46 protein-coding genes are annotated in these 56,353 nt (G+C 36.2%); 22 read left to right on the top strand and 24 right to left on the bottom strand.

The window, feature by feature from the left end; translation table 11 throughout:
* Positions 1 to 141 precede the first annotated feature (141 nt).
* The 4 genes from EHQ70_RS00955 to EHQ70_RS00940 all read left to right on the top strand — a co-directional run bounded on the left by EHQ70_RS00955 (position 142) and on the right by EHQ70_RS00940 (position 3,178).
* On the top strand, positions 142 to 873 hold the full coding sequence (locus EHQ70_RS00955; protein ID WP_135583113.1) for a ParA family protein: 732 nt from the start codon (positions 142 to 144) through the stop codon (positions 871 to 873).
* Positions 874 to 899: 26 nt separating this feature from the next.
* Positions 900 to 1,778: a ParB/RepB/Spo0J family partition protein gene (locus EHQ70_RS00950; protein WP_135583112.1), complete on the top strand. Its 879-nt coding sequence runs from the start codon at positions 900 to 902 to the stop codon at positions 1,776 to 1,778.
* A 535-nt stretch (positions 1,779 to 2,313) separates the two neighbouring features.
* Positions 2,314 to 2,931, top strand: a complete 618-nt coding sequence (locus EHQ70_RS00945; RefSeq protein ID WP_135583111.1) for a helix-turn-helix domain-containing protein — start codon at positions 2,314 to 2,316, stop codon at positions 2,929 to 2,931.
* A gap of 61 nt (positions 2,932 to 2,992) precedes the next feature.
* The gene (locus EHQ70_RS00940) at positions 2,993 to 3,178 is read left to right on the top strand and encodes a hypothetical protein (protein WP_135583110.1); all 186 of its coding nucleotides are present in this window, start codon (positions 2,993 to 2,995) and stop codon (positions 3,176 to 3,178) included.
* An 18-nt stretch (positions 3,179 to 3,196) separates the two neighbouring features.
* On the opposite strand, the gene EHQ70_RS00935 is transcribed toward EHQ70_RS00940, so the two are convergent.
* Positions 3,197 to 3,784, bottom strand: coding sequence for a TetR/AcrR family transcriptional regulator (locus EHQ70_RS00935; protein ID WP_135583109.1), 588 nt, complete (start codon positions 3,782 to 3,784; stop codon positions 3,197 to 3,199).
* A 94-nt stretch (positions 3,785 to 3,878) separates the two neighbouring features.
* On the opposite strand from EHQ70_RS00935, the gene EHQ70_RS00930 reads away from it, so the two are divergent.
* Positions 3,879 to 4,352: a PaaI family thioesterase gene (locus EHQ70_RS00930; RefSeq protein ID WP_135583108.1), complete on the top strand. Its 474-nt coding sequence runs from the start codon at positions 3,879 to 3,881 to the stop codon at positions 4,350 to 4,352.
* Positions 4,353 to 4,356: 4 nt separating this feature from the next.
* Here EHQ70_RS00930 and EHQ70_RS00925 read toward each other — a convergent pair whose 3' ends face one another.
* Positions 4,357 to 4,962 carry a TetR/AcrR family transcriptional regulator gene (locus tag EHQ70_RS00925; RefSeq protein ID WP_135583107.1) on the bottom strand — a complete coding sequence of 202 codons (606 nt, stop codon included), beginning with the start codon at positions 4,960 to 4,962 and terminating at the stop codon, positions 4,357 to 4,359.
* Positions 4,963 to 5,078: 116 nt separating this feature from the next.
* Between EHQ70_RS00925 and ppnP the strand changes: the two genes are divergently transcribed.
* The gene (gene ppnP / locus EHQ70_RS00920; RefSeq protein ID WP_135583106.1) at positions 5,079 to 5,390 is read left to right on the top strand and encodes a pyrimidine/purine nucleoside phosphorylase; all 312 of its coding nucleotides are present in this window, start codon (positions 5,079 to 5,081) and stop codon (positions 5,388 to 5,390) included.
* Here ppnP and EHQ70_RS00915 read toward each other — a convergent pair.
* Positions 5,381 to 5,560: a YegP family protein gene (locus EHQ70_RS00915; protein WP_135583105.1), complete on the bottom strand. Its 180-nt coding sequence runs from the start codon at positions 5,558 to 5,560 to the stop codon at positions 5,381 to 5,383. The two genes, ppnP and EHQ70_RS00915, sit on opposite strands and share 10 nt — an antisense overlap.
* A 133-nt stretch (positions 5,561 to 5,693) precedes the next feature.
* On the opposite strand from EHQ70_RS00915, the gene EHQ70_RS00910 reads away from it, so the two are divergent.
* Together EHQ70_RS00910 and EHQ70_RS00905 are read left to right on the top strand one after the other, a co-directional pair.
* A complete protein-coding gene (locus EHQ70_RS00910) occupies positions 5,694 to 7,568 on the top strand; it encodes a 7TM diverse intracellular signaling domain-containing protein (protein WP_135583104.1) in 1,875 nt (624 codons plus the stop codon).
* Positions 7,569 to 7,644: 76 nt separating this feature from the next.
* Positions 7,645 to 9,171: an MASE3 domain-containing protein gene (locus EHQ70_RS00905; protein ID WP_135583103.1), complete on the top strand. Its 1,527-nt coding sequence runs from the start codon at positions 7,645 to 7,647 to the stop codon at positions 9,169 to 9,171.
* Here EHQ70_RS00905 and EHQ70_RS00900 read toward each other — a convergent pair.
* Genes EHQ70_RS00900 through EHQ70_RS00885 form a run of 4 tightly spaced genes read right to left on the bottom strand, consistent with a single transcriptional unit; the run spans position 9,151 to position 12,807 of the window.
* Positions 9,151 to 10,203 carry a hemin-degrading factor gene (locus tag EHQ70_RS00900; RefSeq protein WP_135583102.1) on the bottom strand — a complete coding sequence of 351 codons (1,053 nt, stop codon included), beginning with the start codon at positions 10,201 to 10,203 and terminating at the stop codon, positions 9,151 to 9,153. The genes EHQ70_RS00905 and EHQ70_RS00900 overlap by 21 nt on opposite strands.
* Positions 10,200 to 10,979, bottom strand: coding sequence for a heme ABC transporter ATP-binding protein (locus EHQ70_RS00895; RefSeq protein ID WP_135583101.1), 780 nt, complete (start codon positions 10,977 to 10,979; stop codon positions 10,200 to 10,202). Before EHQ70_RS00895 ends, EHQ70_RS00900 begins: the two co-directional genes overlap by 4 nt.
* A complete protein-coding gene (locus EHQ70_RS00890; protein WP_135583100.1) occupies positions 10,976 to 11,962 on the bottom strand; it encodes a FecCD family ABC transporter permease in 987 nt (328 codons plus the stop codon). Before EHQ70_RS00890 ends, EHQ70_RS00895 begins: the two co-directional genes overlap by 4 nt.
* A complete protein-coding gene (locus EHQ70_RS00885) occupies positions 11,959 to 12,807 on the bottom strand; it encodes a heme/hemin ABC transporter substrate-binding protein (protein WP_135583099.1) in 849 nt (282 codons plus the stop codon). Before EHQ70_RS00885 ends, EHQ70_RS00890 begins: the two co-directional genes overlap by 4 nt.
* 364 nt (positions 12,808 to 13,171) lie before the next feature.
* Between EHQ70_RS00885 and EHQ70_RS00880 the strand changes: the two genes are divergently transcribed.
* The 5 genes from EHQ70_RS00880 to EHQ70_RS00860 all read left to right on the top strand — a co-directional run bounded on the left by EHQ70_RS00880 (position 13,172) and on the right by EHQ70_RS00860 (position 18,615).
* Positions 13,172 to 14,002 carry a hypothetical protein gene (locus EHQ70_RS00880; protein WP_135583098.1) on the top strand — a complete coding sequence of 277 codons (831 nt, stop codon included), beginning with the start codon at positions 13,172 to 13,174 and terminating at the stop codon, positions 14,000 to 14,002.
* Positions 14,003 to 14,103: 101 nt separating this feature from the next.
* Positions 14,104 to 14,913 carry a hypothetical protein gene (locus EHQ70_RS00875; RefSeq protein WP_135583097.1) on the top strand — a complete coding sequence of 270 codons (810 nt, stop codon included), beginning with the start codon at positions 14,104 to 14,106 and terminating at the stop codon, positions 14,911 to 14,913.
* 13 nt (positions 14,914 to 14,926) lie between these two features.
* Positions 14,927 to 15,547 carry an HmuY family protein gene (locus EHQ70_RS00870; RefSeq protein WP_135583096.1) on the top strand — a complete coding sequence of 207 codons (621 nt, stop codon included), beginning with the start codon at positions 14,927 to 14,929 and terminating at the stop codon, positions 15,545 to 15,547.
* Between the two features lie 23 nt (positions 15,548 to 15,570).
* Complete coding sequence (locus EHQ70_RS00865) at positions 15,571 to 18,057, top strand: TonB-dependent receptor plug domain-containing protein (RefSeq protein WP_476737599.1); 2,487 nt, start codon at positions 15,571 to 15,573, stop codon at positions 18,055 to 18,057.
* Positions 18,058 to 18,099: 42 nt separating this feature from the next.
* Complete coding sequence (locus tag EHQ70_RS00860; protein WP_135583095.1) at positions 18,100 to 18,615, top strand: nucleoside 2-deoxyribosyltransferase; 516 nt, start codon at positions 18,100 to 18,102, stop codon at positions 18,613 to 18,615.
* Here EHQ70_RS00860 and recD read toward each other — a convergent pair whose 3' ends face one another.
* From recD to EHQ70_RS00840, 4 genes are all read right to left on the bottom strand, one after another.
* On the bottom strand, positions 18,616 to 20,400 hold the full coding sequence (gene recD, locus EHQ70_RS00855; protein WP_135583094.1) for an exodeoxyribonuclease V subunit alpha: 1,785 nt from the start codon (positions 20,398 to 20,400) through the stop codon (positions 18,616 to 18,618).
* Complete coding sequence (locus EHQ70_RS00850; RefSeq protein WP_135583093.1) at positions 20,397 to 24,008, bottom strand: UvrD-helicase domain-containing protein; 3,612 nt, start codon at positions 24,006 to 24,008, stop codon at positions 20,397 to 20,399. Before EHQ70_RS00850 ends, recD begins: the two co-directional genes overlap by 4 nt.
* A gap of 3 nt (positions 24,009 to 24,011) precedes the next feature.
* Positions 24,012 to 27,323, bottom strand: coding sequence for an exodeoxyribonuclease V subunit gamma (locus EHQ70_RS00845; RefSeq protein WP_135583092.1), 3,312 nt, complete (start codon positions 27,321 to 27,323; stop codon positions 24,012 to 24,014).
* 280 nt (positions 27,324 to 27,603) lie between these two features.
* Positions 27,604 to 29,325, bottom strand: a complete 1,722-nt coding sequence (locus EHQ70_RS00840; RefSeq protein ID WP_135583091.1) for an alpha/beta fold hydrolase — start codon at positions 29,323 to 29,325, stop codon at positions 27,604 to 27,606.
* A 169-nt stretch (positions 29,326 to 29,494) separates the two neighbouring features.
* Between EHQ70_RS00840 and EHQ70_RS00835 the strand changes: the two genes are divergently transcribed.
* Positions 29,495 to 30,580: a helix-turn-helix domain-containing protein gene (locus EHQ70_RS00835; RefSeq protein WP_135583090.1), complete on the top strand. Its 1,086-nt coding sequence runs from the start codon at positions 29,495 to 29,497 to the stop codon at positions 30,578 to 30,580.
* Between the two features lie 24 nt (positions 30,581 to 30,604).
* On the opposite strand, the gene EHQ70_RS00830 is transcribed toward EHQ70_RS00835, so the two are convergent.
* Both EHQ70_RS00830 and EHQ70_RS00825 read right to left on the bottom strand, forming a co-directional pair.
* Positions 30,605 to 33,979 (bottom strand): hypothetical protein, encoded by a 3,375-nt coding sequence (locus tag EHQ70_RS00830; RefSeq protein WP_135583089.1) that lies wholly within the window; start codon positions 33,977 to 33,979, stop codon positions 30,605 to 30,607.
* Positions 33,979 to 34,944, bottom strand: a complete 966-nt coding sequence (locus EHQ70_RS00825; protein WP_135583088.1) for a hypothetical protein — start codon at positions 34,942 to 34,944, stop codon at positions 33,979 to 33,981. The genes EHQ70_RS00830 and EHQ70_RS00825 overlap by 1 nt, the downstream gene beginning before the upstream one ends.
* 338 nt (positions 34,945 to 35,282) lie before the next feature.
* Here EHQ70_RS00825 and EHQ70_RS18700 point away from each other — a divergent pair, with 338 nt between their 5' ends.
* Complete coding sequence (locus EHQ70_RS18700) at positions 35,283 to 35,411, top strand: hypothetical protein (protein WP_279638494.1); 129 nt, start codon at positions 35,283 to 35,285, stop codon at positions 35,409 to 35,411.
* A gap of 232 nt (positions 35,412 to 35,643) precedes the next feature.
* Here the strand turns inward: EHQ70_RS18700 and EHQ70_RS00820 are convergent, their stop codons facing one another.
* From EHQ70_RS00820 to amt, 3 genes are all read right to left on the bottom strand, one after another.
* Positions 35,644 to 36,969: a type II toxin-antitoxin system HipA family toxin gene (locus tag EHQ70_RS00820; RefSeq protein WP_135583087.1), complete on the bottom strand. Its 1,326-nt coding sequence runs from the start codon at positions 36,967 to 36,969 to the stop codon at positions 35,644 to 35,646.
* Positions 36,966 to 37,247 (bottom strand): helix-turn-helix domain-containing protein, encoded by a 282-nt coding sequence (locus EHQ70_RS00815; protein WP_244288184.1) that lies wholly within the window; start codon positions 37,245 to 37,247, stop codon positions 36,966 to 36,968. Before EHQ70_RS00815 ends, EHQ70_RS00820 begins: the two co-directional genes overlap by 4 nt.
* A gap of 320 nt (positions 37,248 to 37,567) precedes the next feature.
* Positions 37,568 to 39,658 carry an ammonium transporter gene (gene amt, locus EHQ70_RS00810; RefSeq protein ID WP_135583086.1) on the bottom strand — a complete coding sequence of 697 codons (2,091 nt, stop codon included), beginning with the start codon at positions 39,656 to 39,658 and terminating at the stop codon, positions 37,568 to 37,570.
* A 219-nt stretch (positions 39,659 to 39,877) separates the two neighbouring features.
* Between amt and EHQ70_RS00805 the strand changes: the two genes are divergently transcribed.
* Positions 39,878 to 40,111: a DUF167 domain-containing protein gene (locus EHQ70_RS00805; RefSeq protein ID WP_135583085.1), complete on the top strand. Its 234-nt coding sequence runs from the start codon at positions 39,878 to 39,880 to the stop codon at positions 40,109 to 40,111.
* 60 nt (positions 40,112 to 40,171) lie between these two features.
* On the opposite strand, the gene EHQ70_RS00800 is transcribed toward EHQ70_RS00805, so the two are convergent.
* Together EHQ70_RS00800 and EHQ70_RS00795 are read right to left on the bottom strand one after the other, a co-directional pair.
* Positions 40,172 to 41,911 carry a PAS domain-containing sensor histidine kinase gene (locus EHQ70_RS00800; protein WP_135583116.1) on the bottom strand — a complete coding sequence of 580 codons (1,740 nt, stop codon included), beginning with the start codon at positions 41,909 to 41,911 and terminating at the stop codon, positions 40,172 to 40,174.
* Positions 41,912 to 42,100: 189 nt separating this feature from the next.
* A complete protein-coding gene (locus EHQ70_RS00795) occupies positions 42,101 to 42,637 on the bottom strand; it encodes a TetR/AcrR family transcriptional regulator (protein ID WP_135583084.1) in 537 nt (178 codons plus the stop codon).
* Positions 42,638 to 42,696: 59 nt separating this feature from the next.
* Between EHQ70_RS00795 and EHQ70_RS00790 the strand changes: the two genes are divergently transcribed.
* Both EHQ70_RS00790 and EHQ70_RS00785 read left to right on the top strand, forming a co-directional pair.
* Complete coding sequence (locus tag EHQ70_RS00790) at positions 42,697 to 43,230, top strand: dihydrofolate reductase family protein (RefSeq protein WP_135583083.1); 534 nt, start codon at positions 42,697 to 42,699, stop codon at positions 43,228 to 43,230.
* Positions 43,231 to 43,376: 146 nt separating this feature from the next.
* The gene (locus tag EHQ70_RS00785; protein WP_135583082.1) at positions 43,377 to 44,165 is read left to right on the top strand and encodes a TrmH family RNA methyltransferase; all 789 of its coding nucleotides are present in this window, start codon (positions 43,377 to 43,379) and stop codon (positions 44,163 to 44,165) included.
* Positions 44,166 to 44,170: 5 nt separating this feature from the next.
* Here the strand turns inward: EHQ70_RS00785 and EHQ70_RS00780 are convergent, their stop codons facing one another.
* The 4 genes from EHQ70_RS00780 to EHQ70_RS00765 are packed head-to-tail and all read right to left on the bottom strand — an operon-like array spanning position 44,171 to position 49,401.
* A complete protein-coding gene (locus EHQ70_RS00780; protein ID WP_135583081.1) occupies positions 44,171 to 45,217 on the bottom strand; it encodes a serine/threonine protein kinase in 1,047 nt (348 codons plus the stop codon).
* 9 nt (positions 45,218 to 45,226) lie between these two features.
* On the bottom strand, positions 45,227 to 46,123 hold the full coding sequence (gene dgcR / locus EHQ70_RS00775; RefSeq protein WP_135583080.1) for a diguanylate cyclase DgcR: 897 nt from the start codon (positions 46,121 to 46,123) through the stop codon (positions 45,227 to 45,229).
* Positions 46,124 to 46,135: 12 nt separating this feature from the next.
* Entirely contained in the window at positions 46,136 to 47,926 is a 1,791-nt protein-coding gene (locus tag EHQ70_RS00770) for a hypothetical protein (protein WP_135583079.1), read from the bottom strand.
* Positions 47,923 to 49,401, bottom strand: coding sequence for a hypothetical protein (locus EHQ70_RS00765; RefSeq protein ID WP_135583115.1), 1,479 nt, complete (start codon positions 49,399 to 49,401; stop codon positions 47,923 to 47,925). Before EHQ70_RS00765 ends, EHQ70_RS00770 begins: the two co-directional genes overlap by 4 nt.
* 142 nt (positions 49,402 to 49,543) lie before the next feature.
* Between EHQ70_RS00765 and EHQ70_RS00760 the strand changes: the two genes are divergently transcribed.
* From EHQ70_RS00760 to mdoH, 3 genes are read left to right on the top strand one after another with little or no spacing between them, the layout of a single operon-like run.
* Positions 49,544 to 51,118, top strand: a complete 1,575-nt coding sequence (locus EHQ70_RS00760; RefSeq protein WP_135583078.1) for an OpgD/OpgG family glucan biosynthesis protein — start codon at positions 49,544 to 49,546, stop codon at positions 51,116 to 51,118.
* Positions 51,063 to 51,491, top strand: a complete 429-nt coding sequence (locus EHQ70_RS00755; RefSeq protein WP_341867400.1) for a hypothetical protein — start codon at positions 51,063 to 51,065, stop codon at positions 51,489 to 51,491. Before EHQ70_RS00760 ends, EHQ70_RS00755 begins: the two co-directional genes overlap by 56 nt.
* Complete coding sequence (mdoH, locus tag EHQ70_RS00750) at positions 51,488 to 53,569, top strand: glucans biosynthesis glucosyltransferase MdoH (protein WP_135583077.1); 2,082 nt, start codon at positions 51,488 to 51,490, stop codon at positions 53,567 to 53,569. Before EHQ70_RS00755 ends, mdoH begins: the two co-directional genes overlap by 4 nt.
* Here mdoH and EHQ70_RS00745 read toward each other — a convergent pair.
* Positions 53,508 to 54,473, bottom strand: a complete 966-nt coding sequence (locus EHQ70_RS00745) for a YheT family hydrolase (protein WP_135583076.1) — start codon at positions 54,471 to 54,473, stop codon at positions 53,508 to 53,510. The two genes, mdoH and EHQ70_RS00745, sit on opposite strands and share 62 nt — an antisense overlap.
* A 114-nt stretch (positions 54,474 to 54,587) precedes the next feature.
* Here EHQ70_RS00745 and EHQ70_RS00740 point away from each other — a divergent pair, with 114 nt between their 5' ends.
* The gene (locus EHQ70_RS00740) at positions 54,588 to 55,034 is read left to right on the top strand and encodes a hypothetical protein (RefSeq protein WP_135583075.1); all 447 of its coding nucleotides are present in this window, start codon (positions 54,588 to 54,590) and stop codon (positions 55,032 to 55,034) included.
* Between the two features lie 52 nt (positions 55,035 to 55,086).
* Here EHQ70_RS00740 and EHQ70_RS00735 read toward each other — a convergent pair whose 3' ends face one another.
* On the bottom strand, positions 55,087 to 55,671 hold the full coding sequence (locus tag EHQ70_RS00735; protein WP_135583074.1) for a helix-turn-helix domain-containing protein: 585 nt from the start codon (positions 55,669 to 55,671) through the stop codon (positions 55,087 to 55,089).
* Positions 55,672 to 56,353: the final 682 nt, after the last annotated feature.

The following is a 56,353-nucleotide window of genomic DNA, read 5'->3' as shown; positions in this document are numbered from 1 at the left end:
CTGGCCTTTTCACAACAAGAAACTCCTTAGAACATAACCAAACAATTTGTTCCAAGAGGTACGCCGGCGTACTTTCAAAAAACATCCGATTTTTTGAATTTTCATTGCACCAGGGAGTACCAAAATCAAACTCATTTTGCAATGAAGATCATTACGGTTGCCAACATCAAAGGTGGAACATCCAAATCCACAACTGCCATTCATTTGGCCTTAGCCCTTTCCAAAAAAGGATCCACTTTAGCCATAGACATGGATCCGCAAGCAGACCTTTCTGACTTCTTTTTTCCAGAGGAACCAGTCGAATTCTTTGATTCCGGGAACACACTTTCCGTTTTAAACGCAGAGACAACTCTAGCAGAATCAGTAAAACCTTCGAACAACATCGATGTTCTACCATCCATCATCGAACTTTCCGATCTAAGTTATTTAGCATCCAAAGATTTTTCCATGATCCCCCGCCTAAAAAACATCCTACTCAAAGCTAAATACGATTACGTAATTATTGATACACCAGGATCGGGATCTTCGGAAAATATTGTCTCCTACCTACCAGCTTCCGTGATTCTTGTACCGGTCACTCCTTCAAAATGGGCAGTTCGAACCGTTGCCCAAGTTCTTAAAAAAGTGGATGAAGCCGAAAGGTTCGACGAACAATCTAAGAAAAAATCCGTAATGATCCTTCCCTCTCAGTGGGGCACTTCGCAAAAACAAATGGATCTTTTAGAAAAACTAAACACGATAAAAACGCTAAAAATATTAGAACCAATCCCAAAAAACGAAAGTATTCGGGACCGTACGGAGACTGGGAAACCTCTACAAGAAGGAAGTGCCCCTTGGAAAGCCTTCGAAACCTTAGCGGAGAAATTAAAATAAAGTACGCCGGCGTACCTTCAAATTTTATGAAAACAAAAACAAACTACAACCCAGCCGATATCCTTTCAAGAGCAAGTGCCAGAACCTCGTCCCTTAACCCATTCTTAAAAGAAGAGGGAACTTCAAATCACAATGCTACCGAAATACCCATTGACCAAGTTTTAACAGAAAACAACCCAAGAAAAACTTTTAACGAATCTACAATCCGAGAACTCGCAGAATCCATTTCTCAATATGGGCTTTTACAACCGATTGTTGTTAGGAAAAAAGCAGGTAAATACGAACTCATTAATGGAGAAAGAAGATTCCGTGCGCACAAACTACTCAAACGCAAAACAATTCTTGCCATTGTAAAAAATGTAGAACAAATCGATATTTCCAAACTACCAGAAATAAAGTTAATTGAAAACTTACAAAGAGAAGACCTCTCCGAATCTGATCTCGCATTTTCTCTTCAAGAACTAAAAAACAGACACAAAGAAACAAACGAACAACTAGCAAAGAGGATCAACAAATCCGCACAGTGGGTAAAATCAAAAATTTCCCACGCTGAAATTCTAAAAGAATCGACCGCAAACACCAGCGCTGACAAAAACCATCCTATCTTTCAAATTCCCACAAGTTTGTTTACGGAAATTGCTCCTCTAGATGTACCGAATCGAAAAAAAGCGATCGATTACCTTATCAAAGGTTTGGAGAAAAAGGGGGACTTCCCTTCCCGAAACGACTTACGCGAGTATGTTCGTCCCTTAAAACCGAACAAACCCAAACAATCAAAACCAAAACTGGGAAACTTAGAACTAAAGGATCTAAAAAACAAACTATTAAAAATTAAAGAAAAAATCTCTTTATTACAAAATGAAAAAAGTATCCTAGAAGAAACAATTCGTAAGTACAAAAAATAATCTGTAGGAATTTACCGAAAATATTGGATCAAAAAAGAGATCCTTTTTTTGGCAGAAGTTTAGAAAAAAACTTGTACTCTTTTCGATCATCATGTAGTCTGTTTCTAAATCCTTAACCGGGTTGAACAATAAAAAGCCCTGGGAAGTGTGGTAGCGACCCGGGGCAATTTCTCTCCCTTCCTCCAATTCCGAACTCTAAAAACTCCAAAACCCAATGAGACCTCACAAATATTATGTCTCATTTTTCACTTGACAAAATTTTCCTTTTTGTACATATAGGGAACGTTCGGGTCACACAACCGGACACGGCTCTACCACAATGCCGTCATTGTTCAAACCGGAATTTACAAAAGTTCCGAGGGACGTTCGTAAAGAACTTCCAAACTTTCTTTTCTCTACCTTGACCGAAGGTTTGTTCTCATTAAAACAAACTTAAGAAAAATAGAGTAGGGGAGTGTACACCAAAAGTGTATTGGCGAAAAACAACCAAACGCTCGTAGCCGGAGATGTGTTCGTTTGGATGAAGGAACCTAAAATGAAAACAAATCGTAAAGGAATTTGGATCCCCGTTTGGATCGAGAATCTAAACCTTTCTCATAGCCAAACCAAATTGTATGCAGAGATTGTCTCGCTACATGATAAAGGTGGGTGTTTTGCTTCGAACCGTTATTTTGGTGAAGTCCTTGGTCTCAAAATGGATACAGTTTCAAGACTCGTCACCTCTTTGAAAAAACTAGGCCTTTTGGAACAAACCGGTTTTGATGGTAGAAAACGATTTTTAAAACCAATCTTCATAAACCCATCCACCAAAGATTTATCCTCACATCGAGAGGCCTCGGAAAAAAATCCAATACTGAAACTAGATAAAAAAGAGGTAATCCCCCAAGTCCCCATCATCCAAAAATCCAATGCAGGTTTGGATAAAAATGGTGCTGCTTATAGTAGTACAATAGAGGTACAAAAAAGAGTACAAAAGAAAAACTCTTGGGATGAATTTAAAAAATGGAGTGAACAAACTCTCTCAAAATCAACTCATTTTGAAATTGTCGATTTACCCTCGCCGGATTTTTTACAAGGAAGTTTGAATTTGATTTGGAAACAGTGGTTAGAAAGGAAATCTCTTCTCCCACTGGGAACTGTTCCCTCCCTTTAAGAGTTTTCAAAAGTAAAGTTTTATTGATTCAGTTCTAAATTAGTTTTATCAGGAGGATTCGATGAAAGTTTATAGGCATATCAAAACGGGGAATTTATATTTAAAGTTGGATGAAGCCAAAAATTGTACCAATGCAAATGATGGACAACAAATGGTTTTTTATTGTGAGTACGGGAAAGAAAACCCAATGAAATTTGTAAGGGATAAGTTCGAATTTTTACAGAAATTTGAAGAGATTAGTTTTTAGAAAATTGGACTAAAAAACCTAGATTGAAAATCTCAATAGATCTTCAGCTACTTCTAGTTTCGATTTTTTTAGAACTTTGCTTTCTGTATCAGGGAAGTCGGTCTCAATACATAAATTGCTATAACCATGGACTAGTGACCAAGCCATAAGTGCAAAACTTCTATGTTTTTCCTTTCTTTTTTTTGTTTTTAAATAGAACCTACATCCTCGAACTAAAATCGCATAGGATTTCAATTTTGATCGTTTTAAAATGGAAGATTCCATTGTTCTTTTAGTTTGAAACATTAGCCGATAATAATTGGGATTTTTAATCGCAAATTGTATATAAACCAATCCCAGTTTTATATAATAACCATCAGGATCCTTTGTATTCTGAATTACCTTTTTTTGTAAGGAACCAAGTCTATCAAATCCAATAGAAGCTAGAATTTCTAATACTTCCTCTTTGTCTTGAAAATGTCTGTAAACTGCTGCATGGGAAACACCTGAAAGGGTGGCTACTTCTCTCAGGGAAAAATCTGATGCCCCTTTTTTCTGTAAAAGTTTGTGACAAGACCTAATAATGGAATTTTTTAAATCCCCGTGATGATAGGAAGAGCGGCTCACAATATAAATTTCAACAATAAGTTACCATTGGCAACATTTTTTCTTGAATTAAAACCAAATAATGTTACTTTTGGTAACATATAGGGGTTGGTTTATGCAAACACTTAGTACCGAAGAAACTCAAAAAATTTTAGAAGATATGACTGTAAATTTCAATCATGGTGGAAGAAAAATTACTGTTCCTCCGCCAATTTTTCTGGCAATGAAGGCTGAAATTTTATCTTATACAAAAGGAAAAAGTATCAAAGTAGCATTCCCAGTTTCAGAAGACCAAACCAATCCTATGGGGATGATGCAAGGTGGTGTGATTGCCGCTGCCTTTGATAATGCTTTTGGACCTCTGAGTTACCTTGTGGCAAAACGTCCCACAACAACCATCGATATGAACATTCAATACATTCGGGGAGTGGCTGTGGGCCAGAAAGTGATTGTGACAGCATCTGTGGAAGCAAAAGGTTTTTCAACCATTCATATGATTGGTGAAATGCGGACGGAAAAAGATAAACTTCTAGCAACCGCTACAACAAACCTTTTGATTCTAAAAATTCCTGGTGGGGTAGGGGAATAGAGGATTAGTTTTTATAATCGTATCTTTCTAAAACCATTTCAATGATTGTTGGGGTGCAAGTGGTTGTATCATTAAAATGTTGGCTCATGATCACACCATGAAGAAATGTTTTGATAAGAATCATTTCTTTATCTGGCTCTTTTACACCATAAGATCTGAAGCGTTCCCTCATTGCCTCTTTGAATGGGGCAAATCGCCTTTCCACATTTTCTAACATCTTTTTCGAAAGTGAGACAGAACCAGGTTGGAAAAGACATACAGAAATCAAAACCATGGTTTTTCTTTCTTCTTTTGCAAATTGGATGGAACGGTTAAAAAATTCACGAACGTATTCTTTTGCAGAAAGGTTCGGAGGAATATTATTATAAAACTTCTCTTGTTTGGCGAGATGAGAATCGATGATTTGTTCAAAAATTTGGTTTTTGCTTTTGAAATAATTATAAGCAAGACCCTTGGAAATTTTGGCATGATTTGCAATCATTTCCATGGTGGTTTGAGAAAACCCATGTTTAGCGAACAAAACGATAGCTGAGGAAAGGATCCTTTCTATGGATTTTTCCCGGGCTTGTTGTTTTTTGTTCTCTGACTTTTGTGATGACTTTATGGGCACTGACCTTACCGTTCTGGTACTTTCGAATTTCGCAAACACTTTTTAGTCTAAAACCGAAGAGATCTGGGGTTTGGAATTCACTTGGAAGTCTGGAGTCTATCCAGTTTTTGGTCTGTATGAGTTCATTCGAATCCGTAACAGTACTAAAATCAGCCAACATCTACTTCAATGGAAACGTTACCAGCCGGACGGTTCTATTTTCAAATGGGGAAAAGAAAACCTTGGGGATTATGATGCCCGGGGAATATGAATTTGGAACCGACCAGAAAGAAATTATGGAAATCCAATCTGGAAAACTCTCTGTTTTGTTGCCTGGATCCGAAACATGGCTCCAAATTGACGGAAAGTCTGAATTTGAAGTCCCTGCTGGATCCAAGTTTAAACTCAAAGTTCAAACTGTAACAGACTACTGTTGTTCTTACGTTTGATCTACGATTTCCGCTGAACCGGCATTATTCTTTACTGAACTGATGCCGTTTTCACAAGCTTGTTTGGAAGAGTATCCTTCACTAGAAGCAATGATTTCTCCATTGCCGGCTTTGAGGCGAAAGCGGAATTCTCCTGCTTTATCTTTGTAAATTTCGAATTTTGCTGACATAAACTAACTCCTTGATTTGCCAAAACTATTATCCATTTAGGGATTTTGGCAATACGTTTTCTTTCTAAATTCGATTTTGAATTTCGCGAATGATTGGGTTCAAAAGATTGGCATTAGACCCGTTAAACGCCTTATGACGCAGCTTGGCAGAATTAATTTATTTTTATCATTTTTTATTTTCCTTTCCTGCGGCACTAAGTTCCCGGAACGCCCGCTCATCCAATATACATTCGAATCAAAAACATTAGAACAAATACTATCGGGAACTGCTGTTTGGTCAAAAGCCCACGAATTAAAATTCAATTTTGGTTATTGGAAACCTTTTGTATGGGTAAAATTTGATTTAGTAAACTCAGAAAATCGCAATCATGATTATATCGTGGAGTTAGAAGCTCCATGGGTCGACAATGTATTGTTAGGCTGGAAAGAAAACGGAGAGATTGTCCAAAAGAATTTTGATGGTTCCAGTGCATTTTCCAAAAGAGAAATTCAACATAGAAACCCTATTTATAAATTCACATTAAAACCATCCGAAACAAAAACCATATATGCTCGGATTCAAAATTCGGGGATATTGAGTGCACCGTTTCGAGTTTGGCGGATTAATTCTTTTTTTGACCGGATGGAAAGGGATTATATAGCAAATGGTGTGTATTTTGGTATTATTCTTGCTCTATTGTTATATAATTTGTTAATCTATGTAAGCGTTCGGGAAAAAGCCTATGTATATTATTGTTTATACTTAACCACTCTCGCAATTAATTATTCGTTATTGGGAGGTTTCTTCAAACAGTTGTTTGTTCCTGATATTGCCATGTCGGTAAAACCATTCTTATATGTTTCTGTAAATACTTCTCTGACTTTTGTCGGGCTTTTTTCGTTATCCTTTCTCAATTTAAAAAAAATAAATTCATTTCTACATCGTTTGGTTTTGTTTAGTGTGATCGTTTTTGGTGCCATGGCCATTTTTTCTTTTATCATTCCACATAATTGGATAGAAGTTTCTTTTATCTATACTTTCCCGTATATTTTTCTTCTGCTCATGTCTGCCGGTGCTTACTCTTATTATAAAGGGATAAAGTCATCTTTGTTTTTTCTTTTTGCGTGGGTTACTTTGTTTGTTGGAGTTATTTTTGATTCTTTAACCAAGGCTTCGTTGATTCCCTCTACTACCTTTGGTAGGTATGGTGTACAAATCGGTACGGCATTTGAGGTGATATTGTTTTCCCTCGCTTTGGGGAGGAGATTGCGGTTTTTGTTAGAAGAAAATCTTTTGGCGCAAAACCAACTAACGACGATTAAAAAGGATTTGGAAACAGCAAGAAAAATTCAAATGCGAATTTTGCCAGACGAATTGCCAAAAAATCCAAAATTGTCAATGGTTGTCTCTTACCATCCGCTTTATGATGTTGGTGGTGATTTTTATGATTACTTTGAATTTCCAGAAGGATTTGGATTGGTGATTGCCGATGTAACGGGTCACGGGGTGAGTGCTGCGTTAGATTCTTCCACTGTTAAAATTGCATTTCGAAATGCAAAAGAGTTCAAGGAATCTCCAAAAGAATTGATTAGTGCTATGAATCGATTTCTTTGTATGAGTTTGAATGCTCGTTTTGTCAGCGCTGCCTATTTTTATATAGATTTTAAGCAGATGAAGTTGTATTTTTGCTCTGCTGGGAATCCTCCCTTTGTATTGGTTCGTAATGGAGAAATAGAATCATTTGAATGTCCTGGGCTCCTTCTTGGAGTACGTTCTAACTTTGAGTATGAACAAAAAATGATTAGTTTGAAAGAAGGGGATAGGATTTTGTTTTTTACCGATGGTTTGTATGAAAATGTCAAACCAGATGAAGAACCTGAGGCAATTCTGTTTCCAGAGATTAAACCATTGGTTGGTTATCCTCAGGATTTGTTTCATTCTAATTTAATGGACAGATTGTCCGAAATTCGGCAAGATTCTAAAGATGATATTACCCTTGTGTCGATTGATCTCATAAAAAATGGGTAATGAAACAACACTCCTTAATGGTCCGAAATAAATTCTTGCTTATGGGGCCTAGAGTCTATCTAATAACCTGCAATCCATGTTGACCATTCTTCGTAAACAATTGAAAAACAATAGTTTCTTCCTTTGGATAACAGTCCTTTGTTTTGTACCTCTTTTTTTGGTCGGAAGATTTCCTGAATATTTTTATCGGGAATATGAAATTGGTTATTTTTTGGTTTTTCATAATATAACTGAGATCTTTAGCGTCATTGTATCTTTTTCTATTTTTGGTCTCGGTTATTATTCCTATTCACAAAGTGGTAACGCCAATACTTTATTTTTGGGACTGGGTTTCCTTGTGGTGGGATCCATTGATTTTATGCATACTCTCGGGTATACGGGGATGCCTGATTTTATCACTCCAAACTCAGGCAATAAATCCTCGCAGTTCTGGATATTCTCACGATTGATTACAGCGATTGTGTTATTTGTTGCCATCTATATCAAACCAAATAGAAAATATAAACTAATACGAGAAAATCTTTTGGTTTGGTTTGCCCTCCTTCTTGTTTTGGTAATTTTTCTTTTGGTAATTGTGTTTCCCGATTGGATACCTAAAACTTATGAACAAGGAAAAGGGTTAACAAGTTTCAAAAAGAATGCTGAATATGCAATCATCGGGATTCTCTTCTTGTCATTTTTTGTTTATAAAAAAACTACTTTTTGTACTTCGAAGAAACAACTTCAGTATTATTTGGCAGCATTTGTAGTTTGTATATTTAGTGAGATGGTTTTCGCTGTATACACTAGCGTTTATGATGTATATAATGTGATTGGTCATATTTATAAGATAGGTGCTTTTTATTTAATTTTTAAAGCAGTGTATATTGCTGCGATTAATGATCCTTATAATCAACTAATCGAATCCAATGGGCTTCTCTCCAAGGAAGTTGAAGAAAATAAAGTTTATGCAGAGATGATTAGAAAATCATTAAAGGAAAAAGAAAATCTAATTGCGGAAATATTTCATAGAACCAAAAACTCTATTCAACTAGTTCGTTCTATTCTGATGATTCAGGCATCAGACTTTCCTGATGACAAGAATATCCAGTCGATTGTTGAAGATACTTCGATAAAAATTCAAACCATGTCTTTGGTGCATGATCATTTATATGCCAATAATGATTTGAGTGAGATAAAAGTTTCCGATTATTTACGTTCTTTGGTTGGGATGGTGCGTCAGGTTTACCCACCTTCTGGAAAAGAAATAAACATCAGCTTTCAGGTAGGGGAAGGGACTTTGCTTCTGGACACCGCCGTTCCTCTTGGGTTGGTTTTTACTGAATTACTTTCGAATAGTTTTAAATATGCATTTCCAAATGTTCGAGTTGGAGAGGTAGCCATTTGGTTTTCTTTTGAAGGGAATGTATGTAATCTTGAATATAGTGATAATGGGGTAGGTTTACCTGAGGGATTTGATTTACTAAAACAAAAGAAGTTGGGGTTGAGTTTGGCAAAAATTATTGCGGAAAAACAAATGGAAGGAACCTTGAGTATCGACGGTACTCAAGGTTTTCGAATGAAACTTAGTTTCCCTAATAATTTATACAAGAGAAGGGTTTAGTTCTTCCCTTTTGTTTACGTATTCTCTGGAAAGTTGATACCAAACATTAGATTGTGGAATTCCTGGTTTTCGTTTTCCAAACATCTGTAAAATTAAGTATCCTTCGTTGTCAAAAACTTCCACGGAGGTGACGGTTCCGTCTTTCGTTGGTTTGTCGACTATGTATACGGATTCGATTTTGTCTGTTCTTAGATGTAAGTTGAATTCAGGGTCTAAAACATTAAACCAAGGACCCATAGGTTCTAGTTTTTGAATTTTCCCTGTATGAATTTGAATCATCCCTGGATTTCCAACAAAAATCATAATATCTAGTTCGCGTTTACTGGCTTCTTTCATAAGATCCAAAAAATTTTCAGTGGATATTTTGAATGAAAATTTACCATCAGCAGCTTTTAGTGAAAATTCACGAGAGTATTTAAATTTTCTTAATAATGAAAAGAAATCGTGTGTGTCTTCAAGTTTACTCCACGCATCTAAAAATTCTGGGATCTCTTTTGGATCATCAGTTTCTGTTTTGGTATTTGTTACATTTGCAGGAGTCGTAAACACCTGGGTCTCATCAACAAACTGGGTTTTGAGTTTTTCCCAACCATCCACTGACGATTTTTCTGTTTGGTAAATTTTGTGAACAGCTTCTCCTTTGGAATCAAAAAATTGAAAGCTGCGCATGATTTCGTTTTCTTTTTGGTCTTCTGCATAAAAACCATACTTCCAATCCTTTAAAAAAATACGAAGGTCTATATCTTCTCCAACAGCAAGTGCGGTTTGTCCATTTACTGATACATCTTTGTAGACTCCCTTCCTTTCGTGAACACAAGATTCGTTTCTTGTAAGTGCCATTACATAACCGAGGCTTGTTGTGTTTAACAAAAACTCTGCCCATTCTGGTTTCAGTAACTTTACAGAGGATCCGATTTTTGTAGCAAGAAGTTCTGCTTCACTTACTTTTAGATGTTTTGCTGCATCACGTATTCTGAGTTTGGGCATTTCTTTTGTTAAATTTTCCCATTGTTGTTTTAAGTTCTCATTCATATTGTTTCTCCTATGATTTCTGGAATGATAAAGTTGCCTTCTGGAGCATTTAAAATTCTTGTTTTGATTCCAAATGCTGTTTCTAAATTTTCAATCGTCAATACCTCGTTCGGTTTTCCTGATTTAACAATACTTCCTTTATGGAGTAAGGTTACTTTGTCTGCGTATTGAGCTGTTAGATTTAGATCGTGTAAGATCATAAATACTGCGTAACCTTGGTCAGCCATATGCCTACAAATGTTGAGGGTTTTGTATTGATTGGGAATGTCCAAAGCAGAAACAGGTTCATCTAAAAATATATAACGAGGAGGTGTTTCCCAAGCTTGTGCTAAGATTCTTCCGAAGTTAATTTTTTGTCTTTCACCGCCGGATAGGGTGGCATAGTTTTGTTCTCTTTGTTCGATTGAATCTGTAATTTTTAAACAAGTTTGAATAATCTCTTTGTCTCTGGTAATATCCGTTGTGTGCGGATGGCGACCAAGAGCAATCACTGCTTCAGAATGGATCGGAAACGTAATGGTTGTTTCTTGGGTGAGAACTGCCCTCAACTTTGCCAAATGACTTTTGGAATATTCTTTTAATTCGATTCCATCTAAATAAATGTTTCCTTTTTTTGGGGTTATATCTCCGCATAACATGTGAAAAAGGGAAGACTTTCCTGCTCCATTACGTCCGATCAGTACATGAAGTTCGCCAGGATGGATTTCTAATTCAATGTTAGAGAGGATTTTTTTTGATCCTATCGAATAGTCTATGTCGATTGCTTGTATTGTCATGTAGAGTGCATCCTTTTTCTAATCAAACTAAGAAAGAATGGGGCGCCAAGTAGGGCTGTTGCGATCCCCACCGGAATTTCAGACGGAGCGATAATCACGCGACAGATGGAGTCGGCAAAACACAGTAATCCTCCACCCAAAACGTAAGTAGTGATGAGAAGATAACGATAGTCTTGTCCAATCGCAAGTCTGACAATATGAGGGACTGCTAATCCAACAAATCCAATGTTTCCAACGATCGAAATACATGTACCTACGCTAACACCAATCAAAAGTATGATGGAAGTTTTTAATATTTCGGTTGAAATTCCAAGATGAGTTGCTTCTCGTTCTCCAAGAATGAACACGTTTAATTGTTTGGCGATGAAAGGGCTTACAAGAAGTGGTAAAATAAAAAAGCAAGAAAACGATTTTAAGATACTCCAAGAAGCGCCACCTAAACTTCCCATATTCCAAAGAGATAAATTTCTAAGTTGTGCTTCGTTTGCGAAGTAACTCAGAACTCCAATCGCAGAAATACAGATAGCATTGACGGCTATTCCTGAGAGTAACATGGAAAAAACATCTGTTCGTCCTTTTGATTTTGCAAAAAAGAAAATGATAAAGGAAAACAGAACACCGCCGATAAAAGAGAAAACTACAACGCTCCAAATGGAATGTAAAAAAGGAATAGAACTTCCGAGAACAATGGCAATGGCTGCAAAGAGTGCACAGCCAGCGGTGATACCAATAAGACCGGGATCAACTATGGGATTTCTAAAAAGGCCTTGTGCTAAAGCACCAGACCAAGCAAGTGAACCTCCTACCATAAGTCCGAGAAGGATTCTTGGTAGGCGAAGTTCAAAAAAAACTCGAGACTCTATTGTATCAATTAGAAATAGATCTTTCCAATGAATCTCCATTGCTCCGAGAAATGAAGACGTTATCGCAGAAAAAATAGTAAAACAAATGCAACAGATGATAAAAAGAAATTTTTTCTTCATTCAAACTGTTTCCATCTATCGTTAAGTGTTTTTAAAATAATAGGAAGTCTTGGACCAAAACCAAGTAGAAGTAAATCATCAACTAGGATTATATTTTTTTCTTTTCCAGCACGAGTGAATTCCATTCCATTGATTTCCCAAATTGCTTTTTCTCCACCGAATCCTTGTGCCGATTTTTCTGGCATAAGAATGATGTCTGGATTTGCTTTTGCAAGGGCTTCGCTAGTGAGAGGTTTGTATTCGGAAAATTCATTGATTGCGTTTTTAGCTCCAGAAAGTTCAATCATAGAATGAGCTGCTGTTCCCGTACCACCGATAAAGACGGCGCTAGGGTTTCTTGAATAAATAAATAAAACCTTAACATTGTTTTTAGTAATTTTTAATTTTTGAATTTGTTCTCGAATGGATTTTGCTAAACTCTCTGCTTCTTTTTGTTTGCCGAAGACTTTTCCAATCTCTAACACGCGATTGACGGGAGTTTCTAATTTAAATTCATCGGGGAATAGTAGAACGGGAATCCCCGCATCTTTTAAATTTTGAATCGTTGCTGGTGGTCCTGCCGATTCTAAACCAATAATTTGAGTTGGTTTTGTGTTTAGAATCCCTTCGGTAGCTAGTGTTCTTTGGTAACCAACATTGGGAAGAGTGTGTGCTTGTTTGGGATAATAGGATGTTGAATCTACTGCAACCAATTGGTTTTCAAGTTTAAGCGCATAAAGAATTTCAGTGACTGTCCCGTTTACAGAAACAATCCGGTGAGTTGTTTCAGAAAGTAAGGAAGAAGTGTTCAGCAGAAGGGATAAAGAAATCATCCCGAGAAGACGTGGCGAATGGAATCGAATCATGGGGCAAGAATCGAAGAGAGTCCGTCGATGTCAATCTTAAAAGAGAATGAGTCTCAATGTAGTATATTTGGCTTCATTACTGATTTTGCACGACTACTGTAGTTGCTTAAGCGACCGGATAACTAAAGTTACTTACCTTTTCGTATCAATGGATAAAGAACCTCGATTCCAAACAAAAGTTCTCCTTAGAATGTTCTGATGTGATTGCTATTGGGGTTGATTTTGGAAGGAGCGGGAGAGGGGAGGAGCTGGTAAAAAGAAAGAGCGGTTGAATTTATTGAGACTAATTCTCAATTATTCCCTTGACAGAAAACGGCGTTCTCGGAATTTGAGAATCAGAATCAATAAATTCGGGAGAACAGCTATGAACAAGCTCAACAAATTTACAATATTCGCCTTGGCATCATGCCTTAGCCTAACACTCATTTCCTGTGAACAGGAAGACAGCAAAGATAATAATAATTCTGTATTACTCGGTCTATTTACATTTGCCGAGGGAGCAAAGTCTTGTGAAACTCCTGGTAGCACTTTGACATTATCAACTCCGATAGAAATTTGTAATCCTGCCGGAGGAGCTGGTGTACATTTTGTGATCCACAATCTCTCTAATGCATTTAGTCATAGTGTGATTTTTTCTGGTGGGTACAAATCGAAAGATTATGCGTTAAACGGTCCCACTGCTGGGAACGTTTTGGTAAATAATTTTAATGCATTTCAATTTTGGATGTATGATGGACGTTCCACTTCGGGATCTCCCGCTTCTGCGATTCGATATGAACCAAACTATGCGGCTTCTGCTGCTGTAAGAGTTAACACAGGTTTAACTGCTTCTGAATTGCCTATCGCTGTAGTGACAGATGCTCAGTGTGATGCTTTTCCTGGTGCGGCTGCAAATTGTAAAGTGAACAAAAATGGTGGTGAAACCAAAACTTTCTGTTTAGATGTAACACAAACAACTTCTGGTCCTTCACGCATTACACTTTGGTTAGATGGAAAGAATGGTGCTAGTTGTAGCGACAAAACTACTTTGAATGCAGGGAATGCAGTACTTAATAAACTCCCTACAGATTTTGCAAATAACCTGTCTCCTTTAGATACTCGCAACTTTTATTTAGCTGCAGCTCCAGCGGGAACTAATTCTGGTTCTGTGAGTTTTAGTAAAATTACTGTTTCTACGGAAACTGCTATTAAATAAAGAATCTACTTCTTTAGGATAACCATGGGTTATATCAGAACATAAGTTTGGGTGTGGCCTGTGGTTTTATATATTCTACCTAACGGCAAGAGGTAACACTTATGCATTTTCAATTAAATAATAATCTATCTCAGAACATCTTTCGAGGGTTCTTTCTTCTTTTGGTATCAACATTTTTTTTCACATTTTGCCAAGAGAAAGAAAAATCAGATCAAACAAATCTTTTGCTCCTTGGAGCAATCGCTAATACAAGTGCTTCTCCATCTACTGTCTGTCAGACGAATGCAGACGGAACAGTTGAAACAACAATGCCTGTAATTAAAAAAGGAACCTTTGCTCTTTGTAAGCCGTCATCCGGTGCTGTTCGCCATTATAGAATTGAGGGGTTGAGAATAATCGGTGGTCATACGGCAGTTTCTTTGTATGTGGGTTTACCTGAAAATTATTCTGCTGAGGTTAGTCGAAACGGTACCTTGTCAGCAGGACAATTTGGGATGAACTTTTATTCGGGAAGTGGAGTCGGTGGGTTTGTTCCTGGATATGCGTATGCAAATTTTGGCCCGACGGAACCTAATATTAAAAATTTAACTTCCAATGGCAATAGTACGGCACCTACGCCACCAACTGTTGCAGGAACTTCATTGATCAACTTTATCGACCAAGAAGTGGATCTTTGTTTTGATCTAACTTCTACCGCACCTCCTCGTTTTACAGTTTGGGTTACGGGTAAAAACACTGCAAATTGTAAAACTAGAACCAATTTGACCACCGGCAATGCTTTGTTAAACGAAACTACTTGGACTGGTGGGGATCCAGCGCTTGCAACAGGATTCTCTTTCATCGGACTCAGTGCTAATTCGGGAATCTCTTTTTCTAAAATTGTAACTTCAACACAATTGGCAGTTCCATAGGGCAGGTATCAAAATGAAATTTCAAAAAATCTTCTCATTAAGTATGTTTTTATTTTTCTCCTTTGATTGTGCTCCCACAGGAAAATCTGAGGAAGGTTCTACGGCGCTTATGCTTTTGCTCACTGATGCTGTTGCCGCTACCGATGGAACAACTATCAATGCAACATCTACTACGACTTGGGTACATGTAAATTTAAAAGCAAATGCAACGATCGTTAGCGAATCAGGTTTGTGGGATTTAAGATTCAAAAGATATAATATTGGAACGAATAGTGGGACAAGTGGGCCTCGTAATGGCGGTGCCTGTAACACTGGTTCCACAAATTTTTCTGCAGAATACTCCGGTTCAGAGTGTACGAAAGTTGTGGATGTGCAACTTTCTTCTAGCGGTGGTGGTCCTATCTCTGGATCTACGGAAAGTATCAATCCGGTAATTGCAGCACCATTGGATCTAACTCCTATGCCTACGGGATATGGGACTTGGTATAGTTATTCAAATACCATCCTTACTGCAAAACCTGATGTTTATATCATCACGGGTGAAGACGACTCAAAATACGTTTTACAAATGTTAGATTATTATAGTTCTGCAGGAACTTCTGGTCATCCAAAGTTCCGTTGGCGAAGGCTTTGAAATGCTCGTTTAAGGCTTGGTTGATGAAATTATTATGTTTTGATTTTTTTAAAAAATCTTTTGTTCCAATTTATTTGATGGGAATTCTATTGATTCCAATTTTATTCCCGTCGTATATATTTTCTCAAACTACGTCTCCTGAAAAGGAAGGCAGGTCACCTGAGACTAAAGTTGAAAATGACGCTGCCAAACGGTCTAAACATGGAGAATCTGGGAACCAACCAAACGAAGTAAACAGTGATCGTTCGAATGTAATCACTGTTACTGGAACACGTAGAAGAAATCTCTTAAAAGATTCAACGATCACCACCGAAGTGATCACAAGAAAAGATATTGATGCAATGGGTGCTAGGGACCTTTCGCAAACATTAGGAAATGTTCCTGGTATTGAGGTCAGACCTGCGCAGACAGGAGAAAGAGGACAAACAGTTCGATTACAAGGACTCTCGGCACAAAATGTTTTAATTCTTGTGGATGGGCAAAGGACTACTGGTCGATTTAGTGGATCCATAGATCTAACTCGATTCAAAGCGGAGGACATTGAAAGAATTGAAATTGTGAAAGGGGCATCTTCTGCAATTTATGGTTCTGATGCTATTGCTGGTGTCATCAATATCATAACAAAAGAAGCACAAGATCCATTGTATGCTGAGTTCCGATCTCTTGGTGGTTCTGGTAGTGAGAAGTATTACGGGCCTTACATGGAGTTTCGAAACTATGCGACCGTTGGTGCAAAGAGCGATAAACTATCTACTCTTTTTACTGTTGGTTGGCATAAAGGAGAAGGATATGATCTAACTCCTGATGCAACTCCAGGTCCAAGAAATGGACGGTATGCATCTTTGGCGCCAGGTTACAATCCGTATCCTGCAAACACTTCGATTGCCAATAGTTATTTGTTAGCAACTAGGTTGCCAAACTATTCGCCGCCATTAGAATCAACATCAGGAAGTGCATTCAATGATATGAATCTTTCCAATAAAACTGTTTATCGTGCAACAGATGACCTAACACTCACAGGTCAGTTTTACTATAGACATCTGGATCAGAGTGCAGTTGATGCTTCCCCTCCGCGAACGGTATATGATCGAAGAAACAAAACACATGACTTTATGGGTGCATTCAATGTGGATTGGGTTGCAAGCCAAAAAATCAACGTGAATCTAAATGCAAATTATTCAAGATTCCAAGATTTATATACAACAGATCAAAGAAAAGCCGATGACTTGGACTCTCAACAAAGAACAGACAATGCGGTGACTGAGTTTAGATCTAGAGTAGATTATAAGTTTTCAGAAAATCATGTAACATCTGTTGGTGCAGAAAACTTACAAGACCAAATTTCATCAGCACGTATCGCTCCTGACTGCCGCAGAACGTATCCAAACATTTGTATGGAAGACATTGATCCCTTATTAACGAAAGGCCAAACCATTAACGGGAATGCATATCGATTTAGAAATGCATTTTATGTGCAAGACGAGTGGCGAGTTTCTGATAAACCTAGGATACAAATTGTCCCAGGAGTTCGTTATGACCATGACTCTATTTATGGGGGAGAGTGGCTTCCTAAACTTGCTATCCGATATGATGTAACAGATCAATTTCGTTTTAGAGCCGCAAATGGGTTAGGATACAGAGCCCCAAGTTTTCAAGATTTGTATTTTAACTTTCTAAACCCAGGTGTTGGGTATCGTGTTGTAGGAAGTTCAAATCTCAAACCAGAACTTTCAAGAAGTTACAACTTTGGTTGGGAGTGGGATATTACAAAAAGGATTTGGTATAGTTCAAATCTTTTTCACAACAACGTTGATAACTTGATTGGCTTTAGAACAAATCCGGCTCGGGATTCGTCAGGCCTGATGGTTTACCAAACATCTAATTATCAAAAAGCAACGACACAAGGTATTGAGTCTTCAGTGAATATTCGCCTTACTGAGATCGTATCAACTAGCGTTGGTTATACATACACTGATACAAGAGATGAATTGACCAAGTTACCTCTTGAGGGTAGGGGGCCACATCGTTGGAATTTTAGCATTCGTATTGATGAAAAATCTAGTGGATTATCGTTGTCTGTGTTTGCAGTTGTATTTGGAAAACAGCCTTATTATTGTGTGAAAAATCCTCTTTGGTGTAATCCGGATTTACCAACTACCTTCGATGGTTTGGAAGCTGCATTAAACAGTCAGGCACAAACTAACATATCAAATGCGTTTGGCCAACTTCCAACAGGTGTATCTGATTATTGTGCAGAAAACAATTTGTCCTATTGTACAACCGGTGTTACTTATGGTTACCGAATGGTAAACCCTCATACAAATTTGAATTTACGTTTGTCTCAAAGATTTTTAGGACATTTCCAGTGGTTTGTTGGTGTAGACAATGTTTTGGATGCTTGGGATTTACAATACAACCCGCAAAGGCCTCGGTTTTTCTATTTTGGTATGGATGGTAAGTTTGCTTTTAGTGAGGTGAAACTCACACCTGCTGAACCAAAGATCAATTAAAAAATCCTTTAAATTTTCTTTCGGCTCCTGATAGAATTCAGTATGCAAACTATCTATCTTGCGGGCCCGGAAGTTTTTTTGCCAAATGCTGTAGAAGTTCTTACGAAGGCAAAGGCTCTTTGTTCTACCTATGGATTTCAGGCTTTCTCTCCCTTTGATGGTGAAGTGACAGATCAAAAGTTACTTGCTAAAGCAAACCAAATTTTTTTAGAGAATGTATCTTTAATTGATCGGTCTGATATCGTGATAGCAAACTGCTCTCCTTTCCGCGGTGCTTGTGTCGATGATGGCACTTCTTTCGAAGTTGGTTATGCTTATGCAAAAGGAAAACGTATATTTGGGTATTTAGAAGACAAACGTTCCCTTCCTGAAATTGTAAAATCTAAGATTTCAACCAAACCACATGATTCTGGTTATATGATTGACGAGGATGGATATTTGGTGAATGAAGATTTCGGCAATAGCATCAATTTGATGTTGGAGTTTGCTATTTTACACTCTGGAGGCAGTTTGGTATTGGGGAATTTAGAATCGGTATTAAAATTTCTAAATACTTGATCATAATTGAACACCAGTATTTCTTTTTCTAAAAGTTTCTAAACCTAAATTCCAAGTTTGGTAGTCTCCCATTAGGATCACTTTCTTTTTCGCTCTTGTGACAGCGGTGTAAAGAATTCTACGATTGAGGAGAGGAATTTCTTTGGAATCAGAATCTAAAGAAAAAATAGGAGGGAGATATAGTAAGATAGTATTGTATTCGGAACCTTGGCTTTTATGGATCGTCAGAAAAAAAGCAGGTTCGTGCTCAGGTAAGGTATCCAAAGCAAAAGAATACAATCTATTTTCTATAGGAAACACAGCTCTTAGTTCGGAATTGATTTTTAATACAAGACCAATGTCTCCGTTAAAAAGTTTTCTGATTTGATCGTTTCTTTTGATAATGATGGGCATACCTTGGAAGTAAAAAGATTTAGCTAAATGCCTGTATCCTATGTTATGCTGATCCGTAACTTGTGAAGTGAGTTGTTTTTTCGCAAGATTTAGAATTCTTATTTGCAAGGATTCAATTCCATAATAACCTTTTCGTAGAATAGTCAAACATCGATATTCGGAAATTAGTTCCTCTAAACTTTTTTTATTTTGAGGATTGGTGAGATCTTCTTGATTCCATAAAAATTCTACTGTTTTTTTTGCAGTGGGTAAAAAGAAGTCCTTCCATAGGAAATAAATCAGATCATCTGCCTTCCAATCTTTAAAAGGAGTTTTATCATTTTGTTTTGGTGTGTCTTTCTGCAGCCAAATAAAATCATCTTCTGGTTGATCTTGACTAGGTTCTCGTATGTCTGGAGTAGGGAAGTGAAGATTCATACTTGTATCTTCAAATGAATTTTTTACTAGTTCCGCAAATTTACTGAACTTAGAAGATGCCGAAGACCGGTGATTGGTTTTTAGTTCGGAAATAAGCTGATTTTTTTTTCTAAATTCGTTTATTAAATCTGCAAGAACTTCTCCTTGACCAACAGAAGGAAGTTGATTCGGATCACCTAACAAAATCAGTTGAGTTCTGTCGCTAATAGAATCTAAAAACAAATTCATCAATGTCAAATCTACCATGGATGTTTCGTCCATAATGATTAAGTCATATGGTAAATATCTATTGCTTCCATAGTATGGTTTTGGTTCATCAGGAAAGATCTTTAAAAGGCTGTGAATCGTTTGTCCTCGTAAGGAAGAAACAAGGTCACTTACATCAGGGAAAAATGACAAATTTTTTTGGACAGATTCTGTTAGGCGCTGAGCTGCTCTACCTGTCGGAGCTACTAACGCAATTTGATTGACATTCGGTAAAATTTCTAATTCGTCTAAGAGTTTCAATATAAATGAAACAACTGTTGTTTTTCCTGTCCCTGGTCCACCAGCAATGATTCGAAAAGAAGAGGTGACAGATTCCATAACAGCTTGTTTTTGTTCTTTCGCAAGTGTTTGTTTGAAAAATGTTTCCAGGCGAGAAATCATTGTTTCTATTTTTGTTTCATTGAACTCTTTTGATTTATTTTCTCGATTTCTGATCAGTTCTTTGATCCTAGATTCAAAATGAAGTTTTTGAGTGTAGGTTTTTTGAAAGAAAAGTCTTTTTTCATTTTCTATCGTTTCTATATGAAACGGGAACTGGTTTTGAAAATTATTTATCGAAGGGGAATCTAAGGACGATAAATAAAGATCTCCATTTTGATTGGCCTCGATTAGTTTTGAAATAACTCCCTCGTGGTCTTTAGAGATATGGGGGAAGTGTCTCAAAATTTCTTCTGTGATTTCCAAATAAGACATTTCTGTTTGTTTCATAAATATAATTTCTCCAAACTCAAAGAAGCATCGTGAATATAGGAGAGAATTTCTTTTCGTATCAGTGTGAATGTATCTGAGTTCCACTGAGATTTGGAAGTTTTAAGATCCGAATAGATACCTGAATTTGATTCGATACCCATCCCACGAAGGAATAAATAATAAACTCCACCAAATTTATCTAATGCAAGTTCTTTGCCATAAAGCGACGTAAGGTAATCGTATAAAATCAATGCATATACAGATTTTTGAATTAAATATCCTTTTTCAATGACAGCAGAAGTGACAGCATCGGCATCATAGTTTTCATTTGGCAAAAGATTAGATTTATAATCAGCAATATAGTATTTTCCGTTTTTACAAAAAACTAAGTCAATGGCTCCTTTTAAATAATTTTCGAATCCGGGATTCAGTTCTATATTCGAACTTTCCAACATTTTTTGTACGTATAAATGAAACTTTAGTTCGGATGATCTTTCTTCCGGTTTTAGTTCAAGTAGAGAAAACGTTTCCCCGTCTGCTAGGGTGATTTTTGCTGACATAGCTCGTTTTAAAAGTGCAACTACAATTGAATCTAAAGGTTCCTCTGCATTTAATGGAAGCCTGATAGGATACTGTCTCATTGATTCAGAATAAGCCCAAATCCAAGAAGGATGTTTTAAAATGGCTTCTTTCGTAAGTTCAAATATCGAAAAATCGCATAACTCTAGAATGCGATGTAAAAAGTTCCCCACTTTCGAGCTGGAAGGAAGTGCGGATTTTGATTTAACGGGTTCAGATTCCAAAGTTTCTTCAATTTCTTTTTGAGGTTCTTCATTTGTTTTGCTAAGAGTACTTTGGGAAGTTTGTAAACTTGTATAACTATGTTGTAACAAAATCCTACCCGCTTTAATTTCCGTAGGGAGGAAAATAAAGGTTTTGTTTGTTTTTTTCGTAGGAGCCGTTTTGTTTTTTTCCTCTGCTAATTCTGAAAGGCTCTCATCTATTCCGTTCCGAAACAAAAAACAATTCCCTTCATTTTTTTCTGTTAGAATGGATTCTTGGATTCGTTCTAGTTCTTTGAATAAGGTACTTCCATATCCAGTTTTTTTTGTAAAATCTGAGCCCCAGGATATTTTTGGAAGATACAATCTTAGATTGGGTCGCGTGAGTGCCACATACAATAGGCGTTTTTGTTCATTTATAAAATGAATAAATTCGTTTTGTTTGCCTGTTTTTGAATCCCATAAATTTAAAATCCACCTTCTTTCTGTTTTGTGGTTTTCTTCAACAAGTGTCGGATACTCATAATCTTTTAAACTTTGTGGCCTAGTTCCAAAGTAATATAAAAAAACGATTGGCCATTCCAATCCTTTGGAAGCATGTATGGTTAAGATTTGGACTGCATCATCTTCTGTTTCTCGATCAAAGAGAGGTTCTTCTTCAGGTGAGGTTCTTTTTTGTTTGAGTTCTCGCAATTCATCAAGTAATTCTTGGAGATTTGCATTAGACTTGATTTGAAATTCAAGTAATCTTTGGAAAATTTGTCTATAGTTGGTGCGTTTTCTTTCCCATTCTAGATTTTTGCTTTCATGATTCCAAAGTACTTTTGTTTCATCCATTACAGATCGAAAAAAAGCAGCATATCGATTGTCACGAATGAATTTTAGCCAAACATCAATTAAAGATTTTTCATAAGAATCAATGGAGTGTTCATTGTATTTGGATAAATCTTCTGATCGAACACCAAAAAGTTCCGAAAAAAGTAATCTTTTATAAGATCTAGAGTTATTTGAGTTTATCAAACATTCTAATAAATTTTCAATCTGGTCTGCTTCTCTTGATTGAAAAATACCTCTTTGTTTGTATATGGAACAAGGAATACCCGCTTTAGATAAAACTTTTTCGACAAGTTCGGTTTCGTTTTTGCTGCCACATAATATTGCAATGTCTTTTAGTTTAACCAGATCTGGTGTAGTTTGATCCTTTTTGAAAAAAGATAATGATTGCTCTTTTTTTTGAAAGGAGAGGATCTCGTTTTTAATTGATTCCGCCCAGTTGGTTCTAGCTTGGCTAACATTAGGAAATTTGTTTGGGTATTGAATTATATGAATTCCATACTCATCGGAATTTTCATAACGATATTTAATTTGGGTGGTATCGGGATGATTTACCGGATGGTATTGGTAGTTTTCTTTTGCCGAACCCGGTTCCTCGATTGGGAAAAAACTAGTTTCCCCCAAGGGTTTTGTTTGATTATGGAAAAGAAGATTTAGTCCATTTACAATTTCTTTAGTAGAGCGATAGTTAGTTGATAAACTTGCTTTAGAATCGGGAAAATCATTGGCAGCTTCTAGATAAATTCCAATATCTGCACCTCTAAATCCATAAATACTTTGTTTTGGATCACCAATACAAAATAACATTCGGTTCTCATCTTTCGGATCCATAAAAAGAGAACGAAAAATTTGGTATTGGTTTTTGTCCGTATCTTGAAATTCATCCAAAATACAAACTTGGAATCGTTCTTTTAGCGATTTTATGAGTGATGGATTGGGGGAAGTCACGACGGATTCATGTACTTTAAGAATCATTTGGTCATACGTAAGCGCATCATTAGTTTTCAATTGTGTTTTTGAATCTTCTGCCAATCGAAAAACTGTTTCTTGTAAAAACCAATTCCCGTCTAAATCAATTTCGTCGAAGGGAAATATTACTTCAAGTAATGGAATTATATTTGCGATTTGAGATTGAACTTTGAGAGATTCGCTAGTTAATTTTTTAACTATATTTTTCCCGGTTAACAGTAAATAGGAGAACCCTTGGTAAACCACACCTTCTGAAGTTCTTTGTAAACTTTCAATTTTTTGTAATTCGGTTTTGAGTGTTTTTAAATCTTTTGAAGTAAGTGCCGTAACAAAATGAGTTAAAGAATTCCAATTCTCGATCCATTTGTTTAATGTTCTTTTATCTCCTTGTTCTAAGATCGATTGACCAATAGGCCCAAGTAAAGATTGTACAACCTGTTCTAAGGTCGGCAGAATTTGTTCTAAATTTGGTGAAGTGATTCTTTCTTCTAGGGTTAAACTTTTGGGGAAATAATAGTTTTTGGTATCGGAAAGAAGTTTGGATACAGCAAAACTAATCGATGATTCTTTTTCTAAAGCTTTTGATTCGATTAGGATTTTTGCGAGTTCTTCTGTTTCTTTTCCTCCCCAATGGTTTCGTTTTAATTGGTAAAAACTATTTTTGACAATTTCATCTGTGTTTGTTAGTCGAAAATTCGGGTTGTTTTGTGTTTCGATTGGGTATTCTTTCAAAACCATATTACAAAACCCATGTATGGTTGAGATGGTTACTTGATCCAAATCTCTTAAGTAACGATAGAATTCAGGTTTTTTCCCATCGTCCGAGAGATCTAAAATTTTTGTTTTGAGTCTCGCTTTTAGTTCTCCTGCAGCTTTTTCTGTAAAAGTAAGAATTAGAGTATTTAGAATGCGATTTTCAACAATGTTGTTTTTTACGTCAAATTCCATTATCTCACCTAACATTTCCATGATGAGATGAGTTTTTCCTGTTCCTGCGGAGGCTTCAATAAATTTGGGTTTCGAACTTAAGGGATGATTCATTAATTAGAATCCTTTTTTGAGAAGAGGCACGAGGATTTCCCATATGGAGCGGAGAGAAAAATTTTCTAATAAAACTTTTGTATATGGAGAAAGTTTCATTAACTTATTTTCGAAATGTAAGATAGTATCTGATTCCTCTAATAAAAAATAATTCCATATCTGATCCATGATATCTGGATTTTTTTCAATTTCTTCCAAAGAATGTTTTGCGAAAAATATATTTAGACCCGCGTTGGGTATGTATTTTGGAGATTCATCCGTCACTAGCGTATAAACAGAATTTAAATAAGATTTTGCATCAGATTCAGTAAAAGCAGAAAAATCTAAAAAACTTTCGTTTTTAAAATCTCGAGAATTAGAAGGAATGACTACAAGTTTTTTTCCAATACTTCGAAACAAACAAGCGCTAATTAAAATATGGGCCATTTTGCCCAAATAATCCTTTAGGTATTCGTTTGGTGGTTTTGGTTTATCATACAAACTTCCAGAGTAAAACCAATAGTAAATACCTTCTTTTTCAATTAGCGTTTCCCATTCTCCAATAATGTTACAAACATCTGTTATACTGTAAGGATTTAGTTTTTTACAATTTCGTAAGCCAGTATCTCCTAAAGATACGGCGTTTAAATAAATGGAAGAGTATACTGATTGGAATAATGAATCTTTGAGGATTCTAAATCTTTCTGAAATAGAGGTTAGTTCTTCTAATAGAACTTCTGAAGACACAATATGAAATGCTCCATAAGGGAACTCAGCTTCTTGTTCTTTTTTAGTTGTGTATTCGTTCAAATAGGTTTGAATTTTATTTCGATCCCAATTCCAATCTTTTTCTGCTACCAATGATTCTGCGAATAAAGGAATAAAAACTTTTTTAATCGTAAAAATTTCTAAACGGTTCAATCGAAAAGGTTCTTCTTCTAATTCCTCTTCATCTTCCCAAGTGGTGCCTAAATTTTCAGATAGGGAAGTTAAAATTGGATTTTTGAGACCATTCGCCAATTGGTGTACTGAGATTTCCATTTGTACTTTTTGATTTGCCTCTGATACAATTAATGAATCTGGATTTGTAAAGTTTGGGTTTAATAATGATTTTTCTGTTTCTCTAATATCTTTGATATTCCTAACATAATCAAAAGATGGAAATTGGTTCTCTTCATAGAATCGACTATAGGATGTTAAAGGGAGCTCCACTGCTTTTTTGATTTCCATAGTGGTCATCACTTCAAAGAGAGTAGAACATGGTTCGAACTCTTTGTCTTCCAGGGTATTTTTACCTACATAGGAAAATGTAATACTTTCTTCAGCAGAAAGAATGGACTCCCAAAAAAGGGACTCTTGGATTTCTCTCCGATTTAGATCCCAAGGTTTAGAATCAAATCTACGTAAATTAAATCTAGATCGATCAACCGATCCTGGAAATTTCCCTTCTCCAAGTCCCGCAATGTATACATGTAAAAATGGAATGGGACGCATTGGTTGTAATAAAGAAACAGTAACACCTTCGGTTAAATAATTACCTCTATGCATAGGTATATTCGAAAAAACTTCTTCTGTGATTAGAGAAATCATTTCTAAAAAATCTTTTGTATTGTTCCAATCGTGATTACACCAAGGTTCGATAGCACGTAACCATTGATTGAAAAAATTTCTTTCGTTTTCCAATTCACCTTCAAATTGAAACAACTGTTGGAATAAAATTTCAATTGATGAAAAACGATTTTCCTTTGAGGTTTTAATGACCTTGTCGGTTAGTTCAATTTGAATATATTTAATTCGGTGCCACACTTCTACGAATTGAATGATGGTTTCATTAGAAGAAATAGCCTTTGTAGCTACCTGTATTTTTTCCCAGGCGTTGTTTTCATCTGCAATCATAGATACAACGGCTCTTTTCAGCCCGAACGAAATTGTATAAGGATTTTCTTGGTTTCCTTCTTCATAAATAGAACCAAGAGAATGAATCAAATCTAATATTTTTTGAGTATTTGTTTCTTCGTCATTGTCACTTGTCCCAGCGATCAATGAATTTTTAAATAAAATATGAATATCATCTTTTTCGAATCGATCATTTGTAAAACATCGAAACAAGGTAGATAAAGCCGAATAAAGTTTGGATGTATCTTTGGCAACTAAGTCCGTAATCGAATATGGAATTTTTAGCAAATGAGGTAGGGAGTCTTTTTTTTGAGATGTATAAATGCCACCATCAAACACCCATTCTACGGCAGAACGGTAGTCATTCATGTTTGGTACAAGAATTGCAAAGTCAAGTAAATTGAGTTTGCCCTTACTCAAACTAATTTTGTTGAGCATATCATGTGCAATAGATTCTAACTCGCGGTACACTGAAGGAGCATTCCAAACTCGAACTGTTTGGTCTTCCAGATAATTGTCTGGTTTTGGTGATTCTTCTAACAAAAACGCTTTTAGTTTGGACAACATCCCGCCACTAACAAATTTTGATTTTTGTTTTGAGTACTGATCTTTCGAAAATTCTTTTGCTAAATAGGATTGCGGTTTGGAAAATTTAGATAAATAGTTTTTTGTTTTTTCAGAATTTTTTCCTATCGTTTTCCCATTGTGGAACTGATAGATATGAACTACTAAATTGGAATTTTTGGATGATGTAGTTTCTTTTAGAAAATCAATGTAAGTTCCTGATAAATTTGATAAACAAAACAAATGTAAATTACCATTTAATGGTAACTTTTTTCCTTCTTCTAGGTATCGGAATAAGTTTTTTGGTTTAGAGGAGTCTTTATAAATTTCTGTATATAATTGTTTTTCTAACTCCCAATATGGATCTTTTTTTAATTCATCGGGAATAGATTTGTTTTCCGATCCGATTCCAAGCCAATCTTTGATCCACCCTTCTCTATTTAATTCATAATCTTTAAAATATTTCGTTAGTACATCGGAAAGATAATATAACTTGGGAATTTCTTCTAAATAAGTTTCAATTTCAGGAAAATTTTTTAAGATAACTTTTTGTTTTTGATAGAGTAGAGAAAAACATTCTTTTTTTAAGGTATCATATTGATAAAGAGAGGATTGTTCTTCGTAAGGTTCTATATTCAAAGATTGGAATATTATTTTTAGGATGGCTTTTTCTAAAAATGTAAACTCTATATTTAAAGATAAATAAGAAGTATCAAATTTGGGTAAGTTTAGCCTTAACCAAGGGATAAGATTTTGATTAGGTACCACAACTAATGGGCGTTTTAGTGGATTTTCTTTTTGATTTTCCTTAATTTGTTTCCCAAGTTCGGTGGTGATATCTTTTAAATGGAGGCCAGCGTAATAATGTATCGGCAACGGGGTTCCCTTTTCCTAAATCATACTGATTCTCGGCTTTGTACGAACCAAGTCCATTCTTAATCAAGTTTGGATTTAGGAAAATGAAAAGAGTGGGGGCGCCATTTCCGGCTATCCGCTGCAATCTTTCGCAAGGATGCGAAAGGATTTCCGCTACTATCCGGGGCGTTAGAATTTTTTGTTTTTTTAGAAAAGACGGGAGAGGAAATCCTCTCCCAATTAATGAACTAACGATTTATAGGTGAATTTATTTACATTTCAAAACTATCATTGACTCCGATCATTCACTTTCAAAACGAAGAGTGGATGCTGTGGAAGTGCTATGTTTAAAAGTTGTCGTGTATAATGAAACTGGTTTTGGGACTGCATACATTGGATCAATATTGTCAATCGCAAGAGCAAGGCGACTTCCTACTGGAAAATCATGAGCTACTGCTTGTAGATCAACATTAAGATCTGTATCTTTTCCTTTGACACCAAATAGAGTTGCTGTTCCGTGAGAAATCAGTTTCCCCGTTCCCCAAATGTCCACCTCATACAAATACACGACAACATGAGGTGCTGTGTCTGAACTATTAATTCGACCTTTGTAAAAAGTACGCCCGCGTATTTTAAGAACACTCGTCAATGCGTCAGAAATATAAACCATCGCATTGGTGCGGTCAATCAAGTTGACATTTGTAGTCACAGGTACAGACACTGCTCCATCCAAAATTTCTGATAAAAGGGGAACACCTGTTGTGACACTTGTTCCGCCTGAAAGAATGGTATCGTTTCCGTTGGTTGTATTCGCAGTAGTGGTGATTTTCCCAGGAGTGAGAAGTCCCATCGGTCTCAAATGATAAGTCCTTTCTACTTTATTTGGATTTGGCCAAGCCGAGTAGTTAACTCTTGCCGAAGAAAATCTTTTTTGAATGGAAACTTTTGGTTTTGTCATGATTCCATTTTGGATTCCTTTTAACCAATAATCAAACCAGTCATAAGCATTGGTCCAAACATAGTTATCAAGACCAAGTACACCGCCGATTTCTGCAGTAGCATGAATTCCATTATTCAAATCCAATTTTTTAGGTACAGTGAGTTGTTCAAAGTAAGGAAGGATTTGGTTTGGTTGGAAAAGATTATCTTGTGAGTTATTAGAAATATAAACGGGTTTACCTGCGGCATTAAGAGCGTTAACTGCACTATTAGGTGAACGTTCACTTGCCCAGGCCAAAACAGTCGCAACATCTCTTGTATCAAGAAGTTTGCCAAAGTTTTCTGCAATGATTGGATCCATTCTCCCAGTGATGTAACCTGCTGTAACTAAAAGTAATCCCCACACAAGTCTTGGAGTTTGGTTTCCGTACAATGAATCTGGTAAACTTCCCCAACCACTCATCGCAACGGCTGTTTTAATTCGAGGTTCTTTGCTGAGTCCTAGGAGAGAAATTCCTGCACCATAAGAAATTCCCGCAATACCAATGTTCGCCGGATTTACTGGAGCAATGGCCAATAGAAAATCAATTCCTTTGGAAAGGTCTTGCATATCTTTTGGTCCAGCAACGTTGATCAGTCCACCTGAAGTTCCAAAACCCCTTGTGTTGTAACTGAATACTACATATCCTTTTTTAGCAAGTTTTGCAGCTGGAACAATATATTCATATTCATTCAGTGCCCAACTGTTAACAAAGATCACTGCAGGGAAAGGACCTGTTCCTGATTTTGGAATGAAGAGGTTCCCCGTAATTTTGACACCATCATTACTTAAGAAAGAAATGTTGTCGTTGAAGGAAAAACTTCCGTCATTTTCTTTTGCAAATGCAGATTGGATGTTTCTAACATTTGCCGCATTACTTAATTGAAGAGCTTCTGGTGAAGCAGTTGTACTGGAATTGGATCCGTTTAACACACCAAGTACGGCTGCGTTGTCTTTTGAGTTTTGGTTTCCATTTTGTCCACAAGCCACAAGAAGGAAGACCCCAAGTGGTAAAAGCAGACGGTAGATTTTTTGCTTTTTCATAATTCGCCTCTGAATTGCCTCAAATTTACCATGAATACGACCAATTGGCGTCTAAGATGGCGATTTTGGACGATTTTTTGGGTCTAATATCATGATTTTGTACTAATTCTTTGTACGAACGGCTCCCAAAGTGTTGACGGATCCGTGCATATTGTCCGAATTTTGCAACATGTTCGAGTTTTTCGGTTCATGGCTCCAGTTCGGAGCCTGGTATCATTTCATTTTAGGAATCGGTATCCTAGTGAAAGAAAAGGGTTCTAAAGGTTTCCCCTTTGCTATGATTGCTGCCTTTTCTGGTGGAACTTTGATTTTTTACGCCTATCGCTTGTATGTTGGATTCGAATTTGAAACTCCTATCTTGAATCATGGTTACGTTCCCATTATTTTTTTGATTCCTGGGAGTATGCAGTACACAATTGAACAATTTCTAAGTTCAGAACCTATTCCTTTAGGTGGGTTAAAACGATTGTATCCTACTTTTTTTGTGGTTCTCCTCCTGCTTCTTCTACAATGGATTGCTCCTCATCTTCTTTTACAGTCGATGAATCAAAGTTTTGCGGGAGCTCCATTCTCCATACCCGAAATGATTTCTGCAGTTGGATGTGTTTACTGGGTTGGTACTTTTGTGTGGATGATTTACCAATATAGAATGATTCTCTATCGTAATCCCAACAAAGAAGCAAAACTAGGTGTTCAAGTTTTAGGAATGATTTTAAAGGGAAATATTACTTTTGCTAGTTTTATCTTTCTGAGTACGTTTCTTCGTTGGCATACAGGAATATATTTTACAGCAGGACTTGCCACGCTTATGGCAGTCATTGCTTTTATTGGAACAGAAATCAATCATCAATTGTTTAAGGACCTTTTACCTGAACTTCGGCAGTCGTATCGAACTTCTCGAATTCTAAATTTGAATTTGGAAAAGTTAAAACACGATTTGGATACTTTATTCGCGGTAGAATTTGTTTATCGCGAAGAAGATTTGAACTTAGCATCACTTGCCGAAAAATTAGGAATCAAAGATTACCAACTGAGCGAATACATCAATGCCTATCTTGGTATGAATTTTAATCGACTAGTAAACGAATATCGTATTGCAGAAGTTTGTAAACTAATTGAAGGAAACCCAAAGGCAAATTTATTATCCCTCGGTTACCAAGTAGGTTTTAATTCCAAAGCCAATTTTAATTTAGCCTTTAAGGCATTCAAAAAAGTATCCCCCAGCGAATATGCGAAATCTGTTGGCAAAGGGTAAAAGCAGGTATGGTCCATCGGGAAGTTATTTTTTCCCTTTGGGTTTTTTCTTAGAAACTGTATACCCTAAAGTAAATGCCATCTTCCAAATCATTTCTAGATGTTCCTTGGCATCTGCGATACTCGATTCTGTTTTGGAATCTGCTAAAACAGAGTGCAAATGAAATTCGTTGGTTCCAAACCGAACGACATTGGGAGTCATGTGAATCCATGTATGCCAACCATATTCTCTTTGTTCTGGATAAAAGGTGAGTAAAATACCTGGTTCTTCTATTTTTGGCATTGTTGGTATTTGATTTTCTAACTTACGTCTGGCTGCCATATCAAGCATCGTACGTGTTTCTGAACTAGATTTTGTTTCTTTCCAATGTTTTTGGATTCTATCATCTCCTTGTTTCCCATACCATCTCCAAAGGAGGGGCAAACGAAGCCCTAAACTTTCTTCATAGATACTGGAATCATAAGACTCATGATTAGTCATATCCAAACGATTCACAATCACTTGTGAAATGGTTTCAAAAGATGATTCCCCATCTAACAAAAAAAGTTTTGCAGCAAGTAAATCAGTCCATACATACCAATCTGGACTTGGGTTTTCCAGTTGTGTTTTGATTTCAGTTGAATTCATCTTTAAAACTTGATTCCATTTCATGGATTCTGGTTCCATAACTCGCATAAACTGTAACAGATAAGCCTTCCAAGATGGTGCTGCATAAGGTAATTTTAAAATTTCTATAAAATGCGGAAACACGCTTCGTCCTTGAAAGAAAAGGGCTTTGATTGCCTCCCATCTATCGTAAGAACCTGAATATTTATATTCATCCAAGGAATATCGTAAGGATTCAACAAGCCAAGGTCCACCGTAACGAACAACATCATCATGTTTGTACTTTGTTTCTCTAATTTTTTCGAACACATGTTGGATGCTATATTTTTCCGGATGGAGGATTGCCAGAGGTAACATTGATTTGTTTTTTGCAAGTGATGAAGCATATTTATCGGATCCATCAAATTCGGGAGCTTCTGCTCCAGTTAATGTTTCCCAAGCACTCCTTGCTTCTACTTCAACATAGCTCCACGAATAATCAACCATAGGATCCGGATCTGCATAGATATGATACCAAAGATACTCTTTGAATTTATATAATTTTCGTTTTTTGATACATCGAATGATTCCATAAACTCGAACCTGATCTCCTTTGTTCCCTAAAATTCGTTCCGCAAATTTCGTATACTCTTCGTTATCTGATTCAAGAAAGAGTAAACCAGCGAGATAACAAGCTTTTAAATCGATGGAGACTCCAGGATCATTTAACTCATCAACTTCGTTAAAAAATTTAGAGAGTTCTTGTTTTGCTTTTTCAGGCTCCATTTTTGCCCAAGCAATCGCCGCTTCGGAAATATTAATGATTAGACGTAATTCTAGATAGGAGCCTCGATCTCTCCCTTTGATTTGAAAACTCTTTCTTAAATATTCTGCAATGATTCCAATGTGTTCGTTTAAGCCTAAATGAGCACATACAGCGAAGGCATTTCCGACACTCATTCCGAAGTATTTAAAATGATCACGGTAGGTAAAAAGTTTTTGAATTAATTCAACTGAAACTTCATCTAAAGTCAAAATTCTCTCTTGTAAAGCCTCGTTCAAGTGAGTGTACACTGTGAACATGTTATTTAAGGTAGGGCCTTCTTTTTGAACCTTTTGATTGATTTCTTTTACGTTGTCTAAAGTTTCAAAAGCCCGCCAAGCTGCATCTGCTAAAATGGATCTGGATTCCTTGTGGTCGCTTTGAATCAAAGCTTCTACAACATACTCCATCCTCGGATCATCTTGTTTGAGTTTATGAACTGCTTCTCTTAGAGAAATCATAGCACCGTCATCGTTCAACATTCCGATGGTTTTTGTAATTCCACAGAAGGCTTTTTTGTTATCTGCATCATACTTTAAACCTTGTCGAAAGGCTGCGTTGATCACAACAGAAAGTCGTTTGTCTAACTTTTCGGGATTGTATGGCCAAGTATTATAAGCACTATCCGTACGCTCTCTAAAATAATCTTCAATGAGTTTTTTCAGATTTGGATCTTTTTTGGATATCTCTTTGAGAATGGTATCGTGTGTTAATACATCATCAGGGTATTCTTCTATTAATTGAAAAAGATCTGAATCTGATTTTAGTCGAGTTTCTAATTCTTTTTTGGAGATCGTTTTTAGATTTGAAAAACCTAAACTATCATTATATAACTGTGCATTCTTTGGCTCTATTTGTTTGGGATCAGCATTACTAAAAGTTTGAGTCCGAATTTTTTCTACCTTCTCTGATGAAAGATTGAATAAAGTTTTGGACTGACCATCCAGGTAACTAAGTAAATGTTTACTAAGTAATGGAATCACCTTGCCTTTGCATTTGCTAGCGAGTTTGATTGTTTCTCTACATGCTTCTTCATTTTTAAGATAGAAATGATGGAGAATCCAATACGCGGCTAAGTTTGGATAGTTTTTGATTTCTACTTTTTCTTCTTCCCAAATTGTATATGAGGGAGCATCTGCTAATTTTTCGGTAAATGCGTAAGCTGGTTCTCCATAAGTATGCCCTAATAACCAAGCCGATCTTTCAAACATATCTAATGAATTGTTGTATATAGGTTTGTTTTCGTAAAATTTTGTGGCTTCTTTTTCAAATGCCTTAATCAAACTTTCTTTAATTTCAGAAACTAAGATGGGTTCTTTTTCTTTTTTATCTGGATTTTCTTCTTCAAATTCTTCTTCATCCTCATCATCATAACTTTCATTAGTATCATTTGTCCAGTTGTCCGCAATGAAATGACTGATTGAGAAATAAGGTAGACTTTCCAGTTCTCCGATTTCATGGTTATAACGATTCACTTCAACTGATTCATTCTCATTTGGTAATAAGTTAAGCCAACAAGTATCACCCCCTCCGTCAGATGCAAAAGTATAAGAGCCATTGAAAAAAAACATCAACCCACTATAAGTTCCTACTAACCAACTTAGAATCTCGTCTGGGTCTTGAATTTTGACTAACCTTTCTGTAGAGGAAATACTATAATCAAAACCACCGTCTTCATCTTCCTCCATTTCGTCTTCTTCGGCAGAGTGGTGATCAATCATATTCCAAACATCTGAAACTTCGTACATAATGGATCTGTATGCTTTTTTTAAATTTTCCCATTCTAAAATTTCTTTTCCAGGTTTAAAACCAAACATAGATTCAAAATCTTTTAAATATTTTTGATTGAACTTGTTTTTATTTTTTTCAGATATCTTTGAAAATGTATCTTTTAACGATTGGAACACCAACATTCTATCTATGATGATTTCTTTTAAATTCCCAAAATAAAAATCTGTTTTTTGAAGTTTTAGTTTTGTGTTTTGTTTCATTACGCCAATTCTCTGTTTAAAATAAAAAATGATTCCGAATAATGTTTGCCGGAAAGTTTAAGCCAAAAGTTATCAGAATTATCTTTTTCAAAACCGATCACATTCATATCTGCAGATAATCTATCGTATAAATAGTGAGGTGTTAGGGTCAAAGTATCTAAATTGAAATTTAGTAAATGTTTTTTTGATGGAGTTTTATTCCGTTCTTTTAGGAGCAAAGTAAGATTGGATTCATCTTCAATGGAGATATCCTGAAATTCCAGATAGGATCCAAAATAGGATTTCATTGTGTCATCATATAAATCCAATGTATGTTTCAATTCACCATCTTTGTTTCTTACTTCTAACTTAGAATCGGAATATAAAAAGATCATATTGGAATTTACTTTTACATTCATCGGAGCACCACTGGTGGAAAATTCTGAAATTAAATTTCCTTCTAAATTTAAAATGTAAGCTGTTTCTATATTGTTTTCAGTGACTAAAATTCTCTTATTACTTACTTGATTTAGATTTCTTAAATTTTTAAACTCTAATTTACAATTTAAAAGATCCCAATTGGCCCCATCCCATCGATGGATTTGTTTTCTTCCACTTGTATTTGCAAAGATTACGTAAGTATATAAGCCAATATTTAAAATTTGATACGGTGCTGAATTTTGTAATTTTGGCGAAGGTAAATTAAAAAACTTATCTTCATTGTAATAGATAACAGAATTTGAAGATCCAAATGTAACACTATCAGGATTGGAATGAAAGGGGTTGTCGCTTGCTAGATAAATTCCAACCGGAAATTCATACCGAGTGATTTCTATTCCGTCATTCTTGTATAGGATAGGACTTTGGTTCCAAGAACCGATCCAAATATTCCCTTGAACATCTCGTTCAAATAATATTCTTTCGAATCCAGTGATAATGGAATCTCTGTTTACGCCTTTTGTGATATTAATGTTTATCTCTTTCATGTTGTTTTTTAAAAACTTTAAATGCAAATTGAAAACTATGCTCGTTTAGGCAATTTATTTTTTATTTAGGTGTTTTTGAAACCAAATACCGTGAATACCACTACAAGTGATTGTATTTCGTATCGAAATCCATATTTCGAATATTAAATATTTGGAATATATAAAGTCTCAAAGAATTCTATAAGACAATTTTTTAAAATTAAGATATTTTTTCTGGGAAAGAAATCGAATATAGTTGTTAATGTGCTAGTTTGGTAATCATAATGACCCATCTAGAGTTATTATGAATAAGATTTTCATTATTTCTAATAGAAAACAAAATAGACTCGAAAGAGAAATTGAATCGTTCTGTTGAAGGTTTACTTCGTGAACTTAGTTTTGAAGTGATCAATGTAGATACATGGAAATTGTTGCATTTTAAAAACCCAATGCCATCCTCATTACCGTCTGAATCAGGATTTCTATGATCCTTTTTGTAAAGTATGTATAGAAACAAAACTGTAAAGGATGTACGAGCACACTCAATCGACTATTGTCTGTTATGCGACATAATATACATTCTCGGAAGCTACCAATGCGAATTACTTTTTTTAACTAGCAATGGAATCATTTTCTTTTTAGTGATTCCGAAGTAATGTAAGTTTAAAATGGAAGAACGCTATTTTTAGTAATTTGTTAGGTTTCGATTTAAGGAACACGCTAAATCGATATATTCAAATTCTTTTTAATTTCTTTTTGTAGAGTCGGAGCCACATTGGCTTCTGTAGCATATTTTTTCCATTCGGAAACGATACTCTTTGTCTGTTCAATAATGCTATGAATTTGGAGATTTTTTAAATCAGCTTTTTTCCCAAGTTGGATCAAATCATCAATTAGAAACTTTTCTCGTTTACCATTAATGCTCATTTGGTGACGGTTTGTCCATTGCCCATTAGGATTGTAACTATAGGTCATATCAAATGCAGGAGATAACCTCCACTTTCCGTCTTTCCCCATCAGAAATGCAATATTTTTGGTATGATCATCTTGATTACGAGAAATAACATTAAATACAGCCCTTCTGAATTGTTGTTCTAGGGCTACCCTAGTATTTTCTGAAATTATTTTACGAATCACTTCTATTGCCTGTTCGTAACTATATGCACCTGCCATATTAAAGTCATAATGCGCGATTGCACAAAGAGATTGCATATGTAGTTTTTCACCACCTATTGTTCGATCAAATCGCTTAGTCATAAAATGATGTCGATTATTTTCAGTTAATAATCTAGATTCCATCATTTGAATCCCACAATCTAAAGCCATACGATAATAAGCGTATTCAATATTACCAAACCCTTTGGGATCATTTAATTCTTTGTCTTTGTTATTTTGAATTCCATCTAACTTTAGTATCCAATAAGAGAATTCCTCTGTAGTATTTACTTGGCCTGAACGCACTTCTCCTGTTTTTTCGTTATACGCAATAATACATTTTGCTCTCGCTCCACCAGCCGATGAACCAATGGTAAGTAGACTCGTTAGGTTTTCTTTTAGTTTCTTTTGATTTTTTATATCGAGTTTAGATGAATATTTTTTTCGATGATTTAATATCTCAGAAGCCAACTTTACCATTTCAGCAACTTCAATAGGAACATTTTTAGTTCTAAGTCTATAGGTTGCAGGTTTAAATTCCAATGCTCCCATTCCCCGTTCCCCTATATAACACAACCTTTCCACTGGATTAAATGATTGTAAATTCCTTCCCATAGCAGAAAGCCAAACATCGATTAAAGCATTCCCAAATTTATCTGGTAAAGAATCGGCAAGCATCCCGGGGAGACCTTTGTATGTATCTAAATTGAGGTTCCTGAATGAATAGAGTGTGCGACTTTTTGGCATTAGAATGGGAGATGGTTCAACGGGTGCATTTAAAAATTGGTTTTCATATTCAAAGGATGCAAATCTACCTTCTTCATTCCAAGAAACATAACCAACAAGACTATCCCAAAGATAAACCTTGGCTAAGGTTACAGGATCATTCATTTTGATTTTCCCCAAATCCATTCTTTATCTTTGTTAGGTGATTCTATTTTCTGTTTCCTTACTCTTTCTCTAGGTTTTTTTGTTTTTGATTTTGCAACTAAAGCTAAGGATTGATTTGGATCTCTAAAGATGAGTTGAAATTCGTTTAATAAATCCAATTCTTTTAAAAGAGAAAGTAAGTTGAGTAAGGATATATTCCCTTTTCCCGTTTCTAAGCGAGCGATAGAAGACGGTGAAACTCCACTCCTTATGGAAAGTTCTTCTTGAGAAAGTTCCATCTGGACACGTCTTCCTTTCAGAGACCTTCCCATGATTTCTAGAATTTGATATAAATTTTTATCAGTCCAATTCATTCTAAATAGTAATATATGATAGGTTATGATATTTTCAAGCCATAATTTGTCATATATGCCTGTTAAATGTATATATAGTAAATAGTCATATATAAAGATTTAAGACAATAAAACAATATAATTGTTCATATATGACTATTTACTATCTTAAAATTCGTGTCATGGATAGCGCGCGAGCTCTCCATGACCATTGGAGAAAAATTTATCTTTGATCAATTGTAAACTTGAGTTTATTTCAATTTTTTCTATGTTGCAAATTGAAAGGATGGCAAACTATCTTCTGGTTCACGTATTCTTTGTTTGATGAGAAAAGTTCTAATGAGCCCCTTCCCTTTAATTTCTATTTCCCCTCTTTCTTCCAATTCAAAATCAGATTGAATCAATTTTGCAGTTGATTCTGTAATTTGGATTTCATTTGGAAGCCCTTGAGACTCCATTCGTGATGCTAAGTTAACAGCATCTCCCCAGATATCATAAATAAATTTTTTAGTTCCTATCACACCAGCAACCACAGGGCCAGTGTTGATTCCAATACGCATACTGAGTTTGTTTCCACTTTTTCCTAAACGAAGTCTCGAAAGTAAGGCCTTCATATCCCAAGCCATATGTGCAGCTAATAGAGAATGGAATTGATCCGGGATCGGTAGTCCAGCCACAGCCATATATGCATCACCGATGGTTTTGATTTTTTCTAATTTATACTTTTCAGCTAAAACATCAAAATAGGAGAATATCTCATTTAAAATACGGACCACTGCCTCGGGTTTCATACCGGATGAAATTTGAGTGAAGCCAACAATATCAGCAAATATCACAGAAACTTCGGGGTAACTATTTGCTATTAAACCTTGTTTTTCTTTTAGTTCTTCAGCGATAGCTTTTGGCAAAACATTTAACAGAAGTTTTTCGGCTCTTTCTTGTTCATTTCTCACTTTCTCATATGCATTTGCAATTTCAACTCTAGTGTCTTCATTTTCTTTTAGAGTCGTACGTACTTTGCCTAAAACCAAATTGTACCTTTCGGCAATTTGTCCTACCTCTGTAAAAGGTTCTACAGGAACATCTAAAGTCAAATCACCTGTTTTGTGTTGATAATCCATGGATAAAAATAAATCGATGAGTTCTGTTGTGGCTTTGTGTTCAGAGATATTCAAACCCATTCTTTCTTCCATTTCATCCACTCGCAAACGATAAACCCTATTAATGCCTTTGAAAATAATATAGGAAACTCCAAATGCAAACAAACCAACAACGAATGAACCTAAAATCTGAATTAGGATAATATCCCATCTCCCATTAGTAGCTCCTAACGATTCAATATCTCCAAAAATACCAACAGCCAGTGTTCCCCAAAGTCCTCCGACTAAATGAACAGGCACAGCACCAACTGCATCATCAATTTTCCACCTTAGGAGTAACTTTTCTGCAGGGATGGTAAGTGCACCTGCAATCATACCAATCATAGCAGCTTGTTCTGGGTTGACACAATCCGCACTGGCAGTGATAGCAACAAGACCCGCCAAAGATCCGTTTAATGGAGAAATTGCCTCTGGGTAACCTTTAACTATCCATGTTAAAAAAAGAGCAACCAACATTGAAAATCCCGAGGCAATGATTGTGTTTAAAATAACTATTGGAACAGAGCCATTAAATGCCAATGTACTTCCGCCATTAAACCCCATCCATCCGAACCAAAGTATAATTCCACCTAACATTGCCAAAGGTAAATTGCTGCCCGTAACGGCTTTTGATGGTTCACCGTCTTTAAATCTACCCAATCTTGGGCCTACAACCAGAAGTAAAGCCAAGGAGACCCAACCTCCAACACTATGTACTTGTGTTGATCCAGCAAAATCATGGAATCCTAATTGTTCTAACCATCCACTAGAAGATTTGATAAATGATCCTCCCCAAACCCAATGTCCAACAATAGGATAGATGATACCGGAGATCAGTGCTGTCGCCAAAAGATAAGATGGAAATTTTAATCGTTCTGCGACTGCACCAGATACAATGGTAGAGGAAGTTCCACAAAACATAAGTTGGAATAAAAAGAAGGTTGGAGGCCAAGCATTGTCTTTAGGGAAACTTGGTAAAAATAAATCCATTCCCAATAATCCATAGAAGGAAGAACCAAACATGATTCCAAACCCAAACAAATAAAATAATAAAGTAGCAACTCCAAAGTCTGCTATGTTTTTAATGGCTACATTGATTGAATTTTTAGCGCGTGTTAATCCAGACTCTAATACTAAAAACCCGCCCTGCATCATCAGGACAAGCCCAGAGCAAACAAGTACCCATAAAATATCTAAAAGACTTTTTTGAATCGACATCCCTACCCTCTAAATCTAGATTTATTTAGATGAATCTACCTAAACATCTCTATTGATTCAATGAGATGATCTAAACCTGCATTCATCCAGCAAGTCGAATTCCATATTATTTCACCTAACAGTCATTTTAAATAGAAAATTGAAAATCAAACCAATCGGAAATTGTTTACAATATGAGCAACCTGCTTAGGCTTTGTTCCTGCGCCGTCATATGTTCTTATGAAATTAACAATAAAGGTAAAACCAAATAACAAAAAACCGGGTATTGAGTTTCTGACAGAAACTGATTGTATTGTTCGATTAAAATCCCCACCTGTCGACGGGAAAGCCAACGAAGAATTGATAACGCAACTTGCCAAATATTTCAAAGTTCCCAAAGGAAATATAGAAATTTTGTCTGGATTTAGTTCTAGAACTAAAGTAGTTTTAGTAACTTCTCGAGATCATGATTAAACTGAATGATGGCCTTTACTTTAAAATTTGTTAAATTGATTTTTGCAAATGAAACAGGAATCACCGAATCAAGACACTTGATTCTTTGGGTAACGTAAAATGGAAACGAGAACCTTTACCTAAATTACTTTCAACATGGATACTTCCTCCATGTTTTTCGATAAACTCTTTACATAAAATCAACCCAAGTGCAGTACCTCTTTCACCAAGTGTCCCAGGCATACTCTTTTGTTTTGCATCGATACGAAACAAATAGTTTTTGATTTCTTCTGTCATTCCAGTTCCAAAATCTTCAACAGAGATTTCTATATCATCGATGATTGGTTCAGCAGAGATTCTAATTTCGCTACCTGGGTGAGAGTATTTAACAGCATTTGAAATTAAATTTCTAAAAATAGTCTCTAACATCTTTTCATCTGCATATACCATAACAAGAGGATCTACAGAATTTTTTACTATAATTGACTTATTTTGGATAGAAAAAGAAACAGAAGCTATAGACGACTCTATAGATCGATATAAAGAAACATCTTCAGGAAAAAAAGAAATTTCACCCGTTTGAGAACGCGCCCAAGTAAGTAAGTTTTCTAGTAATACATAGACTTCCCCGGATGATTGAAATAGTATGCTGAGATCGTTCTTTGTACGTTTTAAAGGCCTGGTATCCAAATCCTCCAATATCATACCAGCGAATGTATTCATTCCGCCGATTGGACCCTTTAAATCATGAGCTATGATAGAAAAGAATTTGTCTTTTGTAAGATTTAACAATTGTAATTGCGAATAAAATTTATCTTTTTCAATTTCAGCTTTTTTTCTAGTATCTATATCCCTTGATACTCCTAAAATATTAATAGTTCCATTCGGATTCCATTGAAATACAGTATTTGCTTCAATCCATTTAGTAGATCCGTTTTTACAATACTGCTCAATTTCATCACTAAAAGGTAATCTATCTCCTGTGTTTTTGAATTCTTGAATTCGTTTCGGTAATACATTTTTTATATATTCTAAAGAACTTGGAGTAAGAGAATCTTGTAAAGAATGTGTAATCACTTCTTCCGACGTGAAACCCGTAATGTTTATCACTGATGGACTTACATAAAGATATTTTTGTTCATCAAAATTCAATACCCAAATTACATCAGTTGTATTTTCAGCAAGTAATCTGTATTTTTGTTCGCTTTCTTCTTGGCCTTTAATGAAAATATCAATGCACATCATCAAAAAACCAAATGTCATCATGACAGAAGTTACATAAAAAAATAGATAGGTTATGTCCTGAATTGGACCCTTCCCAAATGCAATTTGCGAAACAGAAACATCAGCAACAGTATAATATATAAAACGTAAAAATAGAAATATTCCGCCTGCCAAAAAGAAAAAAGCTGCGAAACGACTTGATAGTCTAGCATTCCGATTGGCTGCGAATATTGTTCTCGAAGATAATATTAACTGTAAAGAGGAAGCAAAAGAAATTACTGAAATTCTATACTTAGGTGCAAAATCAGAAAATTGGTGCGCAACTAAAAGAATAAAAACAGCAATCACTGAAAATGATCCAAATCGCCACATTGGTTTTTTATCGAACATAACAAGTATTATATTGTTAGAATATACCAATGATAACAATATCAAGGTGTTGCCAAGACTCACAGAAACCCAATCAGGGATAATTCCTCGTAATGCTCCCATCACGATCCAACCTAAAGCCTGAATCAGCGTTGCTATAGACCAATCTTTTACAAAACGAAGTCTTTGGAAATACCCTCGTGCAGCAAACCAGAGCCCCCCCGACATCAATAAACATCCGATTATATTGATGAAAACGACTGTGCGAGGATCAATGTTCATGGGTGGTTTAGAAATCTAAGATTTCAAATGAATAGTTTTTTCCTGCGTAATTTAATCAACTACAAATGACAAAAACCTCGGGAAATTTGCTAACCCCCACCTCCAAGTAAACTCCTCAAAACTTGGCTTAGGTGGTTAAAATGGAAGGAATTGATCCAAAAGATATAACAAAGAGGATTCAAATTCTTTCTGATTTGGAAGCGGCTTAAGGGCTCTCGATCTATCTTTCGGAATCATAGAAAAAGCAAGTGCATTACCATGTATAAAATCAATAACGATGTGTAGTATTTTTTCAGAATTTATTCCTGGATATAAAATGTTAAATAAATCCTGAAGTATCTTATTGAAAGAAACAACCGATGGAAATTCTTCATAAGAATTTTTGATTAGATACAGAGACATACCTGGATAATCAAGAAATAAACACCAGTAATCCACTAAGATTCTTTTAATAGTTAACCTGGGATTTTTATTTTTTGTTAAAATTTGTTTTTGTAGGCGATTAAAAATTTGTTCTACCATAGCCTTCGTTAAGGCTTCTTTATTTTCAAAATAATGATAAATTGCCATGGGATCCAAATTCAACTTTGTAGCTAACTTTCGCATACTAAAGGATTCATACCCATCTTTTTCGCAAATTTTCAGAGCTGTTTGGATAATTTTTTGTTTCATTAATTTATCGTTTCTACAGTGTAGAATTAATTCCCCTACGGCGTAGAGTATATTATACCATGACAAAATATAAAGCATTTATTGCAAGTAGTCTAGACGGATTTATCGCGAGAGCAGACGGCTCCATTGACTGGCTAACTTCCCAAGAATACACATTGGAGAAGAATGATTTTGGTTATTCGTCTTTTATGGCAGGAATCGATTGTATCATTATGGGACGAACTACTTTCGAGACAGTTTTAAGCTTTGAAACCTATCCCTTTGTCTCCATTCCCGTTTATGTTTTAACTCGTAATTCTAGTTACAAATTCGAATCTGATTATCAAATTGAAATATTTCATGGGAATTTGTGCGAATTAAACTCTAAACTAGAAACCCAACAAATAAAAGTTGCCTATGTAGATGGTGGGCAATTGATACAATCGTTTATCAACGAATCATTGTTAAATGAACTTACAATAACCCAAATTCCCATTTTGTTAGGATCGGGACTCCCACTATACGGGAACTTAACGAAAGAAACAAAATTAAAACACATTCAGACACAGTCATTTCTGAATGGCTTTGTCCAATCTACTTACCAAATTAGTTAATATGAACTTATTAGAAGAAATTTTTAGCAAAGAGAATCTATGGTTGCAGGAATGTAAAATTTGTGTTAGAGAAATCCAGACAAACCCACAAGCCCGCCTCCACCACCCTATTCAGGGCGGGGGCTCTTTAGGGGCAATGTGACATAATGCAGATCATCCAATCCCCTCTTGACCCAAGACTTTCCGCCTATCATCTCCTCAAAGCAAAAGAAGACCCAACAGATACCTTCATTGCGGACCATGAAAAAACAGCTGTTCGTTTGCTGAATTCAAGTCTCCCCGTGGAATCAGTATTTTGTATGCCACGATACTGGGAAAAACATAGAAGTTTAATCGAATCCAAGTTAGATGACATTAACAAATGTTTTGTTGCGGAAAAAACTGTTTTTGAAAAAACCATTGGTTTTTCTGTTCACCAAGGATTTATGGCATTGGGAACTCAAAAGTGGAGTTCCCAATCTGAATGTAAATCACCGATGTTACTCGTAAACTCCATAGTTGATAGCGAAAATATCGGATCAATACTTCGTACGGCAGCGGCTTTTGGAATTCAATCAATCCTATTTGATTCGAAATCAGCGTCTCCTTATTTACGTAGAAGTGTAAGAGTGTCCATGGGATCACTTTTCCAAATTCAATTAGTAAAAATTTTTAATTTAGCTGAAACTATAAATAACTTACAAAAATCTGGACATACAATTTTGTCCCTATCTCTTCCAAAAGATAGAGAGGATTTGTTATCTAAAACAAAATCCATTTATGAGATTGGAAAACAAAACAAATTTGTATTAGTAGTGGGAAATGAAGCGGATGGAATAGAAGAAACAATTCTGAACTTATCCAACGAATTAGTTTACATACCTATGAAAAACAATATCGATTCTTTAAACGTTTCCCATGCACTTGCCGTAGCCTTATCACATATAATTGGATAATGATTTCAGTTTTCCCAATCCCAAAAAAAATCTTTGTTTGTCATTTCTGGCTCCGAATCATTTGGATTAGACATACCTTCGAATGATTGTTCCTCTAAATCTCTTTTAGCGGATTCCAAATCCAAAGTTTCTTTTAACCAATATTCTTCTGAACCGAAATGAGGAAACAAAGATGGAAAAGATGGATCTTCCCAACGTTTAGCAATCCAAGCAGCATAATGAACATACCTGACAATACGAAGTGGTTCTACTAATTGTAACCAATTTTCATCAAAGTCTGCAAACATTGTATAACCTTGTAAAAATTGGAACAAATCATTTTGCCTATCTTTTTCACCTAATGGCAGTAACATCCAAAAATCCTGAACAATCGGGCCCGTTTGGAAATCATCAAAATCCAAAATACTAAATCCTTCTTGGGAAATGAGTAAATTGCCTTTGTGACAATCACCGTGAATTCGCTGAAAAGGAATTTGATATTCTTTTACAAGTGATTCAAAAATTTCGAAAGATCTAAGTGCGGTAGATTTATATCTCTCTGCTAAATTATTATTTGGTATTAGTTTTTTATCTAAAATGAAGTTTAAAGATTTTAAACCATAGGAAGGGATATCTAACACAGGTCTATTTTTAGAATTAGTTCGTTTCCCAATAGAATGGATTCGTCCTAATAGAGCCCCTACTCTTTCCAAATCACCACCGGCTATTTCTTCAACAATCCTACCGTTTCGAAGGGGCCAAATGGCAAAATATATTCCAGACCATTCAAACAATGTTTTTCCTTGAATTGTAATAGGAGTGAGAACCGGTATTTCTTCTGAAGATAGTTCAGATAAAAATTGATGTTCTTCCAAAACTTCAGAATAACTCCATTTGCCTGGTCGATAAAATTTAACAACGATTCTTCCGAAATTTGAAGTTTCAATATCGTAAACACGGTTTTCGACACTATTTAATGGATAAAATCGTCCAGTAGGTTCATAACCCAAAGACTCAATTGCATTGAGAATTGAGTCAGGTGTTAGTTGATAAAAAGAATGATTGATATCCAAATTGATAATTTAGCTTATAATCCGATTTCGACCAGAAGATTTGGCTTCATATAAAAGTTTATCTGCTGTTCGAAGAAGTTCGATGGGGGTTTCAATTTGATTCACATCGCCACCAGCAACTCCACCACTAAATGAAATCTTAAATGTTTGTCCAGACTCAGAATTTAATTCCAATCCTGAAACCATCTCTCTAATTTTATCAAGGACACGAGCCGCATCAACAAGTGATGTTTCAGGAAAAACAATCACAAACTCTTCACCACCGAATCGGGAAATAATATCTGATTTGCGCAGAGATGATTTTAATTCTGCAGCAATTCTTTTTAAAACGATATCACCCGTTTCATGACCATAAGTATCATTGATTTTTTTAAAGAAATCAATATCGATCATTGCCAAAGAGAGATTGTTTTTATGCCTTTTACACCTTTGGAATTCTTGATCGATTCGATCTTCCATATAACGTCTATTATATAATCCTGTCATCACATCGCGAATAGCAGTTTCTCGCAACTGGTCATGCAAAGATTTCATTCGTAATGCACTAAAGATTCTTGCCAAAAGCTCAATTTCTTTGGCAGGTTTTGTAATGTAGTCAGTAGCACCTGCTTCAATAGCATGTTTAAGATTTTCAGGTTCCGTATGACCGGTCACCATAATGACGGGAAGCCAGCCTACCGACGAAGAAGAAAAAATTTCCGATATAAGTTCGATTCCAGATCCGTCTGGTAATTCCCAATCCAAGAGAACCACATCAACTTGATCTTTGATGATGATCTCCCTTGCTTCGGAAAGATTCACAGCTTCCAATGGGATATACCCATGATTGGTAATCCAACGATTGAGAAGTTTTCTCTGAAGTTCAGAGTCTTCTATGATAAGGATTTTTTTACCTTCTTTCTCCATAGTCCAATGATTTTATTTTTTCTTTTTTTTACCTAGTATTTTTTCAACTTCGCCTTCTTCCAAAGGAACTTTTACTACGGTTCCACCTTCTTTGCGGATTTGATCTAGGTCTACTACCGCACCTGTCAGTAGTCGGGATGCTTTTTTCGATCCATCTTTCACACCATAAACAACCCACTTACCGCCTTCAAGGGATAACACTAAATATGTACAATCGGCAACGGCAAGTATCGAATGAGCTGACATATGTGCCATAAACTCATAACTCAAAACAATCCCTGACCCAACAACAATCCCGCTAGGGATACCGACTGCTTTTGTTATTTGGTAAACCCCGTAAGCACCCCCTGTTCCCACAGAAGCAACCGTTCCGGTGACTCCCACAGCACCGGCAGCAACTTTGGAAGAAGTATATGTCACGGCTTGGGCAGTTGCTGATGTTCCGACAATGGTCCCACCTGCCATAGCTCCAGTCACCGCCAAACCGCCGCCATAAACTGCCTGCCCAGCTGTGACACCAACTAAGGTCATAGGCGCCAAAATATATTTTCCGGAAGATTCAGTGACAACTGCCGCAGATTTAACCGAATATGCAGATGTTTTTCGGGCGACAGCCGAAGAAACTTTTGCACCTTTTTCCATAGACTGAACAGATTCATTCAAAACAACTTCTGTACTATTCAACAAAGCACCTAATGCGAGTTCAACACTTGGAGCAGTAATGTAAACAACGCCTTTTCCCGCCAAAGCAAAAGTCTCCACCATACAATACAATCCTGTGCCTGCATAATTCGAAATCACTGCTGACGGATAAATGATTCCATTCCAAGTGACATATCCTACCGAATACAAAGTGATCTTTCCGATTGGTTTGATAAGACCATCATAAAACACAGATTTTGCGGTTCTCGAAAGCATCTTAAGCAAAGGGACGGCAGGTCCTTCTTCTGCAATTGAGTTTAACTCCGCTTTTGCCTGTCCCCATTCTTTTGAACTATCTTCACCATAAGTAAAAATAGTTTCCTTCCAGTTTCCAAAAATTTCATCTGAAACGGATGATCCAAATTCTTTAATTTTTGCTTTCCTGCGATCCCAATCGCCAGATTTGATATCTTCATAAGATTCATTATAGGAAGACTTTAATGCCTCATCCAAATCCACGTACCCGAGTACTGTTGATTCAAATACCTTTTGGTATTCTTTTCCATATTGATTGAATCTTTTTTTAGCAGATGGAGAATTATCTACGGCTTCTTTTTGGTTAAGTTGTATATTCACCCATTCCTCCCACTCTTTACGAATGGCAATTGAATCTGCAATAACCGTTTTATGTGTTTCCTTACCTTTTTGCCAAGAGGATCCAACAATCCCTTTCGCCTCTGCTGTCATAGTATACATTATATATAATCCAGGTCTCGTGGCATTTTCATTTAGGTATTGAACTACTGCATCTCCTTCCGCATTTAATTTTCCAGCGGCTGACCAACTCATTTTAGTTCCATCTTTGACGACGACAACAGATTCAGTTGCTTTCAAATAAGATTTTGCAAACTCTTCTTTCGCAAATCCAAATCTTTGCCCCATAAAAGATACAGGAGACTCTTCAAATGGAGGGATAAACTTTATGCTCGTACCTTTTACAGGAAACGCACCTTGGTAATATAAAGAAGTATGTCCTTCTATTGCCAATTTTTTGGTATTTTTAAGTGGATCTTCATTCTTCTTATCAGAACCAGAACAATAGAGAAAAAAAACAGAAAGGATTAACGAAATTAAAATATTATTATACATGTTTGATTTCATTTTTTTTCAGAGGCCTTTGTATTTGCACGTTTCGATTGTTCTGCGATCTCCGCATCCAATACTTTTTTTATAATCTTTGGATCATCAGTTAGGATTTTTACTTTTCCTGCCTTTTTTGCTTCTTCCAAATTAATGACTGCACCTGTAGGCACATCATCTAATCCTGCAAAATTACCTTTCACCATAGCAATCACAACGCGTGGACCATCATAAGTAATGAATATAGGACCATCCACAACAGTTAAAACCATCTGAGAAGGAAGAACAGTCATTGCCGCATAACCTAAAACCAAACCAGAGCTCATCAAATAAACACTAGCTTCTCCAGTTCCCTTTGACAAATCATAAACCATTCCCGTAGCGTAAGCACCTGTATTGTAAGCCGTACCACCAGCAACCCCAATGGTTCCACCCGCAGTAGTCGCGGCAACCGAAGTAACTTGATTGAATGCGGCTAATGTCGTTCCTGTAGTGTAAGTGGGAACTGTTGAGGCAGCAGAAAGAATTCCCATAGAACTAAATAATCCTGCTTCTAAGGTCGGAGAAATCACCCGATAACCATACTTAGTCGAATAGAAAAAAACTGCTCCTGTAGAAATCAAAGCCGTCGCCGAAAAATTCATAGTTTTAGAGAGTGGGACGTACACTCCATTGACGACAAGAATTTCACCAGCGTTAGTGCTCGTTTTGGCAATCGGTGCCACCATCACTTCTTTTAATGCAATAGAATACCCTTGGAAAATATCAACTAGGGCGAGAATCGAATTTCCGCGATCCCCAGACTCTTCATAATTTTTTGTAAATTCATCAGAAGCTTTTGCGAACGAATCACTCCAAACAGAAACGATATTTTTAGAATTTTGTTTTATCGTTTTATCAAACATTTCGTTTAACTTGGAATTATTTTTGTCATAATCAGCAGCGATTTCGCCCAACGTAGATTTCATCAGTTTTGTATCCGATTCGATCCTCGGAACCAAATAGATATAACCTTGTACAAACCGCGATCCGGCTTCGCTGAAACTTTCCCGAGAAACCTTCCATTGTGATTGGCTCAGTTGCCAACCAGCATCATAAATATCTTCTGTCCTCGCCGAAGAATCTTTGATTCCACTACGAGTCCAAGAAACCACGGCTCCCATTGTATCACCTAACTTTCCAGGATAGTCCGTACTTCGTTTTTTCATATGAACGAGTACCATTGCTTTCGCAACACCAAAACTAATGCCGCCATTTTCATATGCTTGATCGATACTTTTTTTACCGGATGGAATGACCGCCCAACCATGTTCCCAAAGATTCTTTCTAGATCCAAGAGAGTTTGCCGTCAAAGGAGCAATTTTTTTAAAAGATTGGGGTTTGTCGGTTTTGAACACGGATTCACCAAGGACCTTATCCGTCTCCTGAGAACTAGAACATTGCAGAAATAAGGCGACAATTACCAGAAAGAAAAATTTTACCGAAACAAGTTTCATAAGATGAGGGAATAATATAGGAGAGAGTAAAATATGCAATAGAAAAACTAGAGTTCCCTGCTTAATCCATGTTTAGTGAGACAAAAACACCACACTGGTTTATTTAGGTGACCACAAAGATTGCTGATTTATCATTACATCTATGAAGAAACTGAACATATATCTTGCACTCATTGCCTTGGTATTGTGTGTCGTAATCATCATTCGAAAAAATGATCTGACCTTAACTAGAGTGGCCAGCCTTATGGCTATCTCTACCTCGACAGAAACTTTTGATTTTCATACTGTCGATTCAATCGCAAAACAAAAATTAAAGTCTAAATTTTCACCAACCCCTGAATTCAAAATCCCCGGACTCGACGGAATTAGTTTTGATGACTATAGGCAAATTGAATACAAACCAGATGTTGCCATTTGGAAAAATCTAGCTCTCCCCTACCAATTGCATTTTTTTCATCCAGGTCATATCTATAGTAATGGAATTCAAATTTACGAAGTCATCGGCGAAAAACCAGTAGAAATTCCTTATGATGCTTCCCGTTTCCATTTTGGAGATTTACCACTCTCTGATGACTTTGCCGAATTATCCAAAAAACTTCGTTATACAGGATTCCGAGTTCATTACCCGATCAACCAAAAAGAGGCATTAGAAGAGTTTTTAGTTTTTCAAGGAGCTTCTTATTTTAGAGCCATATCCAAAGATCAAGTTTATGGATTATCTGGAAGAGGACTTGCGATCAACACAGGACCGAAAGACAAAGAAGAATTTCCGATCTTTGAAAGTTTCTATATCAAACGCCCGCAAAAAACTGATACTTCCCTTACCATTTATGCAATCATGAACGGGGAATCTGTTGTCGGTTCTTATGAGTTCATTGTGAAACCAGGTGAAATTACCACTGTAGATGTGCGCGCGAAAATATACTTACGTAAAAAAATCAAACGACTTGGTTTTGCTCCCATCACCTCCATGTACTTGTATGGAGAATCGGACAATCCAATTTTAGGAAATATCCATCCAGAAGTACATGACTCTGATGGACTACTCATCCAAAACAAATCAGGCGATTGGGAATGGAGACCGCTCATCAATCCTAAAAAAACTCAACTAACAAGAATTCAACTTGATTCACCATTGGGTTATGGGCTAATCCAAAGAGACCGTAAATTTAAAAGTTACCAAGACGAAAAACTCAAATACCATTTAAGACCTAGTGTTTGGGTAGAACCAAAAGGAGATTGGGGAAAGGGAAATTTATACCTTTTAGAATTCACAACCAATTTAGATTCTGATGACAATATCACAACGTTTTGGGAACCTGCGATCCCACCCAATCTAAACGAAGGTTACGAATTTTTATATACACTTCATTATACAGAAAGGTCACCCAAACAACACACTTTAGGAAAGGCCTCAGCATTTTATAGAGGTGTTGATCCTGTTTTTCCTAAAGAAAAAATGTTTACCTTGTATTTTACAGGCGACTACCTAAAATCTTTGGATCAAAAAACAATACTCAAAGCAGTTATCAAAAATGACCAAATTCCAGCTGAAGGAATCCGATACAAAATCGAAAAAATATCAGAACTAGACCAATGGCGTTTACAAATCTGGTATCCTAGTTCTGATGAAGAATCAAATTGGACTGTTTTCTTAGAAAATGAAAACCAACGAATTACTGAAACTTGGATCTATCGCGATGGACTATCCAAATAACACTGAATATCTAAAAGAGTTTAGCGAAAGGTTACGTTCCTACTTGATCTTAAGTGGAATTCATAACGAACATACCATTGCTGATATCCTAAGTAGGTTTTTTACATCTACCAACCTCCGTTTTTCTTTTGCAGAAGATTGGAAACTTTGGCAAACACATCTAGAATCCAATCATTTAAAAGTTACCAACTCTTTACCACTTCCCGATCGTTCCTGGCAATTCGGATCCATGATCCCACAATCCGCAGATTGGAAACGAGACACCCAAAAAACGAAACAGTCTATCGTAGGATCCTTAAAACCATTATTCATCATTGCTTCTATCTTTCTCTGGAGTCTTCTCTACTACATCATTATATTTAGGTTATTATGATCCAAATCCACCGCAGTCTATTTTTTATCACATTTATCATTCCTGTCGTTTGGGGATTTAGTTTATTCATTGAGATCATATCCTTTCAAGGAATCGAAATCACAGAATACTACCAGTTCATAACGTTAATTTTTCTTTTGCCAATGTTGGCTTACGGAGCTACAACTTCCCTATTCGGATTTTTACTTTCCTTAACAAAAAAAGGTGACCCACTTCTCAAAACAAAACGAATTCCAGAAAACGAACTGAATTTACAATCACTTGCATCCATTCCAGTTGCCGTTGTAATGCCAGTTTACGAAGAAAATGAAATATCCATTTTCTCTCGAATCAAAGTCATCTCTGAATCAGCCGATAAAATTCACAAACTCCCGAAACTTGATTTTTTTATTCTGAGTGATACAAGGACTCCCGAAAAATGGATCAAAGAAGAAGCCGCCTATATAGAGTTATGTGAATCAACTAACAACTATCATAACTTTCACTATCGAAGGAGAAAAAGTAACCTCAACGGGAAAAGTGGCAATATCGCGGATTTCTGTAGAAGATGGGGAAAAAAGTATAAATATATGCTCATTCTTGATGCGGACAGTTTGGTGTCGGGTGAGCTCATCTTCCAACTAATTGCAAACATGGAAAACAATCCTCAAGCAGGTATCATCCAATCCAGTACTAGAATTTTTAAATCCACTACCCTATTCCAAAAACTGACTGAATTTTCCTCCTACCTTTTTAGCCCATTTTTTTTGAAAGGCGCAAGTTTTTGGCAAATCAATTCTTCAGGATATTGGGGACACAATGCAATCCTTAGGGTAAAACCTTTTATGGAACATTGTGCTCTTCCCCACCTGCCAGAATATGGTGGCCTTGGTGGAAAAATTTTAAGCCACGACACAGTGGAAGCGGCTCTAATGCGGAAAGCTGGTTATGAAGTTTTATGTGCTTATGAATTAGATGGAAGTTATGAAGAAAACCCACCTAACATTATTGATGTTTTAAAAAGAGATCAAAGATGGTGCCAAGGAAATCTTCAACATTTTTGGTTTTTATTCGGAAAAAAAATTCCATTCATCAATAGAATCCACATCCTGAATGGAATCCTATCTTACCTCAATTCACCAATTTGGATGTGTTATATATTTTTAAGTTTATGGAACTACTTAGAAGACAGCAAATATCTAAACTATTCGATGTTACCAGAAGAATATGAATTTTTCAAATCCGAGATTTATGATCCACTATATCTCAAATTATTATACTTATCTTTAATTTTATTATTTTTACCGAGATTACTTAGTTTTTTAAGCCTCCCTCTCATCCAAATTCTAAAAAAATTCCCTGCTTTTCTTTTAGAAACCGTATTCTCAATCCTGATAGCTCCTATTTATATGATCTATCATAGTATATTTGTATTTTCTATCCTTTTCAATAAAAGAATCACTTGGGGACCTCAAAACAGAGACGCCGATTCAGGATATAATTTCACCTATATTCTTTCTTCTTTCTTTGGCGTAACCATTTTAGGTTTTGCCTGTGCTTATATCAGCTATGCGTATTCAACCATGTTGTTTGTTTTGACAATGCCAATCTGGATTGGTTGGATTTTAGCAATTCCACTTGTGGTCTTCACTGGCAAAGAACAAAAAACATTAAACGGCATTCTAAACTCTTCCTTTTGGAAACCAAATACAAATCTAATCCAAAACTTAGAGGGAAAACTTTCATCACATAAGAACAGTTACCTCGAAGGTCGTGAATTCTTTTTTGCCTTAGTCCATCCCATATTCCACAACAAACACAAACTACTCCAAGGAAACAAACTATACCAATCCAATCTTCCAACATCCGCAAAAGATGATCTAAAAACTTTACTAAACAAAGGCCCAGAAGCTCTAGAAAAAAAGTCCCTCCTAAAGATACTATCCAATCGGGAACTACTCGATTCATTCTATGTACAGTTCTGGACTTCAAAAAAAGAAGATTGGGCAGAATATTGGAAATCAATTTGGGAAGAAATCAACCCATCTTTTTTTCCATCAATTTCCAATAATAGGAAGAACGATTCAAATCTTCAATAAATCCGCAGTGCCCTCCCCTCGACTCAATCACCACTTCTAAATAGGAAGATGTGGGGATCTCTACAAATTCCTTCCATGGGATCACTGGGTCATCCATGGAGGTAAGGATGGTTGTTGGAATCCGAACTGACTTAAAAAACAAGTCGTTCAAAGTATAAGAATCAAAATATTCATCTACAGAAGAAAAATGAGAAAACTCTTTTACCATTTTTTCTGTTAAGTGCATGACCGAGTGATAATCATCCAAATCGTGAAAGGAATATAAATGTGGGAATAAATTTGCTTTTTTAGTTAAGGATGTTTTCCATGAGTTCAAAAAATACTTTCTTAAAAAAGGATGTTCATCCATCTTGATTGTTGCTCTTTTAGGATCAAGTGCAGGACTAAATGCAAAACAATGTTTTAATCCTGGGATTTGGTCTGCAACTTTTGAAAGTGAATGCATCCCTGCCATTCGCAAAACAAAATTTCCACCTAAAGAAAATCCAGCCAAATACACTGGCCCTTTGGAACCAGAAATTTTCACAAGTTCTCTAACTGCTTCATACGTTTCCAAAAGTAAACTGCCGTTAAAGATCCCTTCATTCAGATGATGAGTATCCCCGTGATCTCGCAAATTCAATCGATAAACAGAAAACCCTTTTTGTAAAAAATACCTAGCAGTTCGAACAATATAACTAGAATGAATACTCCCTTCCCATCCATGAACCAAAACCACAAGGCCTTTGGAGTTCGCCACGTCATGTAATCTTGCAAGTAAAGTTGTACCGTCTTTTGCTTTTACAGATTTCCATTCACCAGCAATCGAACGACCATACCGTTTGTCCGATTTTGATTTAAAGGAGGCCATAAAAGATTGAACCATGGCACCCGAGAGGAGAGGGATTGGTTTAAAAAGACTCATAGTATTCCACCCAATTTTGATTCAATCGGGAATAGTTTCAATAAATTATCCTGGCTCGGCAAAAGAGAGATAGGTTTCCATTGACAAAGTTTTGTTTTCAGTCAGAATTCGAATATGAAGTATTCAATTTTTTCTGTTCTCTTCACCCTAATCACCTGCCAAAGTTATATGCCTTGGAAATCCGAATGGAAAACAACGAACGGAACGGAAGTATTTTTTGCCGCTGTTTCCGCAAAAGCAAGCGAACAAGCCATTGAGTCTGGTAGTTTGGCGATGAGACGAACAACTTGTGTCAATGCAACAAACATCCTTTCTACATCCCCAAAACTCACCGCCATTTTATTAGAACAAGAATCTATCCAACTCGACGAAGTGGAGACCAAGGATTTAGGCAGACTCATCGCAACCCACAAAATCAAACCCAAACAAGAAGCCTGCCAGTCCGAAGAGGGTAGCTATTTTTTTACAAGCCCAGCTTGGGAAACTTGCCAATGTATCTATTCCCTTGAATATCCGGGAGGAAGAAAACAATTTCGCCAAGACCTAACTCAGATTAAGTGACCCAAAGCTCCAATCAAAAAAAGGAACATCCCATCCTCTTGATCCAAAAATCTTACCTTGGGTGCGACTTAAACCGCTCCCAATAGGATAGTTGTAATCCACTCAAGAACTCTGGACCTTTCAATTTTGTCAGTAGAGCCCTAGTCGAGAGGGAGAGTTGTTTTTCACTCCATTCTAAAAATTCCATCCAATCATCTTTTCCATCAAAGATTCGGTCTTTTTGTATATTAGTATGTACTTGGTATTTATAAGAAGGCTTCGTATTCCTAGACGATCCAGACTTGGATGAAAGTCCCAGGTAGTTTTGGTTTTTTACAACAGTCGATAAACTACGCTTAGGATCTACATCCAACCCAACCTCAGAACTTAATTCTGGAACCAGCGGTTTCAAAAATCGTTTCCTTCCATCAAACCCAGTTTGTTTCAACAATCCTTTTTTCTTTAGTTGTGACACAAGCCTAGAAACAGTATCCCGTTTTAATCGTAACACCATACCCAAATATTCATTCGAAGCAAAACACCCACCCTTGGCATCCAAGGACACAATCTCTGCATATAACTTTGTTTGGTTTGGACTCAGACCCAAATCATCCATCCATTGAGCAACCCAAACCCCTGTTCTTTTTAATTCATTCATAAATCCCCTTGGTCCAACAAAAACCTCCGGTCTCCAAGATCTTCTCTCTTGGATTTTTAACTACACCGAGAACAAACCTTCGGCGCCGTTATTTATAAACTCGGGAAGTTCCTTCGAACGTCCCTTGGTTGGAATTCTTTTGAATTCCAGGTGATGTATGTAAGCGGAATAAATTGTGGAAGACCGCTTTTGGGTATAGAGACACCTCCCCTACCCAAACTCTATAAACATCAGATTCTATTTTTTGTCAAGCCCTAATGAGACATAATCCCAAGCGACCCAATCAAAGAAATTATGAGGCATACAGAAAAAAACTAGAGGATGTTTCGAACGAAAGTAGGGGAGCGCGAAGAAATTCAAACAAAGGAGAGGAAAGTCTCTCTGAACTGCTTCCACACAATCCAGAGAGTTTACATCACCCGGTTAAGGGGTTAGAAACAATCTTTAACCATACAAAAAATAGTACAAGGATTTTTTCTAACCTATACAAATAAAAACCTGGGCGCATCGAATAGAAAACCTAAGAAAAAATCCAATCCTAAAACGACCAGGCTCTTCGCTCCAATCTTTCGCACTCGCGAAAGGATTTCCGCTTCGATCCTTTGCGCTGGCCTTTTCACAACAAGAAACTCCTTAGAACATAACCAAACAATTTGTTCCAAGAGGTACGCCGGCGTACTTT

Origin of the sequence: Leptospira congkakensis (genome assembly GCF_004770265.1) — a bacterium.
Lineage (GTDB): Bacteria > Spirochaetota > Leptospiria > Leptospirales > Leptospiraceae > Leptospira_A > Leptospira_A congkakensis.
This window is presented reverse-complemented; position numbering and strand designations above follow the sequence as displayed.

Coding starts and splice junctions, on each gene's coding strand:
- recD (WP_135583094.1), bottom strand. CDS start 20,400: ATGAAACAAACAGAAATGTCTTATTTGGAAATCACAGAAGAAATTTTG.
- EHQ70_RS00850 (WP_135583093.1), bottom strand. CDS start 24,008: ATGAATCATCCCTTAAGTTCGAAACCCAAATTTATTGAAGCCTCCGCA.
- EHQ70_RS00950 (WP_135583112.1), top strand. CDS start 900: ATGAAAACAAAAACAAACTACAACCCAGCCGATATCCTTTCAAGAGCA.
- ppnP (WP_135583106.1), top strand. CDS start 5,079: ATGAGTTCATTCGAATCCGTAACAGTACTAAAATCAGCCAACATCTAC.
- EHQ70_RS00880 (WP_135583098.1), top strand. CDS start 13,172: ATGAACAAGCTCAACAAATTTACAATATTCGCCTTGGCATCATGCCTT.
- EHQ70_RS00900 (WP_135583102.1), bottom strand. CDS start 10,203: ATGAATGAGAACTTAAAACAACAATGGGAAAATTTAACAAAAGAAATG.
- dgcR (WP_135583080.1), bottom strand. CDS start 46,123: ATGGAGAAAGAAGGTAAAAAAATCCTTATCATAGAAGACTCTGAACTT.
- EHQ70_RS00875 (WP_135583097.1), top strand. CDS start 14,104: ATGCATTTTCAATTAAATAATAATCTATCTCAGAACATCTTTCGAGGG.
- EHQ70_RS00755 (WP_341867400.1), top strand. CDS start 51,063: ATGAAAACCAACGAATTACTGAAACTTGGATCTATCGCGATGGACTAT.
- EHQ70_RS00915 (WP_135583105.1), bottom strand. CDS start 5,560: ATGTCAGCAAAATTCGAAATTTACAAAGATAAAGCAGGAGAATTCCGC.
- EHQ70_RS00910 (WP_135583104.1), top strand. CDS start 5,694: ATGACGCAGCTTGGCAGAATTAATTTATTTTTATCATTTTTTATTTTC.
- EHQ70_RS00860 (WP_135583095.1), top strand. CDS start 18,100: ATGCAAACTATCTATCTTGCGGGCCCGGAAGTTTTTTTGCCAAATGCT.
- EHQ70_RS00905 (WP_135583103.1), top strand. CDS start 7,645: ATGTTGACCATTCTTCGTAAACAATTGAAAAACAATAGTTTCTTCCTT.
- EHQ70_RS00770 (WP_135583079.1), bottom strand. CDS start 47,926: ATGAAATCAAACATGTATAATAATATTTTAATTTCGTTAATCCTTTCT.
- EHQ70_RS00825 (WP_135583088.1), bottom strand. CDS start 34,944: ATGAAAGAGATAAACATTAATATCACAAAAGGCGTAAACAGAGATTCC.
- EHQ70_RS00895 (WP_135583101.1), bottom strand. CDS start 10,979: ATGACAATACAAGCAATCGACATAGACTATTCGATAGGATCAAAAAAA.
- mdoH (WP_135583077.1), top strand. CDS start 51,488: ATGATCCAAATCCACCGCAGTCTATTTTTTATCACATTTATCATTCCT.
- EHQ70_RS00870 (WP_135583096.1), top strand. CDS start 14,927: ATGAAATTTCAAAAAATCTTCTCATTAAGTATGTTTTTATTTTTCTCC.
- EHQ70_RS00885 (WP_135583099.1), bottom strand. CDS start 12,807: ATGATTCGATTCCATTCGCCACGTCTTCTCGGGATGATTTCTTTATCC.
- EHQ70_RS00800 (WP_135583116.1), bottom strand. CDS start 41,911: ATGTCGGGGGGGCTCTGGTTTGCTGCACGAGGGTATTTCCAAAGACTT.
- EHQ70_RS00835 (WP_135583090.1), top strand. CDS start 29,495: ATGTTCGAGTTTTTCGGTTCATGGCTCCAGTTCGGAGCCTGGTATCAT.
- EHQ70_RS00930 (WP_135583108.1), top strand. CDS start 3,879: ATGCAAACACTTAGTACCGAAGAAACTCAAAAAATTTTAGAAGATATG.
- EHQ70_RS00890 (WP_135583100.1), bottom strand. CDS start 11,962: ATGAAGAAAAAATTTCTTTTTATCATCTGTTGCATTTGTTTTACTATT.
- EHQ70_RS00940 (WP_135583110.1), top strand. CDS start 2,993: ATGAAAGTTTATAGGCATATCAAAACGGGGAATTTATATTTAAAGTTG.
- EHQ70_RS00815 (WP_244288184.1), bottom strand. CDS start 37,247: ATGGAACTTTCTCAAGAAGAACTTTCCATAAGGAGTGGAGTTTCACCG.
- EHQ70_RS00760 (WP_135583078.1), top strand. CDS start 49,544: ATGAAGAAACTGAACATATATCTTGCACTCATTGCCTTGGTATTGTGT.
- EHQ70_RS00790 (WP_135583083.1), top strand. CDS start 42,697: ATGACAAAATATAAAGCATTTATTGCAAGTAGTCTAGACGGATTTATC.
- EHQ70_RS00830 (WP_135583089.1), bottom strand. CDS start 33,979: ATGAAACAAAACACAAAACTAAAACTTCAAAAAACAGATTTTTATTTT.
- EHQ70_RS00765 (WP_135583115.1), bottom strand. CDS start 49,401: ATGAAACTTGTTTCGGTAAAATTTTTCTTTCTGGTAATTGTCGCCTTA.
- amt (WP_135583086.1), bottom strand. CDS start 39,658: ATGTCGATTCAAAAAAGTCTTTTAGATATTTTATGGGTACTTGTTTGC.
- EHQ70_RS00840 (WP_135583091.1), bottom strand. CDS start 29,325: ATGAAAAAGCAAAAAATCTACCGTCTGCTTTTACCACTTGGGGTCTTC.
- EHQ70_RS00805 (WP_135583085.1), top strand. CDS start 39,878: ATGAAATTAACAATAAAGGTAAAACCAAATAACAAAAAACCGGGTATT.
- EHQ70_RS00735 (WP_135583074.1), bottom strand. CDS start 55,671: ATGAATGAATTAAAAAGAACAGGGGTTTGGGTTGCTCAATGGATGGAT.
- EHQ70_RS00955 (WP_135583113.1), top strand. CDS start 142: ATGAAGATCATTACGGTTGCCAACATCAAAGGTGGAACATCCAAATCC.
- EHQ70_RS00740 (WP_135583075.1), top strand. CDS start 54,588: ATGAAGTATTCAATTTTTTCTGTTCTCTTCACCCTAATCACCTGCCAA.
- EHQ70_RS00865 (WP_476737599.1), top strand. CDS start 15,571: ATGAAATTATTATGTTTTGATTTTTTTAAAAAATCTTTTGTTCCAATT.
- EHQ70_RS00745 (WP_135583076.1), bottom strand. CDS start 54,473: ATGAGTCTTTTTAAACCAATCCCTCTCCTCTCGGGTGCCATGGTTCAA.
- EHQ70_RS00945 (WP_135583111.1), top strand. CDS start 2,314: ATGAAAACAAATCGTAAAGGAATTTGGATCCCCGTTTGGATCGAGAAT.
- EHQ70_RS00795 (WP_135583084.1), bottom strand. CDS start 42,637: ATGAAACAAAAAATTATCCAAACAGCTCTGAAAATTTGCGAAAAAGAT.
- EHQ70_RS00785 (WP_135583082.1), top strand. CDS start 43,377: ATGCAGATCATCCAATCCCCTCTTGACCCAAGACTTTCCGCCTATCAT.
- EHQ70_RS00820 (WP_135583087.1), bottom strand. CDS start 36,969: ATGAATGATCCTGTAACCTTAGCCAAGGTTTATCTTTGGGATAGTCTT.